General features: G+C 64.8%; 45 protein-coding genes and 1 pseudogene. 21 read left to right on the top strand and 25 right to left on the bottom strand.

The window, feature by feature from the left end; translation table 11 throughout:
• The 12 genes from VGM71_RS01230 to VGM71_RS01175 all read right to left on the bottom strand — a co-directional run.
• The coding region (locus tag VGM71_RS01230) for a helix-turn-helix domain-containing protein (protein ID WP_331541940.1) at window positions 1-1,245 on the bottom strand (1,245 nt) is incomplete at its 3' end.
• A gap of 385 nt (window positions 1,246-1,630) precedes the next feature.
• Window positions 1,631-1,921 carry a nucleotidyltransferase family protein gene (locus tag VGM71_RS01225; RefSeq protein WP_331541939.1) on the bottom strand — a complete coding sequence of 97 codons (291 nt, stop codon included), beginning with the start codon at window positions 1,919-1,921 and terminating at the stop codon, window positions 1,631-1,633.
• An 89-nt stretch (window positions 1,922-2,010) separates the two neighbouring features.
• On the bottom strand, window positions 2,011-3,399 hold the full coding sequence (radA, locus tag VGM71_RS01220; RefSeq protein ID WP_331541938.1) for a DNA repair protein RadA: 1,389 nt from the start codon (window positions 3,397-3,399) through the stop codon (window positions 2,011-2,013).
• A gap of 60 nt (window positions 3,400-3,459) precedes the next feature.
• Complete coding sequence (alr, locus tag VGM71_RS01215) at window positions 3,460-4,548, bottom strand: alanine racemase (protein WP_331541937.1); 1,089 nt, start codon at window positions 4,546-4,548, stop codon at window positions 3,460-3,462.
• 110 nt (window positions 4,549-4,658) lie between these two features.
• On the bottom strand, window positions 4,659-5,444 hold the full coding sequence (locus VGM71_RS01210; RefSeq protein WP_331541936.1) for a CsgG/HfaB family protein: 786 nt from the start codon (window positions 5,442-5,444) through the stop codon (window positions 4,659-4,661).
• 118 nt (window positions 5,445-5,562) lie between these two features.
• Window positions 5,563-6,318 carry an SGNH/GDSL hydrolase family protein gene (locus VGM71_RS01205; RefSeq protein ID WP_331541935.1) on the bottom strand — a complete coding sequence of 252 codons (756 nt, stop codon included), beginning with the start codon at window positions 6,316-6,318 and terminating at the stop codon, window positions 5,563-5,565.
• A gap of 53 nt (window positions 6,319-6,371) precedes the next feature.
• The gene (locus tag VGM71_RS01200; protein ID WP_331541934.1) at window positions 6,372-7,814 is read right to left on the bottom strand and encodes an NAD(P)/FAD-dependent oxidoreductase; all 1,443 of its coding nucleotides are present in this window, start codon (window positions 7,812-7,814) and stop codon (window positions 6,372-6,374) included.
• A gap of 159 nt (window positions 7,815-7,973) precedes the next feature.
• Complete coding sequence (locus VGM71_RS01195) at window positions 7,974-9,389, bottom strand: replicative DNA helicase (protein WP_331541933.1); 1,416 nt, start codon at window positions 9,387-9,389, stop codon at window positions 7,974-7,976.
• Between the two features lie 169 nt (window positions 9,390-9,558).
• On the bottom strand, window positions 9,559-10,005 hold the full coding sequence (rplI, locus tag VGM71_RS01190) for a 50S ribosomal protein L9 (protein ID WP_331541932.1): 447 nt from the start codon (window positions 10,003-10,005) through the stop codon (window positions 9,559-9,561).
• 105 nt (window positions 10,006-10,110) lie between these two features.
• Window positions 10,111-10,341, bottom strand: a complete 231-nt coding sequence (rpsR, locus tag VGM71_RS01185; RefSeq protein ID WP_007081973.1) for a 30S ribosomal protein S18 — start codon at window positions 10,339-10,341, stop codon at window positions 10,111-10,113.
• 15 nt (window positions 10,342-10,356) lie between these two features.
• Window positions 10,357-10,779 (bottom strand): 30S ribosomal protein S6, encoded by a 423-nt coding sequence (gene rpsF / locus VGM71_RS01180; RefSeq protein WP_166699056.1) that lies wholly within the window; start codon window positions 10,777-10,779, stop codon window positions 10,357-10,359.
• A 255-nt stretch (window positions 10,780-11,034) separates the two neighbouring features.
• Window positions 11,035-11,358 (bottom strand): iron-sulfur cluster assembly accessory protein, encoded by a 324-nt coding sequence (locus VGM71_RS01175; protein ID WP_331541928.1) that lies wholly within the window; start codon window positions 11,356-11,358, stop codon window positions 11,035-11,037.
• A gap of 122 nt (window positions 11,359-11,480) precedes the next feature.
• Here VGM71_RS01175 and asnS point away from each other — a divergent pair, with 122 nt between their 5' ends.
• The 6 genes from asnS to VGM71_RS01145 are packed head-to-tail and all read left to right on the top strand — an operon-like array spanning window position 11,481 to window position 16,731.
• Window positions 11,481-12,884: an asparagine--tRNA ligase gene (asnS, locus tag VGM71_RS01170; protein WP_331541927.1), complete on the top strand. Its 1,404-nt coding sequence runs from the start codon at window positions 11,481-11,483 to the stop codon at window positions 12,882-12,884.
• Between the two features lie 13 nt (window positions 12,885-12,897).
• Window positions 12,898-13,716 carry a MalM family protein gene (locus VGM71_RS01165; protein ID WP_331541926.1) on the top strand — a complete coding sequence of 273 codons (819 nt, stop codon included), beginning with the start codon at window positions 12,898-12,900 and terminating at the stop codon, window positions 13,714-13,716.
• Window positions 13,717-13,722: 6 nt separating this feature from the next.
• Entirely contained in the window at window positions 13,723-14,055 is a 333-nt protein-coding gene (locus tag VGM71_RS01160) for a hypothetical protein (protein ID WP_331541925.1), read from the top strand.
• A gap of 22 nt (window positions 14,056-14,077) precedes the next feature.
• Window positions 14,078-14,866: an SDR family oxidoreductase gene (locus tag VGM71_RS01155; RefSeq protein WP_331541924.1), complete on the top strand. Its 789-nt coding sequence runs from the start codon at window positions 14,078-14,080 to the stop codon at window positions 14,864-14,866.
• Window positions 14,867-14,873: 7 nt separating this feature from the next.
• The gene (locus tag VGM71_RS01150; protein WP_331541923.1) at window positions 14,874-16,325 is read left to right on the top strand and encodes an aldehyde dehydrogenase; all 1,452 of its coding nucleotides are present in this window, start codon (window positions 14,874-14,876) and stop codon (window positions 16,323-16,325) included.
• Window positions 16,315-16,731, top strand: coding sequence for a RidA family protein (locus VGM71_RS01145; protein WP_331541922.1), 417 nt, complete (start codon window positions 16,315-16,317; stop codon window positions 16,729-16,731). Before VGM71_RS01150 ends, VGM71_RS01145 begins: the two co-directional genes overlap by 11 nt.
• 148 nt (window positions 16,732-16,879) lie before the next feature.
• Here VGM71_RS01145 and hutG read toward each other — a convergent pair whose 3' ends face one another.
• Window positions 16,880-17,671, bottom strand: a complete 792-nt coding sequence (gene hutG / locus VGM71_RS01140; RefSeq protein WP_331541921.1) for an N-formylglutamate deformylase — start codon at window positions 17,669-17,671, stop codon at window positions 16,880-16,882.
• Window positions 17,672-17,687: 16 nt separating this feature from the next.
• Window positions 17,688-19,049: a glutathione-disulfide reductase gene (gorA, locus tag VGM71_RS01135; protein WP_331541920.1), complete on the bottom strand. Its 1,362-nt coding sequence runs from the start codon at window positions 19,047-19,049 to the stop codon at window positions 17,688-17,690.
• Between the two features lie 214 nt (window positions 19,050-19,263).
• Between gorA and VGM71_RS01130 the strand changes: the two genes are divergently transcribed.
• Window positions 19,264-19,788 carry a C40 family peptidase gene (locus VGM71_RS01130; RefSeq protein ID WP_331541919.1) on the top strand — a complete coding sequence of 175 codons (525 nt, stop codon included), beginning with the start codon at window positions 19,264-19,266 and terminating at the stop codon, window positions 19,786-19,788.
• Between the two features lie 28 nt (window positions 19,789-19,816).
• Window positions 19,817-20,269 (top strand): organic hydroperoxide resistance protein, encoded by a 453-nt coding sequence (locus VGM71_RS01125; protein ID WP_331541918.1) that lies wholly within the window; start codon window positions 19,817-19,819, stop codon window positions 20,267-20,269.
• A gap of 104 nt (window positions 20,270-20,373) precedes the next feature.
• Here the strand turns inward: VGM71_RS01125 and VGM71_RS01120 are convergent, their stop codons facing one another.
• Window positions 20,374-20,862, bottom strand: a complete 489-nt coding sequence (locus VGM71_RS01120) for a peptidylprolyl isomerase (RefSeq protein ID WP_331541917.1) — start codon at window positions 20,860-20,862, stop codon at window positions 20,374-20,376.
• 31 nt (window positions 20,863-20,893) lie between these two features.
• The gene (locus tag VGM71_RS01115; protein WP_331541916.1) at window positions 20,894-22,150 is read right to left on the bottom strand and encodes an MFS transporter; all 1,257 of its coding nucleotides are present in this window, start codon (window positions 22,148-22,150) and stop codon (window positions 20,894-20,896) included.
• Window positions 22,151-22,272: 122 nt separating this feature from the next.
• On the opposite strand from VGM71_RS01115, the gene VGM71_RS01110 reads away from it, so the two are divergent.
• From VGM71_RS01110 to VGM71_RS01095, 4 genes are all read left to right on the top strand, one after another.
• Window positions 22,273-22,575, top strand: a complete 303-nt coding sequence (locus VGM71_RS01110; protein ID WP_331541915.1) for a hypothetical protein — start codon at window positions 22,273-22,275, stop codon at window positions 22,573-22,575.
• Window positions 22,576-22,629: 54 nt separating this feature from the next.
• Window positions 22,630-23,286: a class I SAM-dependent methyltransferase gene (locus VGM71_RS01105; protein WP_331541914.1), complete on the top strand. Its 657-nt coding sequence runs from the start codon at window positions 22,630-22,632 to the stop codon at window positions 23,284-23,286.
• 362 nt (window positions 23,287-23,648) lie between these two features.
• Complete coding sequence (locus VGM71_RS01100; protein ID WP_331541913.1) at window positions 23,649-25,013, top strand: DEAD/DEAH box helicase; 1,365 nt, start codon at window positions 23,649-23,651, stop codon at window positions 25,011-25,013.
• 87 nt (window positions 25,014-25,100) lie between these two features.
• Window positions 25,101-25,544 (top strand): hypothetical protein, encoded by a 444-nt coding sequence (locus VGM71_RS01095; protein WP_331541912.1) that lies wholly within the window; start codon window positions 25,101-25,103, stop codon window positions 25,542-25,544.
• Here the strand turns inward: VGM71_RS01095 and rimJ are convergent.
• Window positions 25,497-26,051, bottom strand: coding sequence for a ribosomal protein S5-alanine N-acetyltransferase (gene rimJ, locus VGM71_RS01090; RefSeq protein WP_331541911.1), 555 nt, complete (start codon window positions 26,049-26,051; stop codon window positions 25,497-25,499). The two genes, VGM71_RS01095 and rimJ, sit on opposite strands and share 48 nt — an antisense overlap.
• Window positions 26,048-26,887: an S-formylglutathione hydrolase gene (fghA, locus tag VGM71_RS01085; protein WP_414675068.1), complete on the bottom strand. Its 840-nt coding sequence runs from the start codon at window positions 26,885-26,887 to the stop codon at window positions 26,048-26,050. Before fghA ends, rimJ begins: the two co-directional genes overlap by 4 nt.
• Before the next feature lie 158 nt (window positions 26,888-27,045).
• Here fghA and VGM71_RS01080 point away from each other — a divergent pair, with 158 nt between their 5' ends.
• Entirely contained in the window at window positions 27,046-28,887 is a 1,842-nt protein-coding gene (locus tag VGM71_RS01080) for a DEAD/DEAH box helicase (protein WP_331541909.1), read from the top strand.
• 108 nt (window positions 28,888-28,995) lie between these two features.
• Here the strand turns inward: VGM71_RS01080 and VGM71_RS01075 are convergent, their stop codons facing one another.
• Together VGM71_RS01075 and ypfJ are read right to left on the bottom strand one after the other, a co-directional pair.
• A complete protein-coding gene (locus VGM71_RS01075) occupies window positions 28,996-29,337 on the bottom strand; it encodes a YkgJ family cysteine cluster protein (RefSeq protein WP_331541908.1) in 342 nt (113 codons plus the stop codon).
• A 3-nt stretch (window positions 29,338-29,340) separates the two neighbouring features.
• Window positions 29,341-30,213, bottom strand: coding sequence for a KPN_02809 family neutral zinc metallopeptidase (gene ypfJ, locus VGM71_RS01070; protein WP_331541907.1), 873 nt, complete (start codon window positions 30,211-30,213; stop codon window positions 29,341-29,343).
• 104 nt (window positions 30,214-30,317) lie between these two features.
• On the opposite strand from ypfJ, the gene VGM71_RS01065 reads away from it, so the two are divergent.
• Window positions 30,318-30,749, top strand: a complete 432-nt coding sequence (locus VGM71_RS01065; protein WP_331541906.1) for an MAPEG family protein — start codon at window positions 30,318-30,320, stop codon at window positions 30,747-30,749.
• Between the two features lie 89 nt (window positions 30,750-30,838).
• Here VGM71_RS01065 and VGM71_RS01060 read toward each other — a convergent pair whose 3' ends face one another.
• Window positions 30,839-32,416 (bottom strand): TerC family protein, encoded by a 1,578-nt coding sequence (locus tag VGM71_RS01060; protein WP_331541905.1) that lies wholly within the window; start codon window positions 32,414-32,416, stop codon window positions 30,839-30,841.
• A gap of 122 nt (window positions 32,417-32,538) precedes the next feature.
• Between VGM71_RS01060 and VGM71_RS01055 the strand changes: the two genes are divergently transcribed.
• The gene (locus tag VGM71_RS01055; RefSeq protein ID WP_331541904.1) at window positions 32,539-33,318 is read left to right on the top strand and encodes a CPBP family intramembrane glutamic endopeptidase; all 780 of its coding nucleotides are present in this window, start codon (window positions 32,539-32,541) and stop codon (window positions 33,316-33,318) included.
• Between the two features lie 47 nt (window positions 33,319-33,365).
• On the opposite strand, the gene VGM71_RS01050 is transcribed toward VGM71_RS01055, so the two are convergent.
• The gene (locus VGM71_RS01050; protein WP_331541903.1) at window positions 33,366-33,962 is read right to left on the bottom strand and encodes a class I SAM-dependent methyltransferase; all 597 of its coding nucleotides are present in this window, start codon (window positions 33,960-33,962) and stop codon (window positions 33,366-33,368) included.
• Between the two features lie 104 nt (window positions 33,963-34,066).
• Between VGM71_RS01050 and VGM71_RS01045 the strand changes: the two genes are divergently transcribed.
• Window positions 34,067-34,366 (top strand): hypothetical protein, encoded by a 300-nt coding sequence (locus tag VGM71_RS01045; RefSeq protein ID WP_331541902.1) that lies wholly within the window; start codon window positions 34,067-34,069, stop codon window positions 34,364-34,366.
• A 330-nt stretch (window positions 34,367-34,696) separates the two neighbouring features.
• Here VGM71_RS01045 and VGM71_RS01040 read toward each other — a convergent pair whose 3' ends face one another.
• The 3 genes from VGM71_RS01040 to VGM71_RS01030 form a co-directional block, all read right to left on the bottom strand.
• Window positions 34,697-34,879, bottom strand: coding sequence for a trehalase-like domain-containing protein (locus tag VGM71_RS01040; protein ID WP_331541901.1), 183 nt, complete (start codon window positions 34,877-34,879; stop codon window positions 34,697-34,699).
• Between the two features lie 65 nt (window positions 34,880-34,944).
• Window positions 34,945-37,179, bottom strand: a complete 2,235-nt coding sequence (locus tag VGM71_RS01035; RefSeq protein ID WP_331541900.1) for a DUF5916 domain-containing protein — start codon at window positions 37,177-37,179, stop codon at window positions 34,945-34,947.
• A gap of 80 nt (window positions 37,180-37,259) precedes the next feature.
• The gene (locus tag VGM71_RS01030) at window positions 37,260-37,451 is read right to left on the bottom strand and encodes a hypothetical protein (RefSeq protein ID WP_331541899.1); all 192 of its coding nucleotides are present in this window, start codon (window positions 37,449-37,451) and stop codon (window positions 37,260-37,262) included.
• A gap of 271 nt (window positions 37,452-37,722) precedes the next feature.
• Between VGM71_RS01030 and VGM71_RS17620 the strand changes: the two are divergent.
• The 5 genes and pseudogenes from VGM71_RS17620 to VGM71_RS01010 all read left to right on the top strand — a co-directional run.
• Window positions 37,723-37,797 (top strand): annotated as a pseudogene (locus VGM71_RS17620) (hypothetical protein); the annotation flags it as partial.
• 74 nt (window positions 37,798-37,871) lie between these two features.
• Window positions 37,872-38,057 carry an aldehyde dehydrogenase family protein gene (locus tag VGM71_RS17615; protein WP_414675067.1) on the top strand — a complete coding sequence of 62 codons (186 nt, stop codon included), beginning with the start codon at window positions 37,872-37,874 and terminating at the stop codon, window positions 38,055-38,057.
• Window positions 38,014-38,916 (top strand): aldehyde dehydrogenase family protein, encoded by a 903-nt coding sequence (locus VGM71_RS01020; RefSeq protein WP_331541897.1) that lies wholly within the window; start codon window positions 38,014-38,016, stop codon window positions 38,914-38,916. Before VGM71_RS17615 ends, VGM71_RS01020 begins: the two co-directional genes overlap by 44 nt.
• Window positions 38,917-39,061: 145 nt before the next feature.
• On the top strand, window positions 39,062-39,970 hold the full coding sequence (locus VGM71_RS01015) for a peptidylprolyl isomerase (protein ID WP_331541896.1): 909 nt from the start codon (window positions 39,062-39,064) through the stop codon (window positions 39,968-39,970).
• A 123-nt stretch (window positions 39,971-40,093) separates the two neighbouring features.
• Window positions 40,094-41,548 (top strand): NACHT domain-containing protein, encoded by a 1,455-nt coding sequence (locus tag VGM71_RS01010; RefSeq protein ID WP_331541895.1) that lies wholly within the window; start codon window positions 40,094-40,096, stop codon window positions 41,546-41,548.
• The last annotated feature ends 79 nt before the right edge of the window (window positions 41,549-41,627 follow it).

The following is a 41,627-nucleotide window of genomic DNA, read 5'->3' as shown; positions in this document are numbered from 1 at the left end:
CAAGTCCGCCGCGAACGCCTTGAAGGTGGCCGCATCCCGCCCTTGCGTGGCAAACAGCAAGCGGCGTGCGTCCAGGTCACAGAACAGCGTCAGGAAGCGCTGCCCCTTGCGCGCACTGCGTTCGTCCGCGCTGATCCGGTGCACATGGGAATAATCCTCGCGCGCCCGTGCCGCTGCGACGTGGTAGTCCAGCACCCGCCACACGCGTTCATCGGATACGCCCAGCAGCCTGGCGACCGCCGCCACAGGCATCTGCGAGCACAGCGCCACCACGAACGCCTCCAGCGTCTGGCTGAAGCCCGAACCCGGCCGCGCCCACGGTACCGCCACCTGGGTGGTCTTCTCGCACGACCGGCAGCCCACCCGCGGCACCTGAGCCTGGATGATCGCCTTGAACTGGAAGAAGTTCAGGTGTTGCCACCGACGTGGCAGACGGTCATGCACGGGCTGGTCCGCGGCGGCACATGCCGGGCAAGCCAGCCGGCTCGCCGTGTTCTCGACCTTGAACACGATCTGGCCGGCCGAAGGCTGAAAGTCCACGTTGACCACGCGCCAGGGGGTGACCAGTCCGAGCGCTTGAGTGAAGAGCATTTCCATCGCCAAAGCGATGCCTTCCGCACGCACCCGCTGCAAGAGCGACAGCATGTCAACCACACCAGACGCGAGAGAGCCTAGAAAGGCATCAACAATTACATCAGGGGCACCACCCGTACAGCTTCCGCTTGGATCATTGATCTGAGACCCATTTGCATTCATGAATTCCGAGCCAGCTTCTGGAAAGATCGACAACATTGCGGACCTATGCCGTACTGCGCCACCAGGTGGATCTAGAGGAGCCGTAGGATCGAGGGTCAACTGTAATTCGTTACTCTGAACAGTCCGAGCCCTGTTCGGGCTCATTTCATAGTCAGGAGAGGTTTCATCCAACTCTTGCCCTTCAGGTAGAACTCCGAGCGCCAGCGTAAAACGCACTTTAAACCTAACGTATACTTGCGCGTCGAACGAATAGGAATAACGAAGTTCGACCTTTCCGCCTATTGATTGATGCGCTTGCAATTGAATGAAATCGGCAGCATCCCGTCCAACCACATAGTCAAAGTCCCCAATGTATTTTTGCTGAAATCCCCCAAGATCCCTCACGTCAAACTGGTTGTTCGGCAGCGGACCGTTCCAATCAAACGGAAGCTGAAATTTCGACAGGGTTACGGGGGAGTCTCCGTTATTCGTAATAGTAACTACGACCATGGGCTTTCCTGCATCTCCAGCATCTGTTGACGTGGAAAGCACTATCGTAACAGGCTCAACGGATGTAGCCCTTACTGACCCGGCGGCGGCAAATGCGGATAGGACAACAGCCACTATCGTGGCGATAGAAAGCCTCATTACTTGTACTCCATTCGTCAAATGATAACTGCCGCACCTCTTTCGCAGGTCGGGCTGTATCAGATCAGCAAGCCTCAATCTGTAGGGGAACCCTTACAGCAGCGAAGTTGGGATGCATTCGACAAATGGTCGCCCTGAAAACGCAGTTCACGCGAGCCAGTCCGACCAGATGGTGACGATTAAAGGCCGATTATGCGTAGTACGGCAGCGTGACGCAGCTCAAGGTTGTCGCAGAGCCGATTTTCATTCATACAGGGCACGCTTCCGCGAGCACCTTAGCCCGGAAATCCGGCGGCAGATCGTCCGGAGTCAGCAAATCGACGTGGATGCCTAACAGTGATTCCAGTTCATACTGAAGTCCACCCAGGTCGAACAGCGTCGCACCGGGTAGTACATCGACCAGGAGATCGATGTCACTTCCGTCTTGGTCAGTGCCATGCAGCACCGATCCGAAGACACGAGGATTCATCGTGCGAAAACGGCTCACTGTTTCGCGCACAGCGCTTCGTTTCAGGTCAAGTGCAACGGACGGCCGCATTTAAATCCCTCCTGATCGAAACTGTTGTGTGATGGCATGTAATCAAGAAGAAGCTTTCCAGAGGCTCCAAGATTGGTCCACTGCGGACTTTACTCCCGGCTGGCGTCGATCGCCTGCGACAGCCGTTCCACGCCGATAACCTCCATCTCTCCCACACGGCCGCGCTTCGGCGCGTTAGCCGCGGGGACCACCGCGCGGCGGAAGCCGTGCGTCGCGGCCTCCTTCAGGCGTTCCTCACCGTTCGGCACGGGGCGGATCTCGCCGGAAAGGCCGACCTCGCCAAAGGCGATCGTCTTCTCGGGCAAGGGACGATCGCGCAGGCTCGACAGCACGGCCATCAGCACGGGAACGTCCGATGCGGTTTCCTGCACGCGGATGCCGCCGACCACGTTGACGAAGACATCCTGGTCATACGCCGCCACGCCGCCGTGCCGATGCAGCACGGCGAGCAGCATGGCGAGGCGGTTCTGTTCGAGACCCAGGACGACGCGGCGCGGATTGCCCAGCGACGACTGGTCGACCAGCGCCTGTACTTCCACCAGCAGCGGACGTGTGCCTTCGCGGGTCACCATCACCGCGCTGCCGGGTGTCGGGCCGGCGTGTGCGGAGAGGAAGATCGCCGACGGATTCGGCACCTCGCGCAGCCCTTTCTCGGACATGGCGAACACACCCAGTTCGTTCACCGCGCCGAAGCGGTTCTTGAACGCACGCAGGACGCGGAAGCGGCTTCCCGATTCGCCCTCGAAGTACAGCACCGCGTCGACCATGTGCTCGAGCACACGCGGACCCGCGATGCCGCCTTCCTTCGTCACGTGGCCGACCAGGAACACCGAGGTGCCGGTTTCCTTGGCGAAGCGCGTGAGCTTCGCCGCCGATTCGCGCACCTGGCTCACGGAGCCGGGCACGGCGGTGAGGAGTTCGGTCCAGATGGTCTGGATCGAGTCGATGACCAGCACGCGCGGGCGCGCCGACGCGACCTGCTCCAGGATGCGCTCGATGCAGGTTTCAGCCAACGCGTGCAGCGGACCGAGCGGCAGGTCGAGGCGCTGCGCGCGTCCTGCGACCTGACCCAGCGATTCCTCGCCGGTAACGTAGAGACTGGGCAGGCTGGCGCCGAGCGTGCCCAGCATCTGCAACAGCAGGGTCGACTTGCCGATACCGGGGTCGCCACCGATCAGCACCACCGAGCCCTCGACCAGGCCGCCGCCCAGCACGCGGTCGAGTTCGCCGATGCCGGTATTCGTACGCGCCTCGGCCGTCAGCAGTACCTCGGTGAGCGGCGTGATCCTCGGCGCTCCCGCGGCCTCGCCCGCATACCCGCCACGCCGCGCGCCGGCCGACACCGCATTGGGCTTGGCCGGCTGCACGACGAACTCCGACAGAACGTTCCACTCGCCGCACTCGGCGCACTGTCCCTGCCACTTGCTATGTTCGGCGCCACACTGGGTGCAGACGTAGGCGGTCTTGGCCTTGGCCATCGTTCGGTATTCCTCTGGTGAAGCGCGATGTATAGCGCGGATGCGTCGCAAGGGACGCGATCAGGTCTCGTCTTCGACGAACAGGACGCGCCGGGTCATGCCACAGGTGAGATCGTAGGAGATCGTCCCCGCCGAGGCGGCCACGGTTTCCACCGGGAGGCCTTCGCCCCACAGAGTCACCTTGTCGCCGACGCGCGCCTCGGGCACAGCCCGCAGGTCGAGCGTGATGAGATCCATGGACACGCGGCCGACCAGTGGCGCGACGCGGCCGTTGACCAGCACCGGCGTGCCCGCGGCCGCACTGCGCGGATAGCCGTCGCCGTAGCCGATGGCGGCCACGCCCACGGCCATGTCTTCCGGACACTCGTACGTGCCGTTGTAGCCCACACGCTCGCCCTTGGCGAGGCGGTTGATCGCCACCAGTCGCGTCGTGAGCGACATCGCGGGACGAAAGCCGAAATCGGCTCCCGATCGTCCTTCCACCACGGAAAGTCCATAAAGCAGGCCGCCTGTGCGAACCCAGTCGCCGCGCGCGTCTGGCCAGCCCAGCACGGCGGCGGAATTGGAAAGGGCGCGCGGTCCCGCCAGCCCTTCCGTGGCTTCGCGGAATCGCGCGATCTGCAGCGCCGTGTCGCGACCCTGAAATTCCTCGGACGAGGCGAAATGGGTCATCAACCCGACCTCGCCCTCGATCACCGGCATGGCCAGCAGGCTCGCATGGACCTCGCGGGCCCGCTCCGGCGCGAAACCAAGACGGTGCATGCCGGTGTCGACCTTGATCCACACCCGCAGCGGTCCGCGCGCCGGATCGGCCTTGGCAAGCCAGGGCAGCTGGGCCTCGTGGTGGATGAGCGCGTCGAGCTGCAGGCGCTGCATTTCCACGAGGTCCGAAGGGGTATCCGGCCCCGACAGCACGACGATCCGCTGCCGGTGTCCCGCCGCGCGCAGGCGCAGCCCGTCCGCGATGGCGGCGACGGCAAAAGCTTCGGCTTCGCCGTCCAGCGCCCGCGCCACGCGTTCCAGACCATGGCCATAGGCGTCGGCCTTCACCACCGCCATCACCTTCGCCGAGCCAGCCAGCGCCCGCACGCGGGCCAGGTTATGGCGGAGCGCGCCGAGATGGATGGTGGCGACGGTGGTGCGGCTCATGGCGTGGGGACGACCGGGCGGTAGCGACTGACCGCCCAGTCTATCCGCAACGAGCGGGCAACCACGGGGCAACGAAGGGGCAGACCGCTGCCTGCGGCCTGCAGCTATCGTCACATCGGCCGCTCGTTCGCCGCCGAAGCGTCGGCCGGAAGGCCGCCGAGTTCGGAAACCAGCTTCGTGTAAGCGTCCAGATAGGCCATGGTGATGACCTGCCCCTGGGTGGTGTTCGTGTATCCGCCAAGGCCCGCCGCGCCGAGACTCTGACTACCCCAGAGCTGGCCACTTCCGCCGAAGCCGATGTCGTTCTTCTCGCCATGGCCTTCGACCATCGCCACCTGTTCCGAAGAGCGCACGTCGGTGACCGTGAGGGTGACATCCGCGGTTTTCGAATTCAGGCTGATGGAACCGGCGACGCGACCGGCGGTGCCGCCGAGCAGGCTCTGGGCCAGGCCAGAAATGCCACCGCCGCCAGCGTCGTTATTACTGTCGATCAGATCCGGGACAAGTACGTAGTCCGCCACCTTTAACTGACCCTTACCCAGGTTGGAACCTTTGCGCAGTTCGCCGCCCGAGGCAAGTACTCGCTCGCGCATCGCGGCGTCCATGCCGCTGTTGCGGTCCACGAGGGTGAAGCAAGCCGACTTCGATACGAAAACCTTGATGAGCCTGCTGGGCGCGGGCAGCTGCCGCCCGGTCCACCAGCTCTGCGAAGCCTCCGGCTCGATGACGGAAATGGAGCCGAGCTTCTTCGTGCAATGGGGAATCTGCACGATCTTGACGTCGTGTTCCTTGTTCTTCTTGTTGAAGAAGGGCAACCCGGCCTGGACCGGCTGGCTGAGCGAAGCAATAAAGACCGCGGCCGCGACGACGGCGGCCTGCCTGATGGGAAAATCCATGGATTGATCTGTCCTTGAAGGCGCCTGGGTTGGCGCGGCTGACATGCTAAGGAATGCCAACCGCCGGGTCTTTAGGATGTCGTCTTAAAAGTGACAGGTGACCGGCCGCTGCGTCCTATCAGGGTTTGCCCGCGAGTGCCCGGTCGATTGCCGACTGCACGAGCGGGGCCATCACCTCATAACCCGCCGCGTTCGGATGGAGGCCGTCGTCGCTGAGCTCTTTTTTCAGCATGCCGCGCGCATCGACCATCGCCTCGTAGTAGTCGACGAAGACGAGGCTCGCGCGCGAGGCGTACGCCTTGATCCAGGCATTGAGCGCGCGGATGGTCCCAGTCGGCCGCTGCGCCGTCTGGTCTTTCACGACGTCGTCGTTCACGGGCATCACGGACGCGAGGACGACCTGGATGCCGTGCGTGCGGGCAAGCTCGGTCATCGATGCGAGGTTGTCCTCGATCATCGCCAGGGTCGCGGGACCGGTGTTGCCGGCGATGTCGTTGGTACCGGCCAGGATCACGACGGCCGCCGGCTTCAACGCAATGACGTCCGCACGGAAGCGGATAAGCATCTGCGGTGTCGTCTGCCCGCTGATGCCACGGTTCACATACGGCTGCCCGGGAAAGAAGGTGCCCACCGAACGTCCCCAGAAGTCGGTGATCGAATCGCCCATGAAAACGACACGCTGATCGCCGGCTCTTGGCGGTGCCAGCGCGGCATTGTCCTGCGCATAACGGCCGAGGTCCGGCCAATCGTTGAGCAGGTGCTCGATGTCCGCCCGCTGCGCGGACGTGGGATGTCTGGGAAGAACGATGCCCTTCGCCGCGAAAGCGTTCGACGCGAGCAGGCACGCGGCAAGGATCAGGCAAGTACGGAACATCGAGGCTCTCCGGACAGTATGTCCATCGAGCTTAGCAAGTTCGCCGCGCCTTCTCAGGACAGGACAAGCGCGGGATCGTCCAGCGGGGCTTCAAGCAATGTCCGACGATCCCATTCGTAGCGGTGGCTCACGCGCCACGGCCCGCTCCTGCCTTGCCGTGGCATCGACGCTTCGCCGCGCGCCACATAGCCGGCGCGCAGTTCGTCGAGGATGCAGACGTCGAGTGCCTCGTTCTCCGGCGCGCGCGGCGTCGCCATCGTCGCGCCTTCGGCTTCCATATGACGCAGGAGGCGGCATACGTATTGCGCGGCGAGGTCCACCTTCAGCGTCCATGATGCATTGATGTAGCCAAACAGCACGGCGAGGTTCGGTATGCCGTCGAGCAGCACGCCCTTATAGGTGAGCGTCTTCCCTGGATCGCGCGGCACGCCGTCGACCTCGATGCGCATGCCGCCCAATGCCTGGAGGTTGAAGCCCGTGGCACTGATGACGATGTCGGCTTCCAGCTCCTGTCCCGACGCGAGACGGATCGCCCTGCCTTCGAACCCGGCCACCTCGCCGGTGACCACGGACGCCCTGCCCCCGCGTATCGTCTTGAACAGGTCGGCATCGGGCACGATGCACAGGCGTTGGGTCCATGGCGCGTAATCGGGCGAAAAGTCTTCGATCGGCGCATTGCCGAGCTGTCGCCTAACCGCACCGAGCAAGATCGCGCGCACGCGCGAAGGCCAGCGCATCGCGGATTTATAGAGTACGCGCTGCAACAGGATGTTCCTGCGCCGCGCCAGCCCATAAACGATCTTCGCCGGTAGCACGCGTAGCAGCACGGCTGAAATCGCGTCACGCGAAGGCACGGAGAAAATGTAACCGGGCGATCGCTGCAGCATTGTCACGTGCGCGGCTTTCTCCGCCAGCGCCGGCACGAGGGTGACGGCGGTGGCGCCGCTGCCGATGACCACCACGCGCTTGCCCTGCCAGTCGAGGTCGCCCGGCCAATATTGCGGATGGATGAAACGACCGGTGAAGTCCGCAAGGCCCGGGAAGTCGGGCACGTGGCCGCGATCGTAGTCGTAGTAACCGGTGGCGCCGACCAGGAAATGGCAGGTGAAGACGCGAGCCGAGCCGTCGTCATGTCGTGCACGGACGGTCCAGCGGCGTTCCCTGGATGACCAGCTGGCGCCGACCGTCCGCAGGCCGAACAGGATCCCGTCTTCGACATGAAACTCGCGGGCCGTGTCGATCACGTACTGGCGGATCGACGGGCCGTCGGCCAGTACCTTCAGGTCGTTCCAGGGCCGGAAGCCGAAGCCGAAGGTGAACATGTCGGAATCCGAACGCACGCCCGGGTAGCGGAACAGATCCCAGGTGCCGCCCATGGCCTTGCGGCGCTCGATGACGGCCACGCGCTTGTCCGGGCAGGCCAGGGCCAGCCGGCAGGCCATGCCGATGCCGGACAGGCCGGCGCCGATGATGAGGACGTCGTAGTGGTGATCCACGGTGCACCTCCGTCTGGAACGGAGATTACGCCGGCGGAGCCGCGCCGGGTAGGAGCGCGCCCTGCGCGCGACAGACTTTCGCTCCAGTCGTGAAGCTGGCGCGCCCGCTCCAAGGCACGGCCTCAAAAGCTGTCGCGCGCAGGGCGCGCTCCTGCAGCCTTAGTCGAAGCTGCCTACGTAGGAGTCGGGAGCCCAGTTCTCGAACTTCGTGTAGTGGCCGAGGAAGGCCAGCTTCACGGTGTCGGTGGGGCCGTTACGCTGCTTGCCGATGATGATCTCGGCGAGGCCTTTGTCCGCGGATTCCTTGTTGTAGTACTCGTCGCGGTAGATGAACATGATGACGTCCGCATCCTGCTCGATAGCGCCGGATTCGCGCAGGTCGGACATCATCGGGCGCTTGTCGGCGCGCTGTTCCAGCGAGCGGTTCAACTGCGACAGTGCGATCACCGGCACGTTGAGTTCCTTCGCCAACGCCTTCAGGCCGCGAGAGATCTCCGAGATTTCCGTGGCGCGGTTCTCGGAGTTGCCCGGCACCTGCATGAGCTGCAGGTAGTCGATCACGATCATGCCCAGGCCGTGCTCGCGCTGCAGGCGGCGCGCACGCGAGCGCATTTCCACAGGCGACATCGCAGGCGTGTCGTCGATGAAGATCTTCGCGTCGGAGAGCATGGTGATCGCCGAGGTGACGCGCGGCCAGTCCTCTTCCGCCAGGTCGCCGTTGCGCAGGTGCTGCGCGTGCACGCGGCCGAGCGAGGAGATGAATCGGAATGCCAGCTGGGAGGCCGACATTTCCATGGAGAACACTGCCACCGCCTTCTTGCCGCGCATCGCGGCCGCCTCGGCGAGGTTCAGCGCGAACGCCGTCTTACCCATGGAAGGACGCGCCGCGACGATGATCAGGTCGGACGGCTGCAGGCCCGAGGTGAGCTCGTCCAGGTCGGTGAAGCCGGTGGACAGGCCGGTGAGCTGGCCGCGCTTCTCGTAGCGTTCCGTGAGCATGCGGAACGCTTCGGCCGTGGCTTCACGCACCGACACGATATCCTTCTTGCCGCGCGCGCCGGATTCCGCGATGCGGAACACGCGCTGCTCGGCAAGCTCCATCACTTCCTGGACGCTCTTGCCCTCGGGACGGAAGCCGTCCTCGGTGATCAGGGTGCCCGCATCGATCAGCTGGCGCAGCACGGACTTCTCGCGAACGATGTCGCCGTAGGCGGCGATATTCGCCGCGCTGGGCGTGGAGTTCGCCAGTTCCATGACGTAGGTGGCGCCACCGACCATCTCGGCCATGTCGTTGGCGATGAACCAGTCGCCCAGCGTGATGGCGTCGCAGGGCATGCCCTTGTTCGCCAGCTCGTTGATGGCGCGCCAGATCAGGCGATGATCGCGGCGGTAAAAGTCGTCGTCGATGAGCTTGTCGGCAACCTTGTCCAGCGAATCCGGCGAAAGCATCAGGCCGCCCAGCACGGCTTGCTCGGCCTCGATGGAATGCGGCGGGATACGCAGCGCGTCGATGGCGGACGGCTCGCGGCGGCGCTTGCGTTCGCCGCGGTCGCTGCGCTCTGGATTGAAGGACATGGATTACCTCGTGTTGCGGACGGCACCCAGCCCGGAGAGGCAGGCCGTGAGGACGATCATACGCGGACCTGTCTCACCCGTTGAGAGGATAAGTCTGTGGATAAGTTGTGCGTAGAAACGAAGACGGGCGCCTTTCGGCGCCCGTCCGGTATCGTAGGTGGTGCGGAGCTTACGCTGCGACGACCTTGACCTTGACCGTTTGATGCACATCGGCGTGGAGGACGATGACGACCTCGTAATCGCCGGTGTTGCGGAACGGGCCTTCAGCCTGGATCACTTCGCTCTTGTCGACGTCCAGACCCTTGGCGGTCAGGGCTTCGGCGACGTCGCGCGGGGTGACCGAGCCGAACAGCTTGCCTTCCGGCGAAGCGTTCACTTCGATGGTGACTTCGGCGCCTTCGAGCTTGGCCATACGACCCTCGGCACCGGACAGCTGGTCCTTGGCCTTGGCTTCGTACTCGGCGCGACGCGCTTCGAACGCTTCCAGGTTGGCGACGGTGGCGCGCGCGGCCTTGCCGGTCGGCAGGAGGAAGTTACGGCCGTAACCCGGCTTGACGTTGACCTTGTCGCCGAGGTCGCCGAGGTTCTTCACCTTCTGCAGGAGAATGAGTTCCATGGATATTCCTTTTCGTTAGCGCGGGATGGGCCCCGCGCAGCCAGGACGGTTGTCCGAAATGACGCCGTGAAGATGCCCTCCCCTCAAGGGAGAGGGCATCCTCGATCAGACGTCGTGGTTGTCGGTGTACGGCAGCAGCGACAGGAAGCGAGCGCGCTTGATCGCGGTCGCCAGCTGGCGCTGGTAGCGGGCCTTCGTGCCGGTGATGCGGCTCGGGACGATCTTGCCGTTCTCCGTGACATACTGGCGAAGCGTGTTGAGATCCTTGTAATCGATCTCCTTGACGTCCTCGGCGGTGAAGCGGCAGAACTTGCGGCGGCGGAAAAATTTGGACATGGCTGTGATCCCCGATTAGTCGTCGCTGTCGCGATCGTTGTCATTGTCGCGACCGCCACGGCGGTCGTCGCCATCGCTATCGTCGTCACGGCGACGCGAACCCTTCTGCTCGTCCTTTTCCTTGCTCTTCAGGATGAAGGACTGCTCGGTGTCGGCTTCGTCGCGACGGATCACGAGGTGGCGCAGGACGGCATCGTTGAAACGGAAGCCCGTCTCGAGCTCGTTCAGGGCGTTCTGCGAAACCTCGATATTCAGCATCACGTAGTGAGCCTTCGCGAGGTTTTCGATCGGGTAAGCCAGCTGACGGCGGCCCCAGTCTTCGAGGCGGTGGATCTTGCCGTTGTCGCCTTCGATCAGCGTCTTGTAACGCTCGATCATGGCGGGCACCTGTTCGCTCTGGTCCGGATGGACCAGGAACACGACTTCATAATGACGCATGGTGGCTCCTTGTGGATGCACCCCTTCACGGGGATGGCAGCCTCCCGCACGAAGGCGGTGAGGCAAGAAGACCCTCCTTGAGGGGAGGGCCAGCCGCGCATTGTAAGGAGAAACCGGGGCTTAGGGCAACCCCGCCCGTAGGAGCGCGCCCTGCGCGCGACAAGTTTTCGCACCTGTGCGCAAGCCGGCGCGCCAGCTCGGGGGCCCGGCCTCAAAACCGGTCGCGCGCAGGGCGCGCTCCTACGGGCGGCGTCGCTACGCGACAGTGAACGATTCGCCGCAGCCGCACTCGCCGGTGGCATTGGGGTTGTGGAAGACGAAGGAGGCGTTGAGGCCCTGACGCTGGAAGTCGATCAGGGTGCCGTCCACCAGGGGCAGGCTCTTGGGGTCCACCACCACGCGGATGCCGTCGATATCGAGCACGCGGTCGTCCGCGGCGATCTCGCCGGCCAGGTCCACCACGTAGCCGAAGCCCGAGCAGCCCATTCGTTTCACCGAGAAACGGACGCCCGCGGCGTCGGGAGCACGGGCCAGGAAGGCGCGCATGCGGTCGGATGCTGCGGGGGTGATCTGTATCATGAAAACGTTTTCTGGCCGTGGTATATGAATGGACGGTGCCGTTCACGCAACCCTTACATTATCATGCAGGGTCGTGCTTCTTACGCGCCTTACATGCGGCGCCTTTTCCGGAGTTTCAATCGATGACGGTGGTAAGCGTCAAGCAGGCCCTCGCCGGCGGCACGGCCGCAGGCGAACATGAAGTCACGGTTCGCGGCTGGGTACGCACCCTGCGCGAGTCCAAGGGTGGACTCTCGTTCGTGAACGTGAGCGATGGCTCCTGCTTCGCCCCCATCCAGGTGGTCGCCACCGCCGATCTCGCCAATTACGAGACCGAGGTAAAGCACCTCTCCGCCGGCGCCGCGGTCATCGCCACCGGCAAGCTGGTGCCGTCGCAGGGCAAGGGCCAGGCTTATGAGATCCAGGCCAGCCGGATCGAGGTCACCGGCTTCGTCGAGAACCCGCTCACCTACCCTATCCAGCCCAAGCAGCATTCGATGGAATTCCTGCGCGAGGTCGCCCACCTGCGACCACGCACGAACCTGTTCGGCGCCGTCACCCGCGTCCGCCACACCATGATGATGGCGATCCACCGGATCCTTACGGAACAGGGCTTCTTCTGGATCAACACGCCGATCATCACCACGTCCGACGCCGAGGGCGCGGGCGACATGTTCCGCCTGTCCACGCTGGATCTCGCCAACCTGCCGCGCGACGAGAAGGGCGCCATCGATTTCCGCAAGGACTTCTTCGGCCGCGAAGCCTTCCTCACCGTGTCCGGCCAGCTCAACGTCGAAGGCTATGCCCTGGCGATGAGCAAGGTGTACACGTTCGGCCCCACCTTCCGCGCCGAGAACTCCAACACCACGCGCCACCTGGCCGAGTTCTGGATGGTCGAGCCCGAAGTGGCCTTCGCCGACCTCAACGACAACGCCGACCTGGCCGAGCTGTTCCTGAAGGGCATCTTCAAGGCCGTGCTCGACGAGCGTCCCGACGACATGGCGTTCTTCGCAGAGCGCGTGCAGCCGGACGCCATCTCGCGCCTGGAAGCGTTCATCGCCAAGCCATTCGAGCGCATCGATTACACCGAGGCGGTGTCGATCCTGCAGAAGTCCGGCAAGAAATTCGAACATGCCGTGGCCTGGGGCATCGACCTGCAGACCGAGCACGAGCGCTACCTCGCCGAGGAACATATCGGCCGGCCGGTGGTCGTCATGAACTACCCCGAACAGATCAAGGCGTTCTACATGCGCCTCAACGACGACGGGAAAACCGTGGCCGCCATGGACGTCCTGGCGCCCGGCATCGGCGAAATCATCGGCGGTGCCCAGCGCGAGGAGCGCCTCGACTACCTCGACCGGCGCATGGACCAGTTCCACCTCGACAAGGCCACCTACGACTGGTACCGCGACCTGCGCCGCTACGGCACCGTGCCTCACGCGGGCTTCGGCTTGGGCTTCGAGCGCCTGCTGGTCTACGTCTGCGGCCTTGCGAATATCCGCGACGCCATCCCTTATCCCCGTGCGGCAGGGAGTGCCGAGTTCTAGCAACGAAAAAAATATGATGCCCCCTTCCCTGCTCCGTCCGCTGCTCCTCGCCCTCGTCCTCGTGGCGCTGGGTGCCTGCCGCTCCATCGTGCCGCCGAACTTCCGTCCGCCGGAGAATCCGACGAACACGATCGATATCGCGCGGAAGACGCTCGAAGGGGCCGCCCCCTGTTGCGGCAGCTTCGCCGACCTGTCCTACCAGGACATGCTGCCGTGGCAGCCGCAGCGATTCGAACTGAACAAGGACAGCCCGGTCGCCAGCCTCAACGGCGACCGCAGCTACTTCCTCGCGTTCCGCCTGCCCTCGGGCGCGCAGCTGCCGTATACCATCGCGATGAAGTCGGAGCTCAACGGCCGCTGGCTGAGTTCCAGCTACCTCTTCGCGCCGACGGTGGTGCTGCTGGACGACGCCTTCCAGCCACTGCATTCGGAAGACATCCAGCTTTGCGAAAACATCGGCTGGACCAGCGAGACAACCGGCGCCTTCGGCGAGTTCAAGGTGATGGACGACAAGGCGCGCTACCTCGTGGTCTATTCCTCGGCGAAGCAGCAGCAGAGCCAGACCTACTGGGAGCAGTCGCCCACGACGTTCTCGGCCGAAGCACCCGTGAAGATGAATCCGGCCGGTAGCTTCAATATCTCCCACGGTCCGGACGGCGTGCTGTTCGTCGGCATGCAGAACGACACATACAAAAGGGCGATCAATAACGCCGTATGCTCGAAGGCGCAGCAGGGTGACGGCGTCATCTCGACGATCCGCAGCGTGGTCACCACCGACCTGCTGGGCGAAGACCCGAAGAAGAAAGACAAAGACAAAGAAAAGGGCAGCTGATCCGCCATGCAGACCGCGGTCTACCTTTACCTTCTGCTTCTGCTAGGCGCCGTTGCATTCTTCGTCCTGCACTTCGTCGCGCAATGGCGTTTCACCGCCCTGCTGCGCAAGCACTATCCGGACCAGTGGAAAACCATTGTCGAAGCCGACACCGGCAGGCCCAACGGCATGGCGAACTGGTTGCGCGTGCGCCGCGTGCTGCGCTCCGACGCACCGGCCTTGTTCGACGACGACAGCCTGGACCGCTGGCAGCGCCTGTGGCGGCTGGCGCCGTGGCTGGCCTGGCCGTGCTGGTTGATCGCAATGGCGATACAGTGGTGGGCGATGAAACAGGGCTGATCTGCCCATCCGAGGAGCACTTATGGATCTTCGTCTCACCGGTCGCCACGCGCTGGTCTGTGGCGCCTCACAAGGCCTGGGCCGCGCCACGGCCTTCGAACTGGCTGAACTCGGCGCCAGCCTGACTCTCCTCTCCCGCTCCGCCGACGCGCTGGCCGCGCTCGCCGCTGAACTCCCGGCGGGCCAGGCCGGGCAGAAGCATCGCCACGTCGCGGTCGACATGCTGGACACCGGCGCCCTCGCCGCTGTCGTGGCGGAGATCGTCGGCGACCATGCCGTCCACGTGCTGGTGAACAATAGCGGCGGTCCGCCGCCCGGCCCCGTGTGGAGCGCCGAGCCCGATGCCTTCCTCGCCGCCTACCGCCAGCACGTGATCGCTGCCCAGGTACTCGCGCAGGCCTGCCTGCCCGGCATGCGCGAGGCGCACTACGGCCGCATCGTCAACATCATCTCCACCTCGGTGAAGGAACCGATCCCGAACCTGGGCGTGTCCAATACCACCCGCGCCGCCATGGCCGGTTGGGCGAAGACGCTGGCCAGTGAGGTCGCGGCCGATGGCATCACCGTGAACAACATTCTTCCCGGCTACACGCGCACGCCGCGCCTCGAGGCGCTGGTGGAAGCCAGCGTGAAGACGGGCCGCACGCGCGAGGAAGTGGAAAAGGGGCTACTGGCCAGCGTGCCAGCGGGTCGCTTCGCCGAACCCGCGGAGATCGCCGCGATGGTGGCCTTCCTCGCCAGTCCCGCCGCCGGCTACGTCAATGGCGTCAGCATCGCCATCGACGGTGGCCGCACCCGCGCCCTGAACTGAGGCGGCCATGCTGGTCTTCGCCAACTTCATCGACGGGAGGCAGTGCGCACCGCTTGGCGGCGGTTACCTCGACGTCGTCGATCCGGCGGTGGGACGGCCGTTCGCGCGCTGTCCCGATTCCGGTCCGGACGACGTGGCCGCCGCCGTCGCAGCCGCCTCGCGCGCAGCACCGGCGTGGGGACGGCTTCCAGCCGAAACGCGCGCCCGCTGCCTGCAGCGCCTTGCCGACGGCATCGAGAGCCGGCTGGAATCCTTCGCCGAGGCCGAATCACAGGACAGCGGCAAGCCGCTCGCCCTTGCCCGCTCGCTCGATATTCCGCGCGCCATCGCCAACCTGCGCTTCTTCGCCGCCGCGGCGGGGCAGTGGAGCGGCGAATCACACGCCATGGAACACGGCGCCATCAACTACACGCTGCGCCTGCCGCTCGGCGTGGTCGGCTGCATCAGCCCCTGGAACCTGCCGCTCTATCTCTTTACCTGGAAGATCGCGCCGGCGCTGGCCGCGGGTAACGCGGTGGTCGCCAAACCGTCCGAGATCACGCCTTATACGGCCTGGCTGCTCGGCACGCTCGTCGAGGAAGCGGGTTTCCCACCCGGTGCGCTGAATATCGTGCACGGCACCGGTCCCGCCGTCGGGGAGGCCATCGTCACGCACGATCAGGTCAAGGCCATCTCCTTCACCGGCAGCACGCGCACGGGCACGGCGATCGCCGCGGCCGCTGCGCCACAGCTGAAGAAGGTATCGCTGGAACTCGGTGGCAAGAATCCCGCCATCGTCTTCGGCGATTTCGATTTCGACGACGCATCGATGGCGACGATCGTCCGCTCGGGTTTCGCCAACCAGGGCGAGATCTGTCTCTGCGGTTCGCGGCTGCTCGTGCAGCGCTCCATCTACGAGCGCTTCCGCGAGGCTTACCTCCAGCGCGTGCGCGCTTTGCGCGTAGGCGATCCGCAAGATCCAGGCAACCACCTCGGCGCCCTGGTGTCCCAGGCTCACTTCGAGAAGGTCGCGGGTTGCATCGAGCGGGCCCGCGCCGAAGGCGGCACCGTGCTCACCGGTGGTGACCGGGTCGAGGTCGGTGGCCGTTGCGTCGATGGCTGGTTCATCGAACCCACGGTCATCGAGGGACTGGGATCCGATACGGCGACCAACCAGGAAGAGATCTTCGGCCCCGTCGTCACCTTGATTCCTTTTGACACCGAGGACGATGCACTCGCGATCGCCAACGGTACGCCTTATGGCCTGGCGGCGTCGGTGTGGACACGCGACGTGTCACGCGCGCACCGCTTCGCGGCGAAGCTGGATTTTGGCATCGTCTGGGTCAACTGCTGGATGCTGCGCGACCTGCGCACGCCATTCGGTGGCACGAAACAATCCGGCGTGGGCCGCGAAGGCGGCGTCGAAGCCATGCGTTTCTTCACCGAAGCCAGGAACATCTGCATCGACCATGGTCAATGACGTCATCCACGTTCGAGGTGCACCCGCCCCCGTTGGGGCCTATCCGCATGCGCGTCGCGTGGGCCAGCTGCTGTTCCTCTCCGGCATCGGGCCGCGCGAGCCGGCCACGAATGCAATCCCGGGGAACGTCATGGATGCCCAGGGCAACCTGCTTTCATACGACATCGAGGCACAGTGCCGGCAGGTATTCGCCAATGTGCGCGCGGTGCTCGAAGCCAGCGGAGCTCGCTTCGAGGATCTTGTGGATGTCACCGTCTACCTGACCGACATGGCGCACGATTTCGCGGTGTACAACCAGCTTTACGCGGAGGCGTTTGCCGGCGTCGACGCCTGCCGGACGACGGTGGAAGTGAATGCGCTGCCGACGCCGATCGCTATCGAACTCAAGTGCATTGCCGCGCTGTAGGAGCGCGCCCTGCGCGCGACATGTTTTGAGGCCGTGACCGAGAGCTGGCGCGCGCGATCCGGAAACTGAACCGAAAAGCTGTCGCGCGCAGGGCGCGCTCCTACTGCCCTATGGCGCGCTCCTACATGATGGCGGGCTCCTACATGCCCTATGACGCGCGGGCGTGCTCCATGCACGCCTTCAACATCTCGCCGATCAGCAGTTGCACGGTCGCCGCCTTCTCCGGAAGGTACTCGAATGAGTCCTCGTCCATGTAGTTGAGCTGGGACAACTCCAGCTGGACGGCGTCGATGCCCTGCGCCGGGTTGCCATAGTTTCGCGTGATGTAACCGCCCTTGAAGCGGCCGTTCACGGCGTGGGTGTAGTCGTCCTGCTGTTCCAGCAACGCAGCCAGCCGGGATTGCAATGCCGGCGAGCAGCTGGCGCCGTCGGCGGTGCCGATGTTGAAGTCCGGCAGCCGGCCCTCGAACAGCATGGGCACATGACTGCGAATGGAGTGCCCTTCCCACAGCACCACGCGCCCGAACTCCTTCCTGAGCCGGTTGAGCTCGTCGGCAAGCGCGCGGTGGTATGGCTTCCACCAGCGTTTCACGCGGTCGGCGATCTCGTCGGCTTCCGGTTCGGCGCCCGGACGATAGATGGCTTCGCCACTGAAGAGGATGGTCGGCACCAGGCCGGTCTCGCTCTTGCCCGGGTACAGCGCTTGACCGTCCGCCGGGCGGTTCAGGTCGACGACATAGCGCGAGGCGAACGGCCGGATCACGCTTGCACCCATGTCGCGAGCGAAATCGTAGAGTTCCGCCACGTGCCAGTCGGTATCCGGCGAGCGGCGAGCGGGACGCTTCATGCGCGCGCCCAGCTCGTCGGGAATGGCGCTGCCGTTGTGCGGCAGGCTGATCAGGAGCGGTGCGGTGCCGCGGTGCAGGGTATACGGGCTCATGCCGGCAGTGTACCGCTCATCCGGGCACCCGATCCCCCAACAGCACCATCTCCTCCGCCACGGTGGGATGGATGGCAAGGGTGGCGTCGAGGTCGGCCTTCGTCGCACCCATCTTGATGGCCACGGCGAAGCCCTGGAGGATCTCGTCCACGCCCGGTCCCAGCATCTGCATGCCGACGATACGCGAATCATCGCCCACGCAGATCAGCTTGAGCCGCGTGGTCATGGGCCGGTGGGCCAGGGCCAAGTGCATCGGCACGAAGGATTGCTTGTACAGATGCACCTCGGCGCCGTGGTGCAGACGCGCCTGCTCCTCGGACATGCCGATCGTGCCGAGCGGTGGATGCGAGAACACCACCGTCGGAATGTTCTGGTAATCGAGCTTCGCTTCCGGCTTGCCGCCAAACAGGCGGTCGGCGAGCTTGCGTCCGGCCGACACGGCCACGGGCGTGAGAGCCATGCGCTGTGTCACGTCGCCGACGGCGTAGACACCCGGCACATTGGTGTTCTGGTAGTCGTCGACTTCCACGTGTTCGTGGTCGCCGATGCGCAGGCCGATCCGGTGAATGTCGAGGGTGGCGACGTTCGCATGCCGGCCCACGGCCATGATCATGCATTCGTAAGGACCCGGGCGGTCGCCACGGTTGCAATCGAGGAAGAACACGCCGTCGGTTTCGCGCAGCGCCTCGATCTCGCAGCCGTAGTTGATCCGGATGCCATGCTGGCCCATCTCCTCGCCGAGGCCGTAGGCCATTTCCTCGTCGAAACCGCCCATGAGGCGGCCACGCACGTACATGTCCACCTCGCCGCCCAGCGCGCGCAGCACGCCAGCGAGCTCCACGGCGATGTAGCCACCGCCGATGATCGCCGTGCGGCGCGGGCACTCGCGCAGGTCGAAGAACTCGTCCGAGGTGATGGCGCGTTCGAAACCTGGCTTGTCGAGGCGGTTGGGCGACGAGCCGGTGGCGACGACGACGTGCGGTGCGGTCAGTTCACGCGTCCCGGCCTGCACGCGGTCGGGCGCCAGGAAGCGACCTGCCTCGCGAATGACGGTGATGTGGCCCGTGTCGAGCATTTGCTGGTACTTGACGTGGATGCGGTCGACATACGCCTGGCGGCGATCGATGAAACGCGGCCAGTCAAGGCTGCCGGGGGTGTCGTGGAAACCGTAATCCACCGCGATGTACTGCGCCTCGGCCATCTGGGCCGCGTACCACATGGCCTTCTTCGGTACGCAACCGACGTTGACGCAGGTGCCGCCCAGTTCCTTCGGCTCCAGCAACGCGACCTTCGCGCCGTGTTTCGACGCCCGGATCGCTGCGGCCAGTCCGCCCGAGCCGCCGCCGATCACGATGAGGTCGAAGGTTTCCACTGTCATGCATTTCTCTCCTGGGTCAAAGACCCGATCGTTAAGGCGAGTACGGTAAAGGACCCATTCTACTGCGACTGTCTGTAGAGTAAATTCGTGCGTTTTAGCAGGTATTCCTTGCAACCTGTTGATTTGATAATCTCCTTACGCCCGACGTCGACAGGGAATACGCAGGATGGTCCCAGCCAAGCATCGCCCCCGCTCCCGGTCCTGCCTCGGCCTGATGGCCGTGACGGCCGCCGCGATCCTCCTGGCCGCCTGCGGCAGCGCTCCGCACAAGCCTTCGTCGTCGCAACGCCGCAATCCGGCGTCCGCCGTACCCATCGCGAAGAACCTGGGCTGGTCCATGACGCCCGCGGCCGCACCGCCTGCCGACGCCGCCAACGACGTCCTCTTCCGCGCCATCGGCCTGGTCGGCACGCCGTACCGCTGGGGCGGCAACACACCGCAGGGCGGTTTCGACTGCAGTGGGCTCATCAACTACATCTACGTCACGTCCACCGGCCTGCGCCTGCCGCGTACGTCCGCCGAGATGGCCGACCTCGACAAGCCCAAGGTACGCGAGGGTGAACTGGCCAGCGGCGACCTGGTTTTTTTCGGCCGTGGCCACATTACGCACGTAGGCGTCTATGTCGGAAAAGGCCGTTTTGTCCACGCGCCCAACTCGGGCGGCACGGTACGCTTGGATGACCTGGACGGCGCCTACTGGAAAGAGAACTTCGCCTATGGAAGGCGTGTTCTCAACTGATCCCCCCCTGATCCAAGGACAGCCCGACATGAGCAACATCTCGAAGGTACAGAAGGTTCTCTACACCGCGCATGCCCAGGTCGCAGGCGGCCGCGAAGGCCACGGCGAAACCGACGATGGCCAGGTCAAGGTCGACCTGCGCCTGCCCAGGGAAATGGGCGGCAACGGTGGTGGCACCAATCCCGAGCAACTCTTCGCGATCGGTTATGCGGCCTGCTTCGAAGGTGCCGTACGTTTCGTCGCCGGCCAGCGGAAGGTCAAGGTCGATGATGCTTCGGTGGCCAGCAGCGTGAGCATCGGTCCGCGCGAAGAGTCGGGTTTCGCGATCCAGGCGAAACTTGAAGTCAGCCTGCCCGGCGTGGACGCCGAAACCGCAAAGGACATCGTCAAGACAGCGCACGAGCAGGTCTGCCCCTACTCGCACGCCACCCGCGGCAATATCGACATCGAAATCTCGGTGAACGGCGAATCGGTCGTCTGAACCACGCTCCGGCATGAACGAGGAACGGCGCCCGAGGGCGCCGTTCTTTTTTTCAGGGGCGCGGCGCCATCCCTTCCGCAGGGAAGCGCCGTCCCTACAAGTGCTCAGTGCGCGCCGTCGCCGTTCGGGTGGGCGTGGCCGTGGGCGATCTCTTCTTCCGAAGCGTCGCGTATGGCCTGCACGTCGACGTGGAAGGTAAGCGTCTTGCCGGCCATCGGGTGGTTGAGGTCGACGTCGACCACGCTGGAGCCCACCTTCTGCACCACGACAACGCGGTTGCCGCCTTCCTTCAGTGAAAGAACGGTGCTCTCGCCGGCCTTCAGGCCCTTGCCCTGCTGCGGGAAATACTTCTTCGGCACGCGCTGGGTCATGTCTTCCTGGCGAGGACCGTAACCCTGCTCCGGGGCGATCTCGACGTCGAAGGTATCCCCGACGGATTTGCCTTCCAGACCAGCCTCCAACCCCGGAATCAGCTGGCCGTGGCCCAGCAGGATCCACAGCGGCTCGCCGCCGTCGACCGAGCTTTCGACCTTCTCGCCGTCCAGGGTGAGGGAGTAGTGGAACGAGATGACCTTGTCCTTGCCAGCCTGCATGTTGGTTTCTACCGGAGGAAAACGGGGGATTTTAGCCGTGCCCGGCCCCGCCGTCACCCGGCTCGCGGGCCCGGCCGAAACCCACGCCGCGAGCCTCCGGCCCCAGCCAGGTCAGCAAGGCAAGCAGGATGGCCACCACGGCGATCCAGGTGGACATGGCGAAGGCGAAATCACCGCCACGCCGCTCCGCCAGCCAGGTCTGGGCGGTGGCCGTGATCGCCGCCAGCAGGTTGCCCATCTGGTAGGCGAAGCCCGGCAGGGTGCCGCGCACCGCGTCCGGCGCCAGTTCGTTGAGATGGGTGGGCACCACGCCCCAGGCACCCTGCACCATCACCTGGATCAGGAAGGCGCCGAGGCCCAGCAAGAGCAGCGAGCCACCGTAGGTCCATAGCGGGATCACCGGGATGGACAGCAGGGCGGCGATCATGATCGCCTTGCGGCGCCCGATCTTCTCCGAGAACGAACCGAAGGTCAGGCCACCGGCCAGCGCGCCCAGGTTGAGCAGTGCCGTGAGCATGAAGGCGGTACCCGAGCCGGCGGGAATCTTCAGCTGGGTCTGGATGAAGGTGGGATACATGTCCTGCGAGCCGTGGCTGAACATGTTGAACGCCGCCATCAGCAGCATGAGGTAGATGAAGAGCTTCCAATACCCGCGCATCGACACGAAGAGGCTCTCGCGCGCATGGTGCCGACGCCCTTCCCACACCGGCGACTCGGGTACCTTGCGGCGGATGTACAGCACCAGCAGCGCCGGCAGCGCGCCGACCACGAACAGGCCACGCCAGCCGATCGCATCCACCAGTAGCCAGTTGACCAGCGCGGCGAGGAAGAAGCCGCAGGGATATCCGCTTTGGAGCAGCCCCGAAACGAAGCCGCGGGATTTTGCCGGAATCGACTCCATCGCCAGCGAGGCGCCGATGCCCCACTCGCCACCCATCGCGATGCCAAACAGGAAGCGCAGGCCGAGCAGGACGCCAAGGCTGGGCGCAAAGGCGCAGGCCAGTTCCAGTATCGAGAACAGGACGATGTCGATCATCAGTATGGGACGGCGTCCATAGCGGTCCGCCAGCCGGCCGAAGAGAAGCGCGCCGATCGGCCGCGCCGCGAGCGTCAGGAACAGGCCATAGGTGACCTCCTGCTTCGGTACGTTGAACTCGTGCGCCACGGCCAGGATGACGAAGGTGAGCAGGAAGTAGTCGAAGGCGTCGAGCGTCCAGCCCAGGAAACTGGCGAGCACGGTATGCCGCTGCGTAGGGTCGAGTTCGCGCAGCGCGGCGAGAAGACGCATAAGAATTTCCTCAACGATCGGGCGGCGCCGAGGCTAGCACAGCGCTAATATCCAACGGGCGCCTCACGGCGCCATGACAGTGTCTCGTTACACTGCCCATCTCACGACTGACGGAGGACTCGATGACGTACTCGCGATCGATCGTTTCATTCGCGCTGCTTGCCAGCCTCGCCACCGGTGTCGCGTTCGCACACGGCGCCCCACCGCAATCCGCTTCCGGCGACAGCGGCGCCCCCTCGTTTTCCGACCTCGACAAGGACAACAAGGGTGCGATCCGGCGCTCCGATGTACCCAAGGATGTCGATTCGCTGAAGGAACTCCGCGCGCATTTCAACGAAGCGGACACCAACCACGACGGCAAGGTGGACAAGGGCGAGTACGACGCCTATATCAATAAGGCCAGCACCAAGCAGCCGCAGCGCTAGCACCGATGGCCGGGGCGCAACGCCGCCCCGGCCCTCCCGACGGACGGAGGTCCGATGATTCCCGATAGCCGCACGCGGCGACGCATCGCCGCCCGGTTCAGTCGCTGCGGCGATCGGATCTACATCCACGGCAAGCTCGCCACCGATCCCGTGTACACGGCCACCGCCCGAGCCATTGCCGGACGCCGCCTGCCCCTGCTCGACATCGGTTGCGGCCTGGGTCTGCTCGGGCATTATCTGCATGACTGCAACGCCCTCGACGGATATATCGGCCTCGATCACGACGGCCGGAAGATCGCCATGGGCCGCGATGCGGCCGAGCGCGCGGGCCTGGGCGACGAGATCGCGCTGCGCGAAACGGACGCCGCCACGCCGCAGACCGTGCGTGGCCACGTGGCGATGCTCGACGTGCTGCATTACCTCCCGCGTGAACGGCAGTCCGAATTGCTCGCCTTCGCCCTGGAGCACCTTGCCGACGACGGCGTGCTGATCCTGCGCAACGTCATCCGCGATGGCTCCTGGCGTTATCGGGCCACGGTGTGGGAGGAGCGGTTCATCAAGGCTGTGGGGTGGATTCCCGGCGGGGCGCAGTATTTTCCTACCGAGGACGATATTCGCGGCGTGCTGGAACCGCGCGGCATCCGCGTGTCCTTCAAGCCGCTGTTCGGGCGTACTCCTTACAACAGCTGGCTGATGACCGCGTCTCGCTAGCTGGCCCCCGTAGGAGCGCGCCCTGCGCGCGACAGCTTCTCCCTGCGGCCTGCAGGTCTGGCGCGCCAGCTCCGGGCGTGGGGCTCAAAAGCTGTCGCGCGCAGGGCGCGCTCCTACTGGTCTTGGGCGCCTGTTGGGCCGCCTCCCTATTGTGCGTCGCAATAAGGTATACTTGTCCGGTCGTGCCTGCGCTCCGACTCCCTTGCGGACCCCCGGCGTGGAGATTTTCCCGCCCGTTCCCCCACCTCCGGAAGCGCGCGCGACACCGGCCAGCCTGCTGTCTTCGTCATGGCTCGCGGCCGCCGAATCCATAACTCGCAGCGCGGTTCCAGGGAACGCTCGGGTCAAGCAGGAGTTTTTCCATGTCTTTCGATTCGCTGGGCCTTGCGCCCGCGTTGCTGCGCGCGCTGTCCGAGGCCGGCTATGAGAAGCCTACGCCCATCCAGGCCGCGGCCATTCCCGAGGTGCTCGCCGGCCACGACCTGATGGCCGCCGCGCAGACCGGCACCGGCAAGACCGCCGCCTTCGCACTGCCCGTTCTCCATCGCCTCGCCCGCGAGGAACGTACCGAAGGCCGCCGCCCCATCCGCGCCCTCATCCTCACACCCACCCGCGAACTCGCCGCCCAGGTGCAGGAAAACCTGCGCGACTACGGCAAGTACGTGCGCCTTTCCAGCACCGTGATCTTCGGCGGCGTGGGCATGGGCAACCAGTTGCAGACGCTGCGTCGTGGCGTCGACATCGTCGTGGCCACTCCCGGCCGCCTGATCGACCACATGCAGCAGCGCTCGGTGGACCTGTCGAAGGTTGACGTGCTCGTCCTCGACGAGGCCGACCGCATGCTCGACATGGGCTTCCTGCCCGCGCTGAAGCGCATCCTCGCCGCGGTGCCGCGCCAGCGCCAGACGCTGCTGTTCTCGGCCACGTTCGCGCCGGAGATCAAGGCACTCGCCCAGCAGTTCATGCGCGAACCGCGCGAGGTCTCGACCACGCCGGCGAACAGCGTCGCCAATACCGTCACGCACGTCGTGCACCCGGTGGATGCCGCCAACAAGCGCGAGCTGCTGCTGCACATCCTCGCCCAGGACAGCCGTCGCCAGACGCTGGTGTTCGGCCGCACCAAGCATGGCGCCGACAAGCTCGTGCGCCACCTGGAACAGGCCGGCGTCCGCGCCGCGGCCATCCACGGCAACAAGAGCCAGAATGCGCGCACGCGCGCGCTCTCTGACTTCAAGAGCGGCCGCGTCACCGTGCTGGTGGCGACCGACATCGCCGCGCGCGGCATCGACATCGACCAGCTTCCGGTCGTGATCAACTTCGACCTGCCGATGGTCGCCGAGGATTACGTGCACCGTATCGGCCGTACCGGCCGCGCGGGAGCCCAAGGCCAGGCGATCTCCCTGGTGAGCCATGACGAATCCGGCCTGCTCCGCGACATCGGCCGCCTGCTGAAGAACGATCTCGCGATCAGCAACATGCCGGGCTACGAGCCCAGCACGCCGCTGCGCCTGGACGCCGGCGCACCGCGTCCGAAACAGCAGCAGCGCCAGCCGCGTTCGCAGAATGGCGGTGGTCAGGGCCAGGGCCAGGGTCGCCCCGGCGGCAACGGCGGCGGCCGTCCGCCTTCGCACCGTCCGCACGGCCATTCGGCCGCGGGCAGCGGCGAGAACACCGGCAGCCACAAGCGCCGCCGCCAGCGCCGCGGACCGGCCACGAATAAAGCCTGATGGCCTAGCCGCATGGGCAATGGCCTGTCCGTGCGGCAATCGGGATCATGCGGGATGGCAGGCCATCCGACCCAGGTAATACCCCGCATGTCCCGACTCCACCGCTACAGCGTCGCCGCGCTGCGCACGATCTTCGGCGCGTTCTTCACGTTTTCCGGCCTGAACCACATCTTCGCGTTCTGGCAGCCGCCCGCTCCGCACACCGCGGCGGGGCGCACGTTCATCGCCGGACTGGAAGCCAGTGGCTTTGTCCTGCCGCTGATCGGCGTGCTCTTCGTCTACGCCGGCGTGGCACTCATGGCGGCACGACTCGTTCCGCTCGCGCTGCTCCTGCTGGCAGCGCCGGTCGTCGTCATTTTCGGTTACCACTTCGTCACCGAGGGCCAGACGCTCGGCCCGCACCTGCCCCTGCTCGCGATCTACCTCCTGCTCGCGTGGGAAGAGCGCAGCGCATGGCACGCGATGTTTTCCGCGCGCGGGCGCTCAGCCCTGCGTCCTGATCTTCGCGGTGAGGACGTGGTCCTCCCATAAGCCGTCGATCTTAAGGTAGCGCTTCGCCAGACCTTCCTTCTCGAATCCAAGACGTTCGAGCAGGCGGCCGCTCCGCTCGTTGCGTGGCATGTAGTTGGCCATCACCCGATGGAAGTCCAGCGGGCCGAAGGCATAACGCACCGCGGCATCGAGGGCCTCGAACATGAGGCCCCGCCCCTCGTGCCCGCATGCGATGCCATAACCGAGATGGCAGGCCTGGAAGACACCGCGCACGACGTTGGCGAGCGTGAAACTGCCGATCATCGCGGTCGCATCGGGCGTCAGCACGGCGAACGGGTAGCCGCGGTCGCCGCGCGCGGCTTCGAGGCCCGCCTCGATGGTCTGCCGGCACCCTTCCAGCGAGTAATGCGACTCCGTGCGCAGCGGTTCCCACGGCGAGAGGTGTTCGCGGTTCTCGGTGCGGTAACGCCGCAGCAGTTCCGCTTCCTCCACGTCGAGCAGGCGGATCACCGTGCGCGCGGTGCGTATGCGGATCGGTTCGCTCATGCCGTCAGGGCTTTCGCGTGGTGGCGGAGGTGGTCCTCCACGAAGGTCTGGATGAAATAGTAGCTGTGGTCGTAGCCCGGATGCATGCGCAGTGCGAGCGGCTGTTCCGCCGCCTCGCACGCCGCCTCGAAACGCTGGGGCTGCAACTGGCTCACGAGGAAACCATCGGCGTCGCCCTGGTCGATGAGGATGCTGCCGTCGAAGCGCGCGCCGCCCTTCACTAGCGCTGTCGCGTCGTGCCTCTCCCATGCCTTGCGGTCCTTGCCGAGGTAGCGCGAGAACGCTTTTTCGCCCCAGGGCACGCGGGACGGTGCGACGATGGGCGCGAATGCCGATACGGAGCGGTAGCGGCCCGGATTGCGCAGTGCGATGGTCAGCGCGCCATGCCCCCCCATCGAGTGGCCGAAGAGTCCCTGCCTGCCCATGTCGAGGCGGAAGCGCCCTGCAAGCAGGCGGGGCAGTTCGTCCACCACATAGCTGTACATGCGGAATCGAGCATTCCACGGTGCCTCGGTAGCGTCCAGGTAGAAGCCCGCGCCCTCGCCGAAGTCCCAGTCGCCGGTGGCGCCAGGCAAGCCCGTGTCGCGCGGGCTCGTGTCGGGCATCGCCAACGCCAGCCCTAGCTCCGAGGCAACACGCTGGGCGCCGGCCTTGATCGTGAAGGTTTCGGCCGTGCAGGTGAGGCCGGCGAGGTACCAGAGCACGGGGACGGGGCCTTGTTCGGCAGCGGGGGGCATATAGACGGCGAAGCGCATCGGACCGCCACAGGCCTCCGACACATGTGAATAAAAGCCCTGGATGCCGCCGAAGCAGCGCTGTTCCGAAACCGTGTCGATGAGCGTCATAGGACCCTTTCCTTACGAAAAGCTGACCGAAGAGTGTAGCGCCGCCGTGACATGCAGCCACGGCCCACGGCGAAGCGCTTCCATCGCTGCTACAATAGGCGTACTGCCCGGCGCCGAATGTCGCCGCCGCGCCCCTCCCTGAGGTCGCCATGTCATCCCCCGATAACGATAACGCTCCGGCCCTGCCCGGTTTCAGCGCGCTTGCCCTCGACGCCAACGTCGTGCGCGCGCTGACCGAGGTGGGCTATGAGACCCCCTCCCCCATTCAGGCCGCCACCATACCGGCCCTGCTCGAAGGCCGCGACGTCATCGGCCAGGCGCAGACCGGCACCGGCAAGACCGCGGCTTTCGCGCTGCCCGTCCTGTCGCGCATCGACCTGAGGCCCGGCAACAAGCCGCAGGCCCTGGTCCTGGCCCCCACGCGCGAACTGGCCATCCAGGTGGCCGAGGCGTTCCAGAAGTACGCCACCTACCTGCCCGGTTTCCAGGTGCTGCCGATCTACGGCGGCCAGAGCTACGGCCCGCAGCTGCAGGGCCTGAAGCGCGGCGCCCAGGTGATCGTGGGCACGCCCGGCCGTGTCATCGACCATCTCGACAAGGGCACGCTGGATCTTTCCGGCCTGCGCTTCATGGTGCTCGACGAGGCCGACGAGATGCTCCGCATGGGCTTCATCGACGATGTCGAGAAGCTGCTCCAGGCCACGCCCGCGGGCCGTCAGGTGGCACTGTTCTCCGCGACCATGCCGGCGCCTATCCGCCGCATCGCGCAGACGTACCTGAAGGACCCGGCCGAGGTCACGATCAAGAACAAGACCACTACCGCGGCGAACATCCGCCAGCGTTATTGGTGGGTGAGCGGCGTGCACAAGCTCGACGCGCTCACGCGCATCCTCGAGGCTGAAAGCTTCGACGCGATGATCGTCTTCGCACGCACCAAGTCGGCCACTGAGGAACTCGCCAGCAAGCTGCAGGCACGCGGTTTCGCCGCCGCGGCCATCAACGGCGACATCGCCCAGGCCCAGCGCGAGCGCGTCATCGACCAGCTCAAGACGGGTAAGCTCGACATCCTGATCGCCACTGACGTCGCCGCGCGCGGCCTCGACGTGGAGCGCATCAGCCACGTGCTGAACTATGACATTCCACACGACACCGAGTCGTACGTGCACCGCATCGGCCGCACCGGCCGTGCCGGGCGGAGCGGCGAGGCCATCCTCTTCGTCACGCCGCGCGAGAAAAACCTGCTCCGCCAGATCGAGCGCGCCACGCGCCAGCCGATCGAGCAGATGCAGCTGCCCACGATCGAAGCGGTGAACGACACCCGCGTGAACAAGTTCAACCAGCGCATCGTCGATACGCTGGCCACGGGCGACCTCGGCCTGTTCCAGCAGCTGGTGGAAAAGTTCGAGCAAGAACACAACGTGCCGGCGATCGAGATCGCCGCCGCGCTGGCGCGCATCGCCCAGGGCGACCAGCCGCTATTGCTCGAGCCGCCGGCAAAGCGCGAATACACCGAGCGCCCGCCGCGCGAGTACGACCGCGAACGTCCGCAGCGTGATGACCGTCCGTCGCGCGACGGTGGCGATTTCAGTGACCGCCGCCCCGTGCGCGAAGGCATGCGCCAGCCGCGCCCGCACGTCACCGAGAACGGCAAGCGCACCTACCGCATCGAGGTCGGCCACGAGCACGGCGTGAAGCCAGGCAACATCGTGGGCGCCATCGCCAACGAGGGTGGTGTCGAAGCGAAGTTCATCGGCCGCGTCAGCATCCGCGACGACTACAGCCTGATCGACCTTCCGGACGGCATGCCGGCGGAGACCTTCACCCACCTGAAGAAGGTGTGGGTCGCGCAGCAGCAGCTGAAGATTCGCGAGTGGGACGGTACCGAAGCGCCGCAGAGCGGCGCACCGCCGCAGCGTCCCCGCGGCAATTTCCGTCCGTCGGCTCCCCGCCCGGGCGGCGCCAAGCCGCCGCGTCGCAAGCGCGATTCCTGATCCCCGCATGGCATCGTAGGAGCGCGCCCTGCGCGCGACGGCTTTTCGCGATGAGCAACAGGCCCTGGTGCGCACGGCCTCAAAACATGTCGCGCGCAGGGCGCGCTCCTACAGGAAATCGGCGGGGGTCAGGGGTTGCATGCCGTGCCTGATCCTCGCCTTGTCGCATTGCGGACTGGGCTGCCCGTTTTCCCATGCCGGTTGCAGGTCGTGGCAGGGCGAGGGCCGCACCGCATAGACGCCGCAATGCGCGGCGACACCCACCTCGCCCACGAGCGACTTGCAGCGCGGTTCGTAAGCATTCGTGCCGTGCATCGCCACCCGATGCGGGTCGAGGTGTTCAGTGAATGCGGCCGGCGTGATACCGCCAGCCGTATCCGTTTCAAGCCAGTGGAAGGCGACGCGATACGTTGCGCAGCATGCGCCGCAGCGCAGGCAAGGGTGAGTCATGGGTCAGATCGCGCCCGAAAAGGTGTTGCACTTGCCGACATCGCCACTGTCCAGTCCCGTGCGGAACCAGCGTACGCGCTGCGCCGAAGTGCCGTGCGTGAAGGAGTCCGGCACCACCCGGCCCTGGGACTGCTCCTGCAGCGCATCGTCGCCGATCTCGGTAGCGGCGTTGATCGCCGATTCGATATCGCCTTCCTGCAGCCAGTGCTGGCGTTGCTGCGAATGGTTCGCCCAGACGCCGGCGAAGCAGTCCGCCTGCAGTTCCTGCCGCACCGAAAGACCCGACGCACCCTGCAGGCTCGCGCCGCGCCTGCGCGCATCGCTTACCTTGTCGAACACGCCCAGCAGGTTCTGCACATGGTGGCCGACCTCGTGCGCAATCACATACGCGCGCGCGAAATCGCCAGCTTCATGGAAGCGTGACTGCATCTCCTGGAAGAAACCGAGGTCGAGGTAGACCTTGTGATCGCCCGGGCAATAGAAGGGGCCGACGGCCGACGACGCCGACCCGCAGGCCGTGCGCACGCCGTTACGGAAAAGCACCAGTTTCGGCTGCTCGTACTGCTGACCGTTGGCCGAGAAGATTTCTCCCCAGGTGTCCTCGGTCTCGCCGAGGATGGCGCGGACGAAGTCCACCTGCGGATCATTTGCGGCGGCTTGGTGCGGAGCCGCCTGCTGGCTCTGCGGGGCCACTGACGCGCCGGGATCGCCCTGGCCCAGCAGGGCCGTGGGGTCCTTGAAGAAGACCAGGCCGAGGATCGCCAGGATCACGATGCCGCCCAAACCCAGCCCGCGGCCGCCGAACGACGGCCCGCCGCCTTGGCCTTGCCCGGCGTCTTCCACGTTGTCGCTTCTACGGCCTTTTTGCCAGAGCATCGCCCGACCTCCCGTTGGATGCGCCCCAGGCGAGACGCGGTATGCATGATCGCATGGCCAGTTGCCGGTAAACTTCCCGGTTGCAGTCGTCCCCTGGATTCCCCATGACCAGTCAGCTCCCCGCCGTCGTCACCCTGCTTACCCTGCTTTTGATGTTCGCCACCGTCTGGATGGTAGGCCGGGCACGTGAACGTTATGGCATCAAGGCCCCGTCGATTTCGGGCGACCCCGCCTTCGAGCGCGCCTGGCGGGTGCAGATGAACACGCTCGAGAACGCCGTGATGTTCATCCCGGCGCTGTGGCTGGCCTCGCAGTATGTGGATCCGCTGTGGGCGGGTATCGCCGGGCTGGTCTGGCTTGCGGGACGCGTATGGTATGCGCTGGCCTATCTGCGTGACCCGACCCGGCGCGGTCCGGGTTACATGGTTTCGATGATCGCCTGGGCGGTGCTGGTGCTGATGGCCGCCAGCGGCATCGGCATGGCGATCATGGAAAACAACGCGACGCCGCCAACCGAAGACGCAACTGGGATGTAGGAGCGCGCCTTGCGCGCGACATGTTTTGAGGTGATGAGCAACAGGGCCTGTTACTCATCGCGGAGAGCTGTCGCGCGCAGGGCTCGCTCCTACGTCGGGTCGTCTCTGTCGAGGGACATCACGCGCACGCGCTGGATGCGTGCGCCTTCCATCGCCGTGACTTCGAACGCCAGGCTGTCGGTTTCGAAGCGGTCGCCCGCCGTGGGCAGGCGGCCCAGCTGCTGCAGGACGAAGCCCGCAAGGGTGGAGAAACTGGCATCGGCCGCGCCCGGCAGGCGGTGGCCGAGCAGGTGTTCCACGCGGCGTGCATCGAGGCTGGCATCCAGCAGCCACGCGCCGTCGGGCTCGCTCACGGCGGACGGGTCACCCTCGCTGGTTTCGTTCGGGAACTCGCCCGCGATCACCTCCAGCACGTCGGCCGGCGTGACCAGGCCGAGGATGCTGCCGTATTCGTCCACCACCAGCGCCACTTGGAGCGGCGCGCGGCGGAACTCGTCGATCAGGCGCAGGACACTCAGCGATTCCAGCACCGTGATCGGCTTGCGCACGAACGTGCCGGTATCCAGGCGGCCCTGGTCGGTGAGGCTGGCAAGCAGGTCGCGCGACGAGACCACGCCGGCCAGTTCGTCCAGGTCGCCGTACGCCACGAGTATCCAGTGGTGCTGCGCCTCGCGCGCTTCGCCCAGCAGCACGGTCAGGTCCTCTTCGGGATCCACCCATGCGATCTCGGTGCGCGGTGTCATGATCGAACGCACGGGCCGCTGCGACAGGTCGAGCACGCCCTGCACCATTTCCAGTTCGTCCTTGCCGAAGATGGACGTCTGCGCGACCTCCGGCACGACCTCGCCCTTGCCGGGGTCGCCTTCGTCGTCGGGCTTGCCGCCGAGGAGGCGCAGCACCGCCTTGGCGGCGCGGTCGCGCATCACCCGGCCGCCCACCAGTAGCGAGCGGCGGCGGTTGCGCCGCATCGTCTGGTTGAACACCTCGATCATGATCGAGAAGCCGATGGCGGCGTACAGGTAGCCCTTCGGAATATGGAACCCGAAGCCTTCCGCGATGAGGCTGAAGCCGATCATCAGCAGGAAGGACAGGCAGAGGATGACGACCGTCGGACGCGCGTTGACGAACACAGTGAGCGGCTTGCTGGCCGTGATCATCAGGGCCATGGCGATCACCACGCCGACCATCATGATCGACAGGTGGTCGACCATGCCCACGGCAGTGATCACGGAATCGAGCGAGAACACGGCGTCGAGCACGACGATCTGCGCCACCACGAGCCAGAAACTGGCGCGGCGACCGGTCCTGCCATCGTCGTGCTCGGAAGCCTCCAGCCGCTCGTGCAGTTCGAGGGTGGCCTTGAACAACAGGAAGGCGCCGCCAATGACCAGGATGAGGTCGCGCCAGGAAAGCCCAAAACCCGCCCACTGGAACAGCGGCCGGGTGAGCGTCACCAGCCAGGACACGGTGGCGAGCAGGCACAGGCGCATGACCAGCGCGAGGCCAAGGCCCATGAGGCGCGCACGGTCGCGCTGGCGGGGGTGGAGCTTGTCGGCGAGGATCGCGACGAACACGAGGTTGTCGATACCCAGCACGATCTCCAGCACGATCAACGTGAGAAGACCCACCCAGGCCGAAGGGTCGGCTAGCCAGTCGAATGCGAACATGGGTCGGCGCGTCGTAGCGCTGGTTTTCCTCCTTTAGGGACGGTCGACTATACAGGGCCTTGATGACGGCCTGTGCCGGAAGCGCCGTTGCGGGTCCGGCCATCCGTCGGCTAGGGTGCCTCATGACCCACGACTATGTTCCCGCCTCCCCTTCCTCGACGGTCGATGCGTCCGCGCGGCCGCCGGGCGTTTTCGAGACGATTCTCTGCATCGCGGTGTATTTCGTCCTGCAGTTTGCCTTCGGCGGGCTGTTCGGCGGCATCTCGATGCAGATCGCCCAGTACTTCCCCGATCGGGTGCCCCAGGCTCCCGACCGGCTCATCGTAGTCGTGATCCTCACCGTGCTGTGCTCCGCCCTGGTGGTGTCCTGGCTGATGATCCGGCGCTGGGGCGCAGGGCGCGCCATGGATCCGGGGCCGGGCGGGCTGGGCTTCACGGCCCCGACGGGGCGCTTCATCGCCATCGCGACCGCGCTCGGTATCGCGGCCCCCATCCTCGGCGGTCTGCTTACTCAGCTCCTGGCCGGCGAGCACGAGGTGAGCCAGGCCGTGAGCGACATCGCCGGCAAGGCACACCTCGGCATGCGCGTGGCATTGCTGCCCGTGGTCGTCCTTATCGGACCCGCGGTGGAGGAGTTGCTGTTCCGCGGCGCGCTGCTTTCCATCCTGCGCACCCGCCTGGGCGACGGATGGGCGATCGGGCTATCGGCGGTAATCTTCGGTACGGTGCACCTGCCCGATCTTGCGTGGCTCTGGTATGCGGTGCCGAACCTGGTGCTGGTGGGCCTGTTCTGCGCCTGGCTGCGCGTGCGCAGCGGATCGATCTGGCCCCCCTTCGTCGCCCACGCGGCGAACAACGCACTGGCGACGATCGCCTGGTTTACCGCCACAGCAGGTTCGTAGGAGCGGACCTGTCCGCGACATCTTTTCGCCGCGACCTGGAGCTGGCGCTACAGCCTCTCTAGCGACGCCACATGCCGAGCCAGCCTCGGACTGGCATAACACTGGGACCCAACCGGAATGAGCCCCACCTCGGCGAAGGCCTCGCGGTACCAGCGTGCCGGCCGTCCGAAGAAACCCGCGCGGTCGCCGCCTGGGTCGTCCTCGCGGGTATAGACCTCGAGGAAGGCGAGCCCTTCCACCATCTCCCCGATGCCGATGAGCCCGGCGCGGATCTCGGCCGGCTTCAGGTAATGCAGCACGTCCGTGCAAACGACGAGATCGAAGCGTGTGTCGAAGCGAAGTTCGGCGAGCCGGCCGAAACGGGCATAACCGATATTGCGCGTGCGGCCATAACGGGCCACGGCGTACTCGCTGGCTTCCAGCCCGCGATAGGCGATGCCAGGCCGCAGGCGGCGAAGCTCGGCACGCCAGGGCGCCTCGCCACACCCGATGTCCAGCACATTCTGTACCGGGCGGCCGAGGTAGAACTCGGCCTGTCCGAGCACCATCGCGACCTTGCGCCGGAGCTCGGAAGGCGAGCGCACGGCATGCCCCGCGCTGCGATACCACTTGTCGAAATAGGCCTGGTCGTAGGTCTTGGGCATGGGCATGGGCGCCGAAAACGTCAAACCACCATGTTAGCGGGGCGTACACTTCCGGCATACACGCAGCGCGCCAGCATCGGTCATATCCGGCCCAGGAGGATTCCATGCCCCGCATCCAGCTCCGCATCACCGGCGACCGCGACGTGTTCGACGACGTGCTCACCGCCATCCACGGCATCGACCGGGTCGAGCGCGTGGAAGAAATCGACGACGAAATGATGGGGGTTCGCGACGACTCCAGCTCGCAAGACATGTCCGACGACGTGAGCTCGAAGACGTATACCGTCGAAGTGGAAGTCCCCAACGAACGCATCGGCGAGCGCGTGCGCGAGATCGCCGAGGAAACCGCCGGCAACCGCGAGGCGGCGATCGAGTTCGTCGGGCCGGACGAGAATGAGATCTGAGCGGTTAGCCCGCTCTCGCGGGCTCACGTCTTAAGCGGCTTCGCCGCATTTGCCGGCTCGGCTTCGCCATCGTGTTGCGCTATGGCGCTGAACTTGTAGGAGCGCGCCTGCGCGTTTATGCCCGCGTCGGGTACGACAGCTTTTCGCCGCGGTCGCGGAGTTAGCGCGCCAGCTCCAGGTCACGGCCTCAACACATGTCGCGCGCAGGGCGCGCTCCTACAAATGCAATGCCACGCGCGGCGACTCCCCTGCTTTGTCGCCCCGAGCACAACACGATGGCGACAGCCGAGCCGGCCAAATGCGGCGGAGCCGCTAGAACATGAGCCCGCCCTAGCGGGCTAACCGATTGCGTAGGCGAAGCAAGGCAGCGAACACCGTGGGGCTGTCCAGGTGCGGCCAGCACAGGAAATCGATCGTGCCGTCGATGGCCACGAGCGCGATGGTGTCCTGGTTCCCGATGACGCCGTGCTCGCCGATGCCGCGCCCCGGCACGGGGTTTTCTCGATGTGGCACAGGGCTCTCCACAGGCCGTCCTTGGCCTGAGGAATGCCACAGGGCATGTGAAGCCGGGCTCTACTTCAGAACTCCATGCGATAGGCGATCTTGATCAGGCCCTCGTTGACGTCCTTCAGGCTGAAACCGTGGCGGAACTGCGAGTTCAGGTCGTCCTCGGTGTCGTCCTCGTAGCCACCACGGTTGTAGACGATGTAGAGATCCGACAGCGGGGCGATCTCGTAGCGGTAGCGGATCTGGAATCCGAGGTTGGCCACGCCGAGCGGATCCACGTGTTCGTCACTGTGAGAAGTGCCGCCGGTAGGCGTCACGTCTACCGTGTCGCGCAGCTTCGCGCCGACTGCGAGCGTCTGCAGCTTCACACGCAGTTCCTGCTTGTTGCTGAGGTTCCAGTTCAGGCCACTGTCGATGCCGACGGTGCGACCGTCGTATACACCCAGCAGGTTGTCGTGATTCTCCTGCCAGATCAGCCAGTTCGGATCCCACTCGTAGCTGCCGCCGAAGAACACGCTGAAAGCGTCGGTGATGAAGTACGTGGGCGTGAACTTGAAGTAGTAGCCGAGGCGGTGGTAACCGGTGAGCTGGTTACCGGTGATGAAGCCTTCCGCTTCCCAGGCCCAGCGGCCGATGCGCGGACGCGTGCGGTCGTACATCAGCTTCGCCGTCGGCGGTGTGTGCAGCGCATAGCCACCGCGGGTGAGCCGGTCATCATACGCCGCGGAGAAGGTATCCAGGCGCCATTCTTCCTCACCGCCGTCGCGACGCTGGCTGTCGCGCACGATGCGGAAGCGGCGGCTGACGGCGCGGCCATTCGTATTGTTCGCCCCGGAGATGCGGTACTCCCACAGGTGCGAGTTGTACGCGGAATCCGCCGGAAGCCCGGTCACGCGCCGGCGTACTTCCCAGTGCAGGTACAGCATGTCGTTGCGCGGCAGGTAACCGAAGTCGTCGATGTCCAGACGGCGGCCGAAGTACATGCCCAGCCACTGCTGCGCCCACACCTCGTTCATCTGCCAGTACGCGATGCTGGTCGCGCCGAGGCCGGAGGTGTTCGCCTGCGGCTCGTCGATCTTGCTGCCGACGACGTTGCTGGTGATGGTGAAGGCACTGTTGGGCTGCCAGCGATGGTCGAAACCCAACACGTTGGCGTCGCGGTCGAGGTACGGATGATTCACCCGCGTGGCGAGCATGCCAAAGGTCTGCGTGCCCTCGTTCCGGCTCAGGCGCAGTGCACCAAAGGTACGTCCGGCGTCGCCCTTCTCCTGCGCGGTGAGGATGCCGTAACTGGTCGAGCCGACGCTGCCGTTGACCTTCACGGCGGTGGATATATCGGCGGCGCCGTGGCCGTCGTCCGATGCACCGCCCACGCGCCGCGTGTAGACAAGCTGCGAATAATCGTCCAGGAGGCTGAAGTCGAAGATGCCCTGGTTCTCGGTGAAGAACGGACGCTTGTCGGTGAAGAAGGTTTCCTCGGGCGAGAAGTTCACCACGAGGTCATCGCTTTCCACCTGGCCGAAATCGGGATTGATGGTGGCGGTGAGCTGGGTCTGGCCGTTGGGCTTCCAGAGGATGTCGGCGCCCTGCTCGAACGACGTACCGACGTTGGCGCGATCCACCCTGCCGACCACGTAGGGAGTGACCGCGAACAGGGACTGCGAGTACGCGGGCAATTGCACGTGCTGGAAGCTCGAAAGGAAGCGCCCCTGGTCGAAGGTGATCGTGGGCCAGCCCATGCGCTCGCCGGTGCCGCCGATCACGCGATCGATATAGAGGCCGATGGTGCGCTCGTCGCCGTTCGCCTTGCGCATCGGCGCGATGTACCAGGGGATCAGTACCTCCACTGAATAGCCGTCCGCGTCCTCGCTGACCGCGTGATCCCACATGCCGTCCCAGTCGTAACTGAAATCGGATTCGTTGGTAATCACCTCATCCGCGACGCCACCCTGCGACTTCACTTCGAAGTCATAGCCGACCCGACCGTCGCCGTTGAAGTCGACCATCACGTTGATGCGGTCGACCAGGGCATTCTCGTCGCGACGGGTCTGCTGATGCGAACGCGGCACGCCGTCCGGCTGAGTGGCGCGAATCGCCACGGCAAGGCCCTTCGGCGTCGACAGGATCCACGCCTCGGTAGGCTGGCTGCCGGGCTTGCCCGTCAACGGCTGGGTCTGGCGGAAGTCGCCGATGTGTTTGGCGCCTGCCCATTCCGCGGGGTCGATGTGACCGTCGATGGTGACCTCCGCATACGCGGGGGCGACGGCGAGGCCCAGGAGAGTGGCGAGGATGAAGCGAGAACGCATGAGCTATCCGGGACGTGGAAACTTACGGAAAGGATGCCTGTCGCGCCGCAAAGGTTTGCCATGACCCTTGGCCCATGCGCTCAGCCGGATTCCCTGATCAGATCGATCAGTGCGCGCAAAGGCGCCGGTACGTGGCGCCTACCCGGGTAGTAGAGGCACAGGCGGTCAAACGGCGGCGTCCACTCTTCCAGCACGCGTTCCAGCTGGCCCGCCGCCAGCGCGCCCTCGACGTTGAACTCGAATTCCCAGCGATAGATGTGGCCCGCCTGCATGCGCGCGCGTATGCAGGTGTGGCGGGCAAGGTCGGCAGGCGCCCATGGAGGTGTTGAGGCGCAACGTACCCGTGGGCGCCCCGCCCTCGTCGCTGGCCCGCTCCAGGGCGCCGCGGATGTCCGCCAGGGCCGGGCCCACATCAGCCACGAAACGCTCCCCAGCCTGGGTAAGACGGACGCTGCGGGTGGTCCGGTGGAACAGGCGCGTGCCGATGCGGGCCTCCAGGGAGGCCACCGCCTGGCTCAGGGCTGACCCGCCACCGAGGAGGTCATCGGCACGGTTCGCCTGGCCGACGCCGAGGACACCCGTCGCGCGATCGCCGCCGCGAAGCGGGCCTTCGTCTCCTTTTCGAAGAGCAGCCTCGGCGAGGGGATCGCCCTGCTCCAGCGCATGCACGACGCCGTGCCTTCGAGCGGCGCATGGGGTCGGCAACCGTCGTCATGCAACCCGTGGGTGTCGCAGGCCTCATCACGCCCTGGAACAGCAATGCGGGCTTCATCTGCGGCAAGCTCGCCGCTGCCATCGCGGCAGGCTGCACCGCCAGTCATCAAGCCCAGCGAAATGAGCGCGCTGCAGACCCAGATCGTCACCGAGGCCTTGCATGAATCGGGCGCACCGGCAGGGGTATTCAACATCGTCACGGGACGTGGCGAGGTGGTGGGTGCGGAGATCGTCGCCAGCCCCGACATCGCCAAGATTTCCTTCACGGGCTCCACGGCCGTCGGCAAGGGCATCGTCCGGGCCAGCGCCGACACGCTGAAGCGCGTGACGCTGGAGCTGGGTGGCAAGTCGCCCAGCGTGATCCTCGACGACGCGGATTTTGCCAAGGCCGTGCCGCTGGCCATCGCGGCAGGCTTCATGAACAGCGGCCAGGCCTGCATCGCCGGGTCACGCATTCTCGTGCCGCGCTCGCGGCTGGCCGAGTTCGAGATGTTGGCGAAAGCAGCCGTCGAGGCCGCCGTTTCGGGCGATCCCGGCGATCCCGCCACCGAGATCGGCCCGATGGTCAGCGCGAAGCAATGGGATCGCGTGCAGGGCTACATCCGCAAGGGCATCGAGGAAGGAGCGCGCCTGATTGCCGGCGGCGAAGGCCGTCCGGACGGCCATGCCCGTGGATGGCTGGTGCGCCCTACCCTGTTCACCGACGTGCGCAACGACATGACCATCGCCCGCGAGGAGATCTTCGGACCCGTGCTTTCCATCATCGCGTACGACGATGAGGAAGACGCCATCGCGATCGCCAACAACACGACCTATGGGTTGCAGGCATACGTGCATTCGACCGACGCGGCCCGCGCGCGTCGCGTGGCATCGCGCATCGATGCAGGCCGCGTGCTGGTCAATACGCTGGCGCATGAACCGAAGGCGCCGTTCGGCGGATTCAAGCAGTCGGGGCTGGGCCGCGAGCATGGGCGGTTCGGCCTTGAGGCCTATCTTGAGCCCAAGGCCCTCCTCGGCGTCTGACAGTCCCTGTAGGAGCGCGCCTTGCGCGCGACCGCTCTTCGCGACCCGTGTGTTCCTCGCAAAAAGCCGTCGCGCGCGGAGGCGCGCTCCTACATCGAGCGTTCCTCTGCTAACGTCTGCGGGCCGACACTCCCCTGGGGATCCCATGCTCGCACGTACCTGCCTAGCGCTCGCCGTCCTCCTTGCCCTGCCCGCCATGGCGGAAGAGGCGAAGAAATCGCCTACACCGAAGGAACTGCTGGCGAAGTCGGTGCCCACGGAGTGGCGCACGCCCGATCCACAGAACTTGGTGTATATGGACCTGCCGCAGGGCCGCGTCATCATCGAGCTGGCCCAGGACTGGTCGCCGCTGCACGCCGCGAACATTCGCACGATGATCCGCGAGCACTACTTCGACGGCACGCAGATCATCCGCGTGCAGGACAACTTCGTCACCCAGTGGGGCGACCCCGACGGCGATGATAAGAAGAAGGCCAAGAGCCTGGGCATGGCGAAGGAGACCCTCGCTCCCGAATTCACCCGTAAGGGCGGCACCGCTTATCCCTTCACGAAGCTGCCGGACGGTGACGTCTATGCGCCGGAAGTCGGTTTCTCGGACGGTTTCCCGATAGCGCGCGACGGCAAGGGCGAGGCCTGGATCACGCACTGCTACGGCACCGTGGGCGTTGCGCGCGACACCGGCGCGGAGAGCGGCAACGGCAGTTCGCTCTACGCCATCATCGGGCAGGCCCCGCGCAACCTGGACCGCAACCTCGCAGTGGCCGGTAAGGTCATCAAGGGCATGGAAATTCTTTCGGCTTACCCGCGCGGTGGCGAACCGATGGGCTTCTACGACAAGCCGGAGCAGCGTGTCACGATCAAGAGCGTGCGCGTCGCAGCGGACGTACCAGACGCCGAGCGCACGCCGATCCAGGTGCTACGCACCGACAGCAAGACCTTCGCCGCGGTGATCGATGCCAAGCGCAATCGTCGCGACGACTTCTATACCCGGCCAGCGGGGAAAATCGACCTGTGCAACATCAGCGTGCCGGTACGCGATCCGTCGAAGAAGTAACCACCGCTCGATATAACTGCCTTTGGTCCGAGACGACCGTCAACATATTGCTATGCAAGGCAACCTACATAATCATCCATGCGTCTTATATGAGGATATTGTATGCCAGTAGATGGAGCACTAATGGGCAAGCTGGCGGTCGCCGCGATGCCTTGGATGAAGGATGCGTTGAAAGCCTTGTATACGAAACGAGTATCGACGAAGGCAAGCGAGCGAACATGGACAGAAGTAACTAATGCTGTAATACGGCATACCAAGGTTCTAGCCGAACGTTTCTGTGAGATCTCTACAGTTGCTTTTCCTCAAGAGACAACTCAAATTGATAAAATCTACATTCCACTCAAGCTCCAAGAGCGGAATCGGCCAAATCATCACGAGATCGACGCCTTTCCATCTTCGTTACTTACTAAAGTACGCAAACTTCTTGTCGTTGACGCAGCCGGCATGGGTAAGTCCACTGTTTCACGAGTAATTTTTCTTCGGGCTCTCGGGGAGCAGAAAGCGCTGCCCGTTTTTGTCGACCTCCGACGTCTAACTGGCGACACTCGAATTGACGACGTTCTTGCTGCGCAATTTGCCTTAAAAAAGAAGCACGAAGAGCAATTCTTCGACTTCCTAAGGACTCAGCCGATCCTATTCCTCTTCGATGGATTTGATGAGATTGCGGAGAGTGAAAAAATACATGTTGCGCGGATGATCCGAGACTTCGTGGATCAAAATGAAAAGGCAACCTTCTTTGTAACTAGCAGACCGGAAATCTATTTCAGCAATTTTACAGATTTTAAGAAATACTCGATTAAGCCCCTCGCGAAGAGTGAAGCTCATGAGTTGATCAGGAAGTATGGAGCAGCGTATGAGATTGAAGATCGAGCGAAATCACTTCTGGAAGAACTCCGGGCAAAACACGACCCTGCCGTGAGCAGCTTTCTCGAGAATCCACTTTTAACCTCGCTTCTTTTTCGCGCCTTCGAGTACAAGTCCGTGGTACCTGTCAAGCGAGGGGTATTCTATCGTCAAGTATTCGATGCCCTATATGATGCTCATGATTTAAATAAGGAAACCGGTTTCGTTCGAACAAAAAAAACTGGCCTACATCAAGATGATTTTCATCGGGTGTTGCGTGCCATGGCTTCTATGTTCCGTCGACGAAAAGTGAGCGAGGTGACACAGGACATATTTAAGGAAATGGCAAGGGAAGTGACGGCAACGGTTTGTTCGGATCTTACTTTCGCACCAGACGATCTGGTGCATGATTGCACCTCCTCTGTCCCGTTGTTCGCTCGCGACGGCAACCATATTCGCTGGTCACACAAATCACTTCTCGATTACTTCTTGTCCGAATTCCTCACCCGTGATTACACAGAATCGAAGATTGAAGCGCTAAAGAAGGTCGCGTTTTCCGGCCAGAGCATCGCGGATCAGAACTTCCTTACCCTTGTTCATGAGACAGATCCGACGTTATTCACAGAAGCAGTAACCATTCCCGCTGGCGCGCATTGCTTACGTCGATACGAAGGGCGGTTTCAAGGTCCACGCGCAACACAGTCAGTGCATCGTAGCCGGATCGGCCTCGCTTAGTTGGCGGAGCTCGGTGTAGACCTGCAACGGCGTGCGAAACCCATGCCGCTGCCGCGGGCGGGTGTTGAGACTCAAGGCG

It is taken from the genome of Luteibacter sp. (genome assembly GCF_036499525.1).
Classification (GTDB): Bacteria; Pseudomonadota; Gammaproteobacteria; order Xanthomonadales; family Rhodanobacteraceae; genus Luteibacter.
This window is presented reverse-complemented; position numbering and strand designations above follow the sequence as displayed.

Excerpts from the sequence above, each read along its gene's own strand:
- VGM71_RS01225 (WP_331541939.1), bottom strand. The coding sequence starts at position 1,921 with ATGCGGCCGTCCGTTGCACTTGACCTGAAACGAAGCGCTGTGCGCGAA.
- radA (WP_331541938.1), bottom strand. The coding sequence starts at position 3,399 with ATGGCCAAGGCCAAGACCGCCTACGTCTGCACCCAGTGTGGCGCCGAA.
- alr (WP_331541937.1), bottom strand. The coding sequence starts at position 4,548 with ATGAGCCGCACCACCGTCGCCACCATCCATCTCGGCGCGCTCCGCCAT.
- VGM71_RS01210 (WP_331541936.1), bottom strand. The coding sequence starts at position 5,444 with ATGGATTTTCCCATCAGGCAGGCCGCCGTCGTCGCGGCCGCGGTCTTT.
- VGM71_RS01205 (WP_331541935.1), bottom strand. The coding sequence starts at position 6,318 with ATGTTCCGTACTTGCCTGATCCTTGCCGCGTGCCTGCTCGCGTCGAAC.
- VGM71_RS01195 (WP_331541933.1), bottom strand. The coding sequence starts at position 9,389 with ATGTCCTTCAATCCAGAGCGCAGCGACCGCGGCGAACGCAAGCGCCGC.
- rplI (WP_331541932.1), bottom strand. The coding sequence starts at position 10,005 with ATGGAACTCATTCTCCTGCAGAAGGTGAAGAACCTCGGCGACCTCGGC.
- rpsR (WP_007081973.1), bottom strand. The coding sequence starts at position 10,341 with ATGTCCAAATTTTTCCGCCGCCGCAAGTTCTGCCGCTTCACCGCCGAG.
- rpsF (WP_166699056.1), bottom strand. The coding sequence starts at position 10,779 with ATGCGTCATTATGAAGTCGTGTTCCTGGTCCATCCGGACCAGAGCGAA.
- VGM71_RS01175 (WP_331541928.1), bottom strand. The coding sequence starts at position 11,358 with ATGATACAGATCACCCCCGCAGCATCCGACCGCATGCGCGCCTTCCTG.
- asnS (WP_331541927.1), top strand. The coding sequence starts at position 11,481 with ATGACGGTGGTAAGCGTCAAGCAGGCCCTCGCCGGCGGCACGGCCGCA.
- VGM71_RS01165 (WP_331541926.1), top strand. The coding sequence starts at position 12,898 with ATGATGCCCCCTTCCCTGCTCCGTCCGCTGCTCCTCGCCCTCGTCCTC.
- VGM71_RS01160 (WP_331541925.1), top strand. The coding sequence starts at position 13,723 with ATGCAGACCGCGGTCTACCTTTACCTTCTGCTTCTGCTAGGCGCCGTT.
- VGM71_RS01155 (WP_331541924.1), top strand. The coding sequence starts at position 14,078 with ATGGATCTTCGTCTCACCGGTCGCCACGCGCTGGTCTGTGGCGCCTCA.
- VGM71_RS01150 (WP_331541923.1), top strand. The coding sequence starts at position 14,874 with ATGCTGGTCTTCGCCAACTTCATCGACGGGAGGCAGTGCGCACCGCTT.
- VGM71_RS01145 (WP_331541922.1), top strand. The coding sequence starts at position 16,315 with ATGGTCAATGACGTCATCCACGTTCGAGGTGCACCCGCCCCCGTTGGG.
- hutG (WP_331541921.1), bottom strand. The coding sequence starts at position 17,671 with ATGAGCCCGTATACCCTGCACCGCGGCACCGCACCGCTCCTGATCAGC.
- gorA (WP_331541920.1), bottom strand. The coding sequence starts at position 19,049 with ATGACAGTGGAAACCTTCGACCTCATCGTGATCGGCGGCGGCTCGGGC.
- VGM71_RS01130 (WP_331541919.1), top strand. The coding sequence starts at position 19,264 with ATGGCCGTGACGGCCGCCGCGATCCTCCTGGCCGCCTGCGGCAGCGCT.
- VGM71_RS01125 (WP_331541918.1), top strand. The coding sequence starts at position 19,817 with ATGAGCAACATCTCGAAGGTACAGAAGGTTCTCTACACCGCGCATGCC.
- VGM71_RS01120 (WP_331541917.1), bottom strand. The coding sequence starts at position 20,862 with ATGCAGGCTGGCAAGGACAAGGTCATCTCGTTCCACTACTCCCTCACC.
- VGM71_RS01115 (WP_331541916.1), bottom strand. The coding sequence starts at position 22,150 with ATGCGTCTTCTCGCCGCGCTGCGCGAACTCGACCCTACGCAGCGGCAT.
- VGM71_RS01110 (WP_331541915.1), top strand. The coding sequence starts at position 22,273 with ATGACGTACTCGCGATCGATCGTTTCATTCGCGCTGCTTGCCAGCCTC.
- VGM71_RS01105 (WP_331541914.1), top strand. The coding sequence starts at position 22,630 with ATGATTCCCGATAGCCGCACGCGGCGACGCATCGCCGCCCGGTTCAGT.
- VGM71_RS01100 (WP_331541913.1), top strand. The coding sequence starts at position 23,649 with ATGTCTTTCGATTCGCTGGGCCTTGCGCCCGCGTTGCTGCGCGCGCTG.
- VGM71_RS01095 (WP_331541912.1), top strand. The coding sequence starts at position 25,101 with ATGTCCCGACTCCACCGCTACAGCGTCGCCGCGCTGCGCACGATCTTC.
- rimJ (WP_331541911.1), bottom strand. The coding sequence starts at position 26,051 with ATGAGCGAACCGATCCGCATACGCACCGCGCGCACGGTGATCCGCCTG.
- VGM71_RS01080 (WP_331541909.1), top strand. The coding sequence starts at position 27,046 with ATGTCATCCCCCGATAACGATAACGCTCCGGCCCTGCCCGGTTTCAGC.
- VGM71_RS01075 (WP_331541908.1), bottom strand. The coding sequence starts at position 29,337 with ATGACTCACCCTTGCCTGCGCTGCGGCGCATGCTGCGCAACGTATCGC.
- ypfJ (WP_331541907.1), bottom strand. The coding sequence starts at position 30,213 with ATGCTCTGGCAAAAAGGCCGTAGAAGCGACAACGTGGAAGACGCCGGG.
- VGM71_RS01065 (WP_331541906.1), top strand. The coding sequence starts at position 30,318 with ATGACCAGTCAGCTCCCCGCCGTCGTCACCCTGCTTACCCTGCTTTTG.
- VGM71_RS01060 (WP_331541905.1), bottom strand. The coding sequence starts at position 32,416 with ATGTTCGCATTCGACTGGCTAGCCGACCCTTCGGCCTGGGTGGGTCTT.
- VGM71_RS01055 (WP_331541904.1), top strand. The coding sequence starts at position 32,539 with ATGACCCACGACTATGTTCCCGCCTCCCCTTCCTCGACGGTCGATGCG.
- VGM71_RS01050 (WP_331541903.1), bottom strand. The coding sequence starts at position 33,962 with ATGCCCAAGACCTACGACCAGGCCTATTTCGACAAGTGGTATCGCAGC.
- VGM71_RS01045 (WP_331541902.1), top strand. The coding sequence starts at position 34,067 with ATGCCCCGCATCCAGCTCCGCATCACCGGCGACCGCGACGTGTTCGAC.
- VGM71_RS01035 (WP_331541900.1), bottom strand. The coding sequence starts at position 37,179 with ATGCGTTCTCGCTTCATCCTCGCCACTCTCCTGGGCCTCGCCGTCGCC.
- VGM71_RS01030 (WP_331541899.1), bottom strand. The coding sequence starts at position 37,451 with ATGCAGGCGGGCCACATCTATCGCTGGGAATTCGAGTTCAACGTCGAG.
- VGM71_RS17615 (WP_414675067.1), top strand. The coding sequence starts at position 37,872 with ATGGGGTCGGCAACCGTCGTCATGCAACCCGTGGGTGTCGCAGGCCTC.
- VGM71_RS01020 (WP_331541897.1), top strand. The coding sequence starts at position 38,014 with ATGAGCGCGCTGCAGACCCAGATCGTCACCGAGGCCTTGCATGAATCG.
- VGM71_RS01015 (WP_331541896.1), top strand. The coding sequence starts at position 39,062 with ATGCTCGCACGTACCTGCCTAGCGCTCGCCGTCCTCCTTGCCCTGCCC.
- VGM71_RS01010 (WP_331541895.1), top strand. The coding sequence starts at position 40,094 with ATGGGCAAGCTGGCGGTCGCCGCGATGCCTTGGATGAAGGATGCGTTG.